At 37.9% G+C, this 57,671-nt stretch carries 47 protein-coding genes, 1 pseudogene and 1 CRISPR repeat array (2 of these 49 running past the window's edge); of the genes and pseudogenes, 13 read left to right on the forward strand and 35 right to left on the reverse strand.

The features are described from left to right. From NST97_RS10435 to NST97_RS10455, 5 genes are all read right to left on the reverse strand, one after another. Nucleotides 1–947 carry the 5' portion of an HD domain-containing phosphohydrolase gene (locus NST97_RS10435; RefSeq protein ID WP_063386813.1) on the reverse strand. It extends 40 nt beyond the left edge of the window, so only the first 947 of its 987 coding nucleotides appear in the window; its start codon is at nt 945–947; the stop codon falls past the left edge of the window. 63 nt (nt 948–1,010) lie between these two features. Then, on the reverse strand, nt 1,011–1,574 hold the full coding sequence (locus NST97_RS10440; protein WP_063386814.1) for a shikimate kinase: 564 nt from the start codon (nt 1,572–1,574) through the stop codon (nt 1,011–1,013). Nucleotides 1,575–1,612: 38 nt separating this feature from the next. Further along, a complete protein-coding gene (locus NST97_RS10445) occupies nt 1,613–2,629 on the reverse strand; it encodes a LacI family DNA-binding transcriptional regulator (RefSeq protein ID WP_066250028.1) in 1,017 nt (338 codons plus the stop codon). 515 nt (nt 2,630–3,144) lie between these two features. Beyond that, nucleotides 3,145–4,404, reverse strand: a complete 1,260-nt coding sequence (locus NST97_RS10450; protein WP_341343200.1) for a hypothetical protein — start codon at nt 4,402–4,404, stop codon at nt 3,145–3,147. A 334-nt stretch (nt 4,405–4,738) separates the two neighbouring features. Beyond that, nucleotides 4,739–6,514: a putative bifunctional diguanylate cyclase/phosphodiesterase gene (locus tag NST97_RS10455; protein ID WP_341343549.1), complete on the reverse strand. Its 1,776-nt coding sequence runs from the start codon at nt 6,512–6,514 to the stop codon at nt 4,739–4,741. Between the two features lie 289 nt (nt 6,515–6,803). On the opposite strand from NST97_RS10455, the pseudogene NST97_RS10460 reads away from it, so the two are divergent. From NST97_RS10460 to NST97_RS10475, 4 genes and pseudogenes are all read left to right on the forward strand, one after another. Further along, nucleotides 6,804–8,242 (forward strand): annotated as a pseudogene (locus tag NST97_RS10460) (PTS mannitol transporter subunit IICB). Between the two features lie 40 nt (nt 8,243–8,282). Then, nucleotides 8,283–10,385, forward strand: a complete 2,103-nt coding sequence (locus tag NST97_RS10465; RefSeq protein ID WP_341343201.1) for a BglG family transcription antiterminator — start codon at nt 8,283–8,285, stop codon at nt 10,383–10,385. Nucleotide 10,386: 1 nt separating this feature from the next. Continuing rightward, nucleotides 10,387–10,821, forward strand: a complete 435-nt coding sequence (locus NST97_RS10470; protein WP_341343202.1) for a PTS sugar transporter subunit IIA — start codon at nt 10,387–10,389, stop codon at nt 10,819–10,821. Between the two features lie 2 nt (nt 10,822–10,823). After that, a complete protein-coding gene (locus NST97_RS10475; protein WP_341343203.1) occupies nt 10,824–11,978 on the forward strand; it encodes a mannitol-1-phosphate 5-dehydrogenase in 1,155 nt (384 codons plus the stop codon). 255 nt (nt 11,979–12,233) lie between these two features. Here NST97_RS10475 and NST97_RS10480 read toward each other — a convergent pair whose 3' ends face one another. The 4 genes from NST97_RS10480 to NST97_RS10495 all read right to left on the reverse strand — a co-directional run bounded on the left by NST97_RS10480 (nt 12,234) and on the right by NST97_RS10495 (nt 15,016). Beyond that, nucleotides 12,234–12,620, reverse strand: a complete 387-nt coding sequence (locus NST97_RS10480) for a gamma-glutamylcyclotransferase family protein (RefSeq protein ID WP_066250059.1) — start codon at nt 12,618–12,620, stop codon at nt 12,234–12,236. 273 nt (nt 12,621–12,893) lie between these two features. Then, a complete protein-coding gene (locus NST97_RS10485) occupies nt 12,894–13,319 on the reverse strand; it encodes a threonine/serine exporter family protein (RefSeq protein ID WP_341343204.1) in 426 nt (141 codons plus the stop codon). 17 nt (nt 13,320–13,336) lie between these two features. After that, entirely contained in the window at nt 13,337–14,107 is a 771-nt protein-coding gene (locus NST97_RS10490; RefSeq protein ID WP_445684596.1) for a threonine/serine exporter family protein, read from the reverse strand. A gap of 66 nt (nt 14,108–14,173) precedes the next feature. After that, on the reverse strand, nt 14,174–15,016 hold the full coding sequence (locus tag NST97_RS10495) for a TetR/AcrR family transcriptional regulator (RefSeq protein ID WP_144598416.1): 843 nt from the start codon (nt 15,014–15,016) through the stop codon (nt 14,174–14,176). A 177-nt stretch (nt 15,017–15,193) separates the two neighbouring features. Here NST97_RS10495 and NST97_RS10500 point away from each other — a divergent pair, with 177 nt between their 5' ends. Next, nucleotides 15,194–16,621 (forward strand): DHA2 family efflux MFS transporter permease subunit, encoded by a 1,428-nt coding sequence (locus tag NST97_RS10500; protein ID WP_341343550.1) that lies wholly within the window; start codon nt 15,194–15,196, stop codon nt 16,619–16,621. Nucleotides 16,622–16,945: 324 nt separating this feature from the next. On the opposite strand, the gene NST97_RS10505 is transcribed toward NST97_RS10500, so the two are convergent. Continuing rightward, nucleotides 16,946–18,121, reverse strand: a complete 1,176-nt coding sequence (locus tag NST97_RS10505) for an acetyl-CoA C-acetyltransferase (RefSeq protein WP_339210423.1) — start codon at nt 18,119–18,121, stop codon at nt 16,946–16,948. 1,083 nt (nt 18,122–19,204) lie between these two features. On the opposite strand from NST97_RS10505, the gene NST97_RS10510 reads away from it, so the two are divergent. Further along, nucleotides 19,205–20,383 (forward strand): M20 metallopeptidase family protein, encoded by a 1,179-nt coding sequence (locus NST97_RS10510; protein WP_066250069.1) that lies wholly within the window; start codon nt 19,205–19,207, stop codon nt 20,381–20,383. Between the two features lie 124 nt (nt 20,384–20,507). Here the strand turns inward: NST97_RS10510 and tnpA are convergent, their stop codons facing one another. The 3 genes from tnpA to NST97_RS10525 form a co-directional block, all read right to left on the reverse strand. Beyond that, on the reverse strand, nt 20,508–20,924 hold the full coding sequence (tnpA, locus tag NST97_RS10515) for an IS200/IS605 family transposase (protein WP_341343551.1): 417 nt from the start codon (nt 20,922–20,924) through the stop codon (nt 20,508–20,510). Nucleotides 20,925–21,084: 160 nt separating this feature from the next. After that, nucleotides 21,085–22,443: a transposase family protein gene (locus tag NST97_RS10520; RefSeq protein WP_341343141.1), complete on the reverse strand. Its 1,359-nt coding sequence runs from the start codon at nt 22,441–22,443 to the stop codon at nt 21,085–21,087. 158 nt (nt 22,444–22,601) lie between these two features. Further along, a complete protein-coding gene (locus NST97_RS10525) occupies nt 22,602–22,736 on the reverse strand; it encodes a hypothetical protein (protein ID WP_264467635.1) in 135 nt (44 codons plus the stop codon). Nucleotides 22,737–22,822: 86 nt separating this feature from the next. Here NST97_RS10525 and tnpB point away from each other — a divergent pair, with 86 nt between their 5' ends. Beyond that, entirely contained in the window at nt 22,823–23,941 is a 1,119-nt protein-coding gene (gene tnpB, locus NST97_RS10530) for an IS200/IS605 family element RNA-guided endonuclease TnpB (RefSeq protein ID WP_339193944.1), read from the forward strand. A gap of 338 nt (nt 23,942–24,279) precedes the next feature. On the opposite strand, the gene NST97_RS10535 is transcribed toward tnpB, so the two are convergent. The 3 genes from NST97_RS10535 to NST97_RS10545 are packed head-to-tail and all read right to left on the reverse strand — an operon-like array spanning nt 24,280 to nt 26,638. Further along, on the reverse strand, nt 24,280–25,506 hold the full coding sequence (locus tag NST97_RS10535) for a cation:proton antiporter (protein WP_144598418.1): 1,227 nt from the start codon (nt 25,504–25,506) through the stop codon (nt 24,280–24,282). A gap of 10 nt (nt 25,507–25,516) precedes the next feature. Beyond that, the gene (locus NST97_RS10540; RefSeq protein ID WP_066250077.1) at nt 25,517–26,017 is read right to left on the reverse strand and encodes a cation:proton antiporter regulatory subunit; all 501 of its coding nucleotides are present in this window, start codon (nt 26,015–26,017) and stop codon (nt 25,517–25,519) included. 54 nt (nt 26,018–26,071) lie between these two features. Further along, nucleotides 26,072–26,638 (reverse strand): tyrosine-type recombinase/integrase, encoded by a 567-nt coding sequence (locus NST97_RS10545; protein WP_130157422.1) that lies wholly within the window; start codon nt 26,636–26,638, stop codon nt 26,072–26,074. A 656-nt stretch (nt 26,639–27,294) separates the two neighbouring features. On the opposite strand from NST97_RS10545, the gene NST97_RS10550 reads away from it, so the two are divergent. Next, nucleotides 27,295–27,624 (forward strand): CHY zinc finger protein, encoded by a 330-nt coding sequence (locus tag NST97_RS10550; protein WP_066250083.1) that lies wholly within the window; start codon nt 27,295–27,297, stop codon nt 27,622–27,624. A 115-nt stretch (nt 27,625–27,739) separates the two neighbouring features. On the opposite strand, the gene NST97_RS10555 is transcribed toward NST97_RS10550, so the two are convergent. From NST97_RS10555 to NST97_RS10595, 9 genes are all read right to left on the reverse strand, one after another. Continuing rightward, nucleotides 27,740–29,443, reverse strand: coding sequence for a methyl-accepting chemotaxis protein (locus NST97_RS10555; protein ID WP_144598419.1), 1,704 nt, complete (start codon nt 29,441–29,443; stop codon nt 27,740–27,742). A 626-nt stretch (nt 29,444–30,069) separates the two neighbouring features. Then, nucleotides 30,070–34,023: direct repeats of the CRISPR family, unit length 32 nt; unit sequence ATTTCAATCCACGCATCCATAGAGGATGCGAC. A gap of 167 nt (nt 34,024–34,190) precedes the next feature. After that, entirely contained in the window at nt 34,191–34,481 is a 291-nt protein-coding gene (gene cas2, locus NST97_RS10560; RefSeq protein ID WP_094244427.1) for a CRISPR-associated endonuclease Cas2, read from the reverse strand. A 9-nt stretch (nt 34,482–34,490) separates the two neighbouring features. Continuing rightward, nucleotides 34,491–35,522 (reverse strand): type I-C CRISPR-associated endonuclease Cas1c, encoded by a 1,032-nt coding sequence (cas1c, locus tag NST97_RS10565; RefSeq protein WP_094244426.1) that lies wholly within the window; start codon nt 35,520–35,522, stop codon nt 34,491–34,493. Further along, complete coding sequence (cas4, locus tag NST97_RS10570; RefSeq protein WP_340882142.1) at nt 35,519–36,178, reverse strand: CRISPR-associated protein Cas4; 660 nt, start codon at nt 36,176–36,178, stop codon at nt 35,519–35,521. The genes cas1c and cas4 overlap by 4 nt, the downstream gene beginning before the upstream one ends. Further along, the gene (cas7c, locus tag NST97_RS10575) at nt 36,168–37,019 is read right to left on the reverse strand and encodes a type I-C CRISPR-associated protein Cas7/Csd2 (RefSeq protein WP_094244424.1); all 852 of its coding nucleotides are present in this window, start codon (nt 37,017–37,019) and stop codon (nt 36,168–36,170) included. The genes cas4 and cas7c overlap by 11 nt, the downstream gene beginning before the upstream one ends. Before the next feature lies 1 nt (nt 37,020). After that, nucleotides 37,021–38,907 carry a type I-C CRISPR-associated protein Cas8c/Csd1 gene (gene cas8c / locus NST97_RS10580; RefSeq protein WP_340882148.1) on the reverse strand — a complete coding sequence of 629 codons (1,887 nt, stop codon included), beginning with the start codon at nt 38,905–38,907 and terminating at the stop codon, nt 37,021–37,023. Next, the gene (gene cas5c, locus NST97_RS10585; protein ID WP_130158748.1) at nt 38,908–39,624 is read right to left on the reverse strand and encodes a type I-C CRISPR-associated protein Cas5c; all 717 of its coding nucleotides are present in this window, start codon (nt 39,622–39,624) and stop codon (nt 38,908–38,910) included. A 255-nt stretch (nt 39,625–39,879) separates the two neighbouring features. Then, nucleotides 39,880–42,306, reverse strand: a complete 2,427-nt coding sequence (cas3, locus tag NST97_RS10590; protein ID WP_340882150.1) for a CRISPR-associated helicase Cas3' — start codon at nt 42,304–42,306, stop codon at nt 39,880–39,882. A gap of 183 nt (nt 42,307–42,489) precedes the next feature. Then, nucleotides 42,490–43,437 (reverse strand): helix-turn-helix transcriptional regulator, encoded by a 948-nt coding sequence (locus NST97_RS10595; RefSeq protein ID WP_340882152.1) that lies wholly within the window; start codon nt 43,435–43,437, stop codon nt 42,490–42,492. Nucleotides 43,438–44,318: 881 nt separating this feature from the next. On the opposite strand from NST97_RS10595, the gene NST97_RS10600 reads away from it, so the two are divergent. After that, nucleotides 44,319–44,942 carry a TetR/AcrR family transcriptional regulator gene (locus NST97_RS10600; RefSeq protein WP_232515597.1) on the forward strand — a complete coding sequence of 208 codons (624 nt, stop codon included), beginning with the start codon at nt 44,319–44,321 and terminating at the stop codon, nt 44,940–44,942. 109 nt (nt 44,943–45,051) lie between these two features. Here the strand turns inward: NST97_RS10600 and NST97_RS10605 are convergent, their stop codons facing one another. Next, a complete protein-coding gene (locus NST97_RS10605) occupies nt 45,052–46,296 on the reverse strand; it encodes an IS110 family transposase (RefSeq protein ID WP_340733413.1) in 1,245 nt (414 codons plus the stop codon). A 304-nt stretch (nt 46,297–46,600) separates the two neighbouring features. Between NST97_RS10605 and NST97_RS10610 the strand changes: the two genes are divergently transcribed. From NST97_RS10610 to NST97_RS10625, 4 genes are read left to right on the forward strand one after another with little or no spacing between them, the layout of a single operon-like run. Continuing rightward, nucleotides 46,601–47,431, forward strand: coding sequence for a substrate-binding periplasmic protein (locus tag NST97_RS10610; protein WP_063387722.1), 831 nt, complete (start codon nt 46,601–46,603; stop codon nt 47,429–47,431). An 18-nt stretch (nt 47,432–47,449) separates the two neighbouring features. Beyond that, nucleotides 47,450–48,091, forward strand: a complete 642-nt coding sequence (locus tag NST97_RS10615; RefSeq protein ID WP_130157528.1) for an amino acid ABC transporter permease — start codon at nt 47,450–47,452, stop codon at nt 48,089–48,091. A 12-nt stretch (nt 48,092–48,103) separates the two neighbouring features. Next, a complete protein-coding gene (locus NST97_RS10620) occupies nt 48,104–48,850 on the forward strand; it encodes an amino acid ABC transporter ATP-binding protein (protein WP_066250100.1) in 747 nt (248 codons plus the stop codon). Nucleotides 48,851–48,869: 19 nt separating this feature from the next. Further along, a complete protein-coding gene (locus tag NST97_RS10625; RefSeq protein WP_063387719.1) occupies nt 48,870–49,298 on the forward strand; it encodes an OsmC family protein in 429 nt (142 codons plus the stop codon). 429 nt (nt 49,299–49,727) lie between these two features. On the opposite strand, the gene NST97_RS10630 is transcribed toward NST97_RS10625, so the two are convergent. The 9 genes from NST97_RS10630 to NST97_RS10670 form a co-directional block, all read right to left on the reverse strand. Further along, nucleotides 49,728–50,060, reverse strand: a complete 333-nt coding sequence (locus NST97_RS10630; RefSeq protein WP_063387718.1) for an antibiotic biosynthesis monooxygenase — start codon at nt 50,058–50,060, stop codon at nt 49,728–49,730. Next, a complete protein-coding gene (locus NST97_RS10635; RefSeq protein WP_063387717.1) occupies nt 50,030–50,845 on the reverse strand; it encodes an ABC transporter ATP-binding protein in 816 nt (271 codons plus the stop codon). The genes NST97_RS10630 and NST97_RS10635 overlap by 31 nt, the downstream gene beginning before the upstream one ends. Further along, nucleotides 50,832–51,827: a FecCD family ABC transporter permease gene (locus tag NST97_RS10640; RefSeq protein ID WP_341343206.1), complete on the reverse strand. Its 996-nt coding sequence runs from the start codon at nt 51,825–51,827 to the stop codon at nt 50,832–50,834. Before NST97_RS10640 ends, NST97_RS10635 begins: the two co-directional genes overlap by 14 nt. Continuing rightward, nucleotides 51,824–52,771 carry an ABC transporter substrate-binding protein gene (locus tag NST97_RS10645; protein ID WP_063387715.1) on the reverse strand — a complete coding sequence of 316 codons (948 nt, stop codon included), beginning with the start codon at nt 52,769–52,771 and terminating at the stop codon, nt 51,824–51,826. Before NST97_RS10645 ends, NST97_RS10640 begins: the two co-directional genes overlap by 4 nt. A 74-nt stretch (nt 52,772–52,845) precedes the next feature. Then, nucleotides 52,846–53,613: a class B sortase gene (gene srtB / locus NST97_RS10650; protein WP_063387714.1), complete on the reverse strand. Its 768-nt coding sequence runs from the start codon at nt 53,611–53,613 to the stop codon at nt 52,846–52,848. Beyond that, nucleotides 53,610–54,407 (reverse strand): ABC transporter ATP-binding protein, encoded by a 798-nt coding sequence (locus NST97_RS10655; protein WP_130157533.1) that lies wholly within the window; start codon nt 54,405–54,407, stop codon nt 53,610–53,612. The genes srtB and NST97_RS10655 overlap by 4 nt, the downstream gene beginning before the upstream one ends. Then, a complete protein-coding gene (locus tag NST97_RS10660) occupies nt 54,397–55,377 on the reverse strand; it encodes a FecCD family ABC transporter permease (protein WP_063387712.1) in 981 nt (326 codons plus the stop codon). Before NST97_RS10660 ends, NST97_RS10655 begins: the two co-directional genes overlap by 11 nt. Nucleotides 55,378–55,406: 29 nt before the next feature. Then, entirely contained in the window at nt 55,407–56,288 is an 882-nt protein-coding gene (gene isdE / locus NST97_RS10665) for a heme ABC transporter substrate-binding protein IsdE (RefSeq protein ID WP_063387711.1), read from the reverse strand. 129 nt (nt 56,289–56,417) lie between these two features. Beyond that, nucleotides 56,418–57,671, reverse strand: partial view of an NEAT domain-containing protein gene (locus NST97_RS10670; RefSeq protein ID WP_341343207.1) — the 3' end only. It continues 1,548 nt past the right edge of the window; the window shows 1,254 of its 2,802 coding nt (coding positions 1,549–2,802); its start codon lies off the right edge, out of view; it ends in the stop codon at nt 56,418–56,420.

A 57,671-nucleotide genomic window follows, 5' to 3' on the forward strand; every position in this document is an offset into this window, starting at 1 on the left:
GGATCAAAATGCGTATTTTGATGCTCCACTAAAAAATTCAACGCTTTTTCAATCGGCCATGCAACTTTATATGGACGGCTGCTCGTTAAAGCCTCAAACACATCGACAACCGCAACAATTCTAGCTTCTAAAGGAATTTCTGCTCCTTTCAAGTTTTTCGGATATCCCGTTCCATTCCATTTTTCATGGTGAAAGAGAATAATATTTTCGGCCACTTTATAGCTTTGCCTTAAAAAGTTATCTTTCAGTTTGCTTGTTATTTTTTTCAAAATGTCAAAGCCTATTAACGGATGCGTCTCCATAATTAAGCGTTCATATTTTGTTAGTGGTCCTGGTTTATATAAAATTCCTTCAGGTATGCCAGCTTTTCCTATATCATGCAAAATGCTGGAATAAGCAACATTTCTCATATATTCTTCTGATAAATTAAGATTATGATAGCTGTTGTGAGCATAAATGAGCTTTTCAGTTAGTTTTCGAACGTTGATCAAATGATCCTCAATGCTTGGATCTTGAATTTCACAAGAAATCGCCAGCACTTCCAATATTGATTTTTTTGTTTCTTCTATTTGCTCCTGCGGAACGTATGCTCCGCTGTCCAGCTGCTCCAATTCCCGAAAAATTCCTACAAAAAACAGTTCATCTTCTATTAGAATAGGAGTTATCGTTATAGATGAGTGCCATAATTCTCCTGATTTCTTACGATTCACAAAAACACCGGACCAAGGCTTTTTTTCCGATAATGCTTTTTTCATCGAAGCATAAGTTTGCTCCGGGGTCAAATGAGATTTAATGACACCTGCTCTTCTGCCGACAATGAAATCCTTTTTATATCCCGTTATTTGTTCATACGCATCGTTAACAGCGACGACAACATGATCTTTATCTGTCACAATGACAGCATCAGCCAGTTGAAGATAAGGAGACAATAAGTTTTCTACATTCATGTTTTTAAATTCCTTTCCCAAATCTCATCTTGCAAACTATTCATTTAAAGGGATAATCTCATATTATTGGTTCGGTTCATAGATGCTCCACGTTAATTTCACCGAATTTACAATTTCATCTGCTACTGTTTCAGGATCAAGATTATTGGTCGATACTTTTGAGTTATGGAGAGAGTATGCATTTTGCCGTTTTATAAACAATTTTTCAATTTCCTCCATTGATTTTTCCTTTAAAAGAGGGCGGTTCTCGACTAAAAGCGGCATTCGATCCTTCCAGCTGTCCCAAGATAAATCCAGCAAAAAGACGATGCAGTTTGATAAACAAGCATTGCGGACCTCTTCTTGTAAATAGGCTCCCCCTCCTAAAGATACAACCTTCAAGCGTGTGTTCGTGCAAATATCAACAATATACTCCTTTTCGATTTTTCGGAAATAATCTTCGCCAAATTTTTGAAAAATTAACGAGATGGGCATATTTTGCTTTTTTTCAATCTCCTGATCCACATCAATGAAATCTCGGTACAGCTTTTTCGCGACCAACTGGCCAATAGTCGTTTTGCCGACTCCCATAAATCCAATTAAAACAATATTTTTTTCCCGAAGAGGGATTTCTACATGTTCCTTCATAACGCATCCACTTCCCTAGATTTCTTCATCATGGTGTGTCAGCTTGACTCCCGCACTACAAGCTCAGGCTGTAAAATCAGTTTTTTTGCCTCTTCTTCATCACCTTTCATTCTCCGATGCAAGAGATCAGCAGCTTTTGCACCGAGCCGATCAGGAAAAGCTGCAATGGTTGTTAAAGAAGGGCTGAATACCGCTGACTCCGGAATATTATCAAAACCAACCACAGCCACATCTTTGCCTGGAACTATTCCTTGTTCTTTTAATCCGAGCATAACACCAGATGCAACAACATCATTATAGCAAAAAACCCCGGTTGGAGGCTGAGGATGCTGCATAACTCGCTTAATCGCCTCTATTCCCCCTTGCCTAGTTGCGGGAGATTGGACAAACAGCGATTCATCCATTTCCAGCCCGGCTTGTTCAATCGCTTCACAAAATCCTTTTTTCCTGTCTGTCCATACTGATGAATTAGAAAAACCGCCCAAAAAAGCGATGCGGCGGTGGCCTTGTTCGATTAAATGTTCAGCCGCTATCCGTCCGCCTGCAACATTATCGATTCCGACATAATCAAACGGCTCTTCTGACAGCATTTTTCTCGCTACTAAAATAACAGGAATCCCCCATTGCTTTAACCGTTCTACCATATCTGGTGAACTGCCTGGGACAGGGCTCATAATTACCCCGCCGACACGATATTCAAGCATTGTCGCAAGCAGCGCATCTTGTTTATCAGGGGAATCAAACGTCGTTCCTAATATTACGGTATATCCTTCTTTATCTAAAGCTTCGTGAACGCCCACCAATAATTCCGAGAAAAAGGGGTTGCCGATCTCTGTTATAATCAAACCAACTGTTGAAGATTGGTGGGATCGTAAATTCGCTGCAACACGATCATATATATATCCCAACTCTTTTATCGATTTTAACACTTTTTCTCTTGTTTCTTTTGAAATATTTGGGCTGCCCCGAACAACAAGGGAAGCTGTAGCCCTCGACACACCCGCGTGTTTTGCAACCTCCTGCAGCGTCACGCGGGACTGTTTTTTTCGTCCCATCTGTCTAATCACCTGCTAACGCAATTAATCAACGAATTCAGTTGAGAAAAGTATACCTTTACATTTAAAACGTTGTCAATTTGTTTATTTCCATGCTTTACGGCTTTGAAAATGTTATAAATAATCACCTCCCTTCAGGCTGCAGGAGCACCACAAATCACCTGAAAAAATGGGCTGAAGTCGGTTTATATAGACAAGATCATAGATCAAATATGTACTTCTGGCGGGAGGGAGCCGCCATATAACCGTTTCATAAATGGCTCCAAGTGATTCACCTTTGCCTGTTGTATGGATACCAAATCCAACATCCGTTAATAAATGGCTGAGCTTTTCTCATCTAATCACCTGCTTATCACATCGATTTGGCTCTGTTTACTCTTCTATTAGATCGATCCAATATCCGAGCTTTTTAGATCGATCTAAAATCTATTAGATCGATCTAAAAAATATTTATTGTTGGGAATTTTGAAAATAATCTCTTTTTAAGAAGATTATAAGTTTTATTGTAAACGGTGTCAATACATAAAAAACATTTCAACAAAACATGCTACCACAATGCCGAACCCAATGTACCCTAATGCAAAAATTATATTCCATGAACCGATCCGATAAGATTGTGCGCTTAATTCATCAGACAAAATTGATACTGATATATTAAAAGGGCTGAACATCACAGTCGACAAGCTGCTGCATATTAACACAATGGATAGCGGAATTGATGGTATGTCGACTAAAAACGGCTGCAAGAGCTCTGCCAATAAAGCAAAACCTACTAAAGGGTGAAAACCAATTAACGATGTAATGAAAAAATAAAGTCCTATTGTACTATATAAAATCAACGTCTTTTCAGTTCCTAATTCAAAAACAGGTTTTAAAAATGATAGCAATTGCGAGTCTGCCAGCATTTCTACAAATAAACCTGCTCCCAAAAACATGAAAAAGTAATTGGCTAATCCCCTTGTCCGCTCTTTCCAATGCTGGATTGCAACTGTAAAATATCTTTTTCCTTTTTTAATAAACAAAGACCAAATAGCAGAAAATGGGATAATCAATAATACAACAGAAAACAGAAAACCTTTTTGTAAAAAATGTTGAACAGTCGACACCATGAATATCAACAAAAGCAGCATTCCGATTAATTCAAAAGCTTTTTTATAACCCTTTTTCTTATTAAAAAAATGAGGCGTATGAAAGGCGATTTGGATACCTTTATATTTATACGAAGACATGAGCCAATCAAACCCAAGCATTATGATTGCCATCGAAAGCAAAATTGGAAAAATGATAAAATACTGCACTTTTGTAATGTCTATCGTTGAACTCACCATCACCTCCATCGGGCTCCAAGTAAGACATAAAGCATAGGCGCGCAGCAAGTTTTGCGAATAAAATTTCGTTAGCACTTTTTTGGGCAAATCACGCAATATAACATTTAATGATTTAATAAGAAGGGGGGCTGTAGCAATATTTAAAAATAGACCGAGTATATGACAAACTCCTGAGCTTCGCCGATATAAATGGTTCAGATCAGCAGCTTGATCCTGAAGTAACAAGCTTAAATGTTTATCATACCTTCCGACACGAATGATGGAATTCATAAATGGCAATACGAAAAACAATGAAAGCAAACCAAGCACTTGCTCAAAATGCAAAATAAACGTATGCCATGGCTGCTTACTTTGAATAAATAAAACAAATCCAATCAATAAAAATATGGCACCTGAAATGAGATATAGTCCTCTGGCATAAACCGCTGAAATTGCGAGTGCTACCAAAGCGACAGCTCCAGTGCTATAGCTTATGACTGGGGCATGAAAAAAACGAGATAAAATATAAATAGCTATCAAAACTGTATACACAAAAATGCGCAAAACCTTTCTCTCATCCTTTCTGTCTTAAAATATACTAATACATAATCTACGGGATCTTCCCTTAACATAATACAGTCTATCAAACACATAAACATTTTTACAAAGCAAAAAGACCGGACTCGATATGCCGCCATCTTTTATATGAAAAAACGCACTCTGATAACACGCCGATCCCAAAAATATAAATGCCTCCTCTCCCAAAACGGTTTGAGAAATGGAGGCAGAAGTGAATCATTATTTACATTCTTCTTAAATAATCCCCTGCTTTATCCGCTGGCAAAGGTTTGCTGAAATAGTATCCTTGCATAATATGACAGCCCTTCCCTAGCAAATATTCGAGCTGAACATTTGTCTCGACCCCTTCTGCAATGACATCCAAATTTAGAGAATGAGCCATTGCGATGATGGCGTTGACGATTGGATTTTCCTTTTGCCCCTGCCCGATTTGTTGTATAAACGAACGGTCGATCTTAATTGCATTGACAGGAAGTCTATTCAAATAATAAAGAGAGGAAAAACCTTTGCCGAAATCGTCCAGATGAATGTGCACACCTAATGATTGGAGCTTTTGAATAATTTTTACCGCATGTTCAAAATCTTTTATGGCCGTTGTTTCCGTTATTTCGATGACAAGCGAAGAATACGGCAGATTGTATTTTGAAATCGATTCCTGGACTTGATGAACTAAATCACTATGAAAAAATTTACGTGCCGACATATTGACCGCAATCGTTAATTGTTGATTACTAAATTCCTCCTGCCAGCATTTAAGCTGTTTACACGCTTCATCCAATCCTAAGTTTCCTATCAATTCAATCGTATTATCTTCTTCAGCCAACTCAATAAATTCTGATGGGGAAAGAAACCCTTTCTCCGGGTGATTCCATCGAACTAAAGCCTCAAACCCGATGGTTCTCCTTTGAATGATGTCAACTTTCGGCTGATAATATAAGACAAACTCGTTATTGGCAATACCGCGCCGCAGCTCCTGCTTCAGGAGAAAACGTTCGTAATGATGCTCCATAAAAGATTGATAGAAGCGATATGTGCTTTTCCCATCCTTTTTTGCCTCATACATGGCTAAGTCAGCATGATGGATCAGTGTGTCTGCATTGTGGCCATGCTCAGGAAAAAAAGAAACTCCTATGCTTACTGTGATAAACACAGCATTTTCTCCTAAAATTAGTGGATATTGAAGCTCATTGACAAGGTTTGCTGCTAAATTATAAACTTGATCCTTTTCTACATCTCTCAGCATGATGACAAATTCATCGCCGCTATTGCGGCAAAGAAGCGCGTTTTCGTTTTTCATTATGTCTTTTAATCGTTTTGCAAATTTGACTAACAGCTCGTCTCCCTTCTTATGCCCGAAAGAATCATTGATCATTTTAAAATTGTCAATGTCAATAAAGAAAAAGCCTCTTTTTATTTCAGGATGTTTTCCTATTTCTTCATCAACCATTTTTCGAAAAGTAGCCCGTTCTAATAAATTAGTCAACGAATCGTAGTGTGCCAGCTTTAATAATCTTTTTTCCTTTTTATTCCTAGCTATTTCCTTCGCAGTCCGATCCCTAAACAAGCGAAAAATCGTTTCGGCTTTCTCCTTTGTCTCCGTCGTCTCTATGTTTATAATAAAAATGAGCCCAATGATCTCCCCTTTGTAGCTTTTAAGAGGCATTTCCAAATAACCGGCGCCTTCTATATCTCCCTTTAATCTAGAGAATAACTGGTGAATAAATTTTTCGTAAAAGCTCGCTTCCTTTAAAGAACTTTCCAAAGCTAGTATTGGCTGAACATCTCCATCAGACAAATTTCCGTTTCGATACATTGCTAGTACATTTATTTTTGAAGATGTTTCGTCCACTTCTCCGACAAGGACTATTGGCGCATGTAATGTTTCTGCAATATACTTAACAAGTGAGCGAAAGTATTCTTCTCCAACATGAGTCAGCACTTCAACAGCCCGTATACCCAGCACTCTCTCAATCTCTTCCAGAGCTTCGTGTCTTTTCATCCCCACTACGATACCCTCCACATAATACGATTCCATTTTCAAGCACCTTATACAGAAAATAGAAGTTACATTTATAGTAATAAAATACAGGAAATTTGTCATCTAATAGATGCCAAAAAATAGCTAAAAAGAAGGATAAAAAGCATGCGTTTGGTTAAACTTCAAATAAATTTTGTCAGCAGCAAAAGTGACAAACTTGACTTTTCTTTAAATTGAGACTCGCAATGATAACGCTTTAAAATTTAAAATGTAGAAACATTATTCTAAAAAAATAAAAGGGGTGAACACAATGGCAGAATCAAATGTTAAAGTAAAAATACAGAGATTCGGCAGTTATTTAAGCGGAATGATTATGCCAAATATCGGCGCATTTATTGCGTGGGGACTCATCACTGCGTTATTTATACCGACTGGTTGGACACCAAATGAAGCTTTAGCAAAACTAGTGAATCCGATGATACAATATTTGTTGCCGCTTCTAATTGGTTTTACCGGCGGGCGCATGGTGTATGATCTGCGCGGAGGAGTTGTTGGTGCAACCGCAACGATGGGAGTAATCGTTGGAGCGGACATTCCCATGTTTTTAGGTGCCATGATAATGGGGCCTCTTGGTGGGTATATTATAAAGCAAGTGGACAGGCTGTTCCAAGGAAAAGTTAAATCCGGATTTGAGATGCTTGTCAACAATTTTTCAGCTGGTATTGTCGCCGCTATTTTAACGATTATTGCTTTTTTAGGAATCGGCCCGATTGTCTTAACTTTGAGCAGCATTTTGGCAGGTGGAGTTAAATTCATTGTCGATGCCAACCTGCTTCCGCTCGCAAGTATATTTATCGAACCCGGAAAAGTGCTGTTTTTAAATAATGCGATTAATCATGGAATTTTAAGCCCGCTCGGAATTGAACAAGCAGCAGAAACAGGCAAATCCGTTTTATTTTTGCTTGAAACGAATCCAGGGCCAGGTCTAGGAATTTTGCTTGCCTATATGCTGTTTGGAAAAGGAAATTCTAAACAAACTGCTCCTGGTGCAGCCATTATTCACTTTTTGGGCGGAATTCACGAATTTACTTCCCTTATATTTTAATGAGACCATTATTAATTTTAGCTGCTATTGCCGGCGGAGCGAGCGGAGTGTTAACATTCTTACTTTTTGATGCCGGACTTGTGGCAGTGCCTTCACCGGGAAGTATTATTGCATTAATGATTATGACTCCAAAAGGACATTATATAAGTGTGTTGGCTGGTGTTATTGTTGCAACTGCTGTTTCATTCCTCATCTCAAGCATCATCTTAAAAGCAGCGAAAGCAGACAGCGAGGAAGACTTATCAGCAGCAGCAGAGAAAATGCAGCAATTAAAAGGTAAAGAAAGCAAAGCAGCAGAAATGCTCACAAATCAAGCGCAAAAAGACAGCGGAGATGCCGAGCTGCAAGAAAATGAATTAGACAATGTCCAAAAGATTGTTTTTGCTTGTGACGCAGGCATGGGATCCAGTGCAATGGGCGCTTCCATTTTGCGAAACAAAGTCAAAAAAGCTGGGTTAAATATCGAAGTAACAAACACTGCCATCAACAATTTGCCTGATGACGCAGACATTGTATTTACACATAAAGATTTAACAGATAGAGCAAAAGCAAAGCTTCCAAATGCAACACACATTTCTGTTGAGAATTTCTTAAACAGCCCTAAGTACGATGAACTGCTAGAAAAATTAAAAGATCAGTCATAAGCAGATTGCACAACTGTGCACTTTAAAAGGGGTGAATTCCATGTACTTGCGGGCGAGAGAACGGGAAATCATCGAATTAATGCTGCAGGAGGACCGACACATTTCCACAAAAGAGATCGCTGAACGATTAAACGTCAGCTCAAGAACAGTTCACCGGGAGCTTAAAAATATAAAAAAAGTGATAAAAAAATATGGTCTTTATATTGACAGCCTGCAAGGAAAAGGAATTCGCTTATTCGGTCCATCGCTGCGGAAACAAAATTTATTAAAAGATATCCGATCTGGAGAGCACACAGACTTTAGCCAAGAAGAAAGAAAAGTGCTTATCCTATGTTCACTTTTAGAGGCCAGCGAGCCTCTAAAACTGTTTACACTAGCCGAAAAATTAAACGTCACTTCTGCAACCGTAAGCAATGATTTAGATCAAATCGAAGAATGGATTGCTCAATTTGATTTGAAGCTCATCCGAAAAAGAGGATACGGAATAGAACTCATCGGACCAGAAAATGGAAAGAGGGCTCTCCTTGGAAACATTATAATGGAGAAATTGGATGAAAAAAGTTTTTTGCAAGCAATTGAAAGGCAGATAAAAGAAGAGAAAAATGAAAAAAGGGAAAAAATTTTTGAAATCATTGATGAAGAAAAAATAAAAACGGTTGAAGGAGTACTTGAAAAATTTCGGCAAACCATTTTATTTTCTATTGCGGACAGTGCCTATATTGCTCTTGCAGTCCATTTAATGCTGGCAGCGGAAAGAATCCAAAAAGGCGAAACGATCGATATCGATCCTCAAGTTTTTCAAGAATTGAAAGGCACAAAAGAATTTGAATCCGCCCGCATGATCGTCAAAGAATTGGAAAAAGCCTTTCAGGTCAAGTTTCCTGAAGCGGAAATCGGCTATGTCACGACTCATTTATTAGGAGCGCGCAGAAAAGAAGATAAAGATTTTTCCTTCTTTGATGTAGATGTAGACATTTCAAGAAAAGTCCATGAGCTCATTGAATTTGTTTCCAACAAAACCGGCTTTCCCTTGACAGAAGATCAATCTTTATATCAAGGGTTGGTGGCCCATTTTGTCCCTGCTATTACACGTTCAAAAGAGAAGATTCATACGCACAATCCTCTGCTGCAACAGATCAAAACAAAATTTTCCGCCCTTTTCGCGTCTGTCGAAGAAGGGGTAAAAAAAATCTTTTATGATCTTCAGTTATCAGAGGATGAAATTGGCTTTCTCGTACTGCATTTTGGCTCCGCTTTAGAATCAAAGATGGAGAATATTTCGCTGCAGGGATTAGTTGTTTGCCCCAGCGGAATCGGTTCTTCCAAAATGCTGGCAACGAGACTTCGCAAGGAATTTCCTGAAATAGAAAACATTCATATTGCTTCTCTTATTGATTTAAAAAGGCTGGATGTCAGCCAATACGATATTATTATTTCAACTACCGATCTTCCGTATCGTCATGTGCCATATATTACAGTTAACCCGCTGTTAAATGAGCATGATATCGCCAAAATAAAAAGATACATGAATGAAAAGCTGACAGAATTCAAAAGAATCGAAAACAATGTTCCGGGCATTCCTTTCCGGAAAAATCCATCAAACGATATGATTCACATCATCGATCAATTTTTTGAACTGGGCGATATTATCAAAACAGTTTTGCTCCATTTCAATGTGAGCTTGCTGGAAAATACAGGACAGCATAAAAAAAATCTTTTGGAAATCGCCCGCACATTGCATAAAGAAAAATTGATCACAAATGATGAATCCGTTGCGAAGAAGCTTTTGGCGAGAGAACAAAAAGGAGGATTGGGAATTCCCGGGACAAAAATTGCTTTATTTCATTTAAAAGATGAAGAAGTATTGATTCCTTTATTTCGTATTTATGATTTGGACAAAGCGGACAACGTCCTCGGAATGGACGGAAATGCGATGGAAATCAGCCGGATATTGCTGCTTTTAGCTCCTGAACAGCTAACTCAAAATAAGCTGGAAATATTAAGCCAAATCAGTTCAGCTATTATTGAAAGCAAAAGCAGTTTAACACTATTTGAAAACGGAGATGAAACAGCCGTCTATCATAAGCTGAATGTGATTTTCCATCATTATATGAAAGAAAAATTTTTTAATTGGAGTGAGTGAGATGAAGCCAATACTAACAACTGACAACATTGTTTTAAATGCAAAGGTGTCCAATCAGGAGGAAGCTATTAAATTAGCCGGAAAGGTACTTGTTGAAAACGGGTATGTGAATGAACACTATATCACTAAAATGCTTGAAAGAGAGCGAATCACTTCCACATACATGGGGAACCATATAGCTATTCCACACGGAACAGACGAAGGAAAAAAAGACATTTTAACATCAGGTATTTCCATTATTCAAATTCCTGAAGGCGTAGAATATGGAGAAGGCAACATTGCTAAAGTAGTGTTCGGAATTGCCGGAAAAGACAACGAACATTTGGAGCTCTTGTCGAAAATCGCCATCCTTTGCTCAGAGGAAGAAAATGTTGAACGTATAATCAATGCAGCAACCAAAGAAGAATTAATCAATTTATTCAATGAGGTGGAATAAACATGATCGCTTTGCAGTTCGGCGCTGGAAATATAGGAAGAGGATTCATCGGCGCTCTTCTCCATCAAGCTAACTATGAAATATATTTTCTTGACGTGAATGAAAATCTAATCTCTGAGCTAAATAAAAGAGGAAGTTATATCATCGAATTAGCCAGCGAAAAAAAAGAAACAATCACCGTCACAGGTGTAAAAGGAATTAACAGTGCAAAACAAACTGACAAAGTCATCGATCTCATTTGCCAAGCTGACTTAATTACAACGGCTGTCGGTCCAAATATTTTAAAAATCATTGCACCGACAATCGCTTCAGGACTTAAGGAACGATTTAAACAGTCAGTCCAGCCTTTAAACATTATTGCATGTGAAAATATGATCGGCGGCAGCCAATTATTAAAAGAAGAAGTGGACAAATCGCTTACAGATGAAGAAAAACAAAAATTGGATCAATATGTTGGCTTTCCTAATGCAGCTGTCGACCGCATCGTTCCATTACAAACCCACGAGGACCCTTTAAAAGTTTCTGTTGAACCATTTTTTGAATGGGTCGTGGAAAAAACAGACATAAAAGGAAGCTTGCCAAATATTCAAGGAATCACCTATGTCGACGACTTAAATCCATATATTGAGCGCAAGCTATTTACTGTCAACACTGGACATGCTACTGCAGCTTATTTAGGCTATTTCAAAAATATAGAAACAATCGACAAAGCTGTATTGGACCCGTTTGTCCGCCCAATTTTAGAAGGCGCGCTAGCTGAAACCGGCGACATGCTGGCGAAAACTTATCATTTTGATCGTTCCGAGCATCAAAAATATATCGATAAGATTCTCTCTAGATTTGAAAACAAACAAATTTCCGATCATGTCACTAGAGTAGCCAGATCGCCTATTCGCAAGCTTGGCGCAAACGACCGATTAATTTTACCCGCAAAAAGATTAATGGAATTCGGGCAAAAACCTGAAAATCTCGCAACAGCCGTAGCAGCTGCGCTATTGTTCGACTATAAAGAAGACCAAGAGGCAGTCGAATTGCAAGAAATCATTAAAACAAAAGGAGCAGCTGCAGCTTTGAAGCAGTACAGCCAGCTTGACGAAAACGACCCGTTAACAAAACTAATTCTTGAAAAATATGAACAGCTCATCAAATTGAAATAATGTAAGCAGGATGGTTCATTCTGCCTGTTTAAACACGGGGCTGTCTAATAAGTCGTTTTTTGGCTTATTGACGGCTCCCTTTTATGTTTTAGAAATGTTGATATATCGATGTTTATGATTTTTTGTTTTCAATAGGGATTTGACTTTCTGGACAGCCCCTCAATCGAATGCAATGAACAAGAAAACGTATTAATCAAACAACCAATAAGAAGGCTGACTCAACATCGCTGAAAAGCAATGTGTTGAATCAGCCTTTTACTTTTGATTTCTCCGATGCTCTCGCCATGAATTGGAATATATGATAGGAAGATGCTGCGCTTTTTCCAAGGAATATACGTAAACAAAACCTTCTATATTTTGCCTGCTATCCTTGACCCAAACACGCTCATACTCATTATTCGGCCGGCCTTCTAAAAAATCCTCCAGCAAATCCATTTGCCTTAATCCTTCTTCTGTCACAATGAGCCATTCACCGGCAACTTCGTCTTCTCCTTCATCAAGAACAAGCGCTGGATAATCTCCTACATCATACAGTCGGCCTTTCACATGCCCCTTTTTGCAAGAGATTAAATAGGGCTCTACAACATGATGATTTGCTTCGCCGACTAACAACGTTCCATACACAAAAACTTGATAAAGCATGGCAGCTCACCTCAAAAAGTTTAATCCGGTCAGTGAACATCGACACGTCAGTTGAAAAGAGCGATTTCCCACCTCAAAAATTCATAGCCGGTCAGCGGGACTATGAAAGCTAGTATGTAAAAAAATTTATTCCTAGGCGGCAAATCAATTGAAAAGAGCTACCGCCCCCACCTTAAAAAACATAACCAGCTAAGCAAGACCATGAAAACTGACATGTATAAAAATTTGTTCCCTAAGCGGCAAATGCACCGATAAACTAATTGAAAAGAGCTACTACCGAATAATTTTCATAATCATCCGATTCAATACTTCGGAAAACACTAGTCCCATGGCGATAGCTCCTGATATGATAAAAGCTTTAGCTGCTAGTTCAATCGCCGTAAAATAGTCTTGCTCGACTACATGGCGCATGGCATCATACGCAATCCCTCCTGGGACAAGCGGAATAATACCTGGAACAGAAAAAATGATGATCGGCGCTTTATACATTTTCGCAAACAAGTGACTAATGAAGGCAACAAGAAGCGCTGAAATAAATGCAGCGATAATTAAATCCATCTTAAAATGAATCAAGAATAAATACGAAAGCCATCCAACTGCTCCCGCAATTCCACATGCAAATAACGTCTTTTTTGGTACATTAAAAATAATTCCAAATGCAAATGCTGCAATAAAGCTTGCTGCAAGTTGTGACAGCATGACAACAATCCTTTCAATTAATAAATCGATAAAACAATGGCAATTCCTGACCCGATCGCAAAAGCTGTTAAAAACGCTTCAGCTCCCTTTGATAATCCAGCCACTAAATGTCCTGCCATCAAATCGCGGACAGCATTTGTGATATGCAGCCCCGGTACAAGCGGCATGACAGAACCGATAATAATTTTATCTAAATCTATCCCGATGCCCAGCTTCACCTGCCAAATGGCTGTAAATCCAATGACAAACGATGCTAAGAACTCTGAAAAAAATTTAATTTTAGCAAAACGATGAACATAAACTAAAAATGCAAAACCTAAACCGCCTGAAATCATGGCAGGAACAAAATCTGCCCACTTTCCTTGAAACATGATTAAAAACCAGCCGCTCAAGATGGAAACAGAGGTCAATTGCAGCCAAACTGGATATTCAGGTTTTGATTCGTCTATTTGTTTCAGTTCCAACAAAACTTCATCAACAGATATTTCACCCTGCGCCATCCTTCTAGAAATGTTGTTCACCATCGCAACTTTATTTAAATCTATTGTCCGTTCCAGCACACGTACAAGTTTTGTCTGTTCCATTTCGTCAATGGAAAATATAATTCCAGTGGGCATAGCAAAACAATGAGACTGCTTTACACCAAGCGATGTAGCCATCCTCTGCATCGTATCCTCAACGCGGTACGTTTCCGCTCCATTTTCTAGCATAATTTTACCAGCTAGCAAACAGGCTTCAATAATCTTGTTGGAATTTAATTGCACGCTAATCTCTCCAATAAACTTCATTTCCTATTATTATATCCAAGTCTTTTGGTAAGTGAATGGCAAAACGATTCAGCCTTTTATAGGTCTTTAAGTATTAAATCTTAGCACCTCATCGACCAAATGCTCAAGCTTTTTCTTCTGATCAATTTGGGACATCACCGCGTAAATCAGCGCTCGCCGCGGAACAGAAGATTGCAATTCTTCCTTTAGAAAGGATAGCAATTCCTTTTGCTCCTCATCTGCCGATTTTTTTATTTTATCAATTTGATTGAAAAGGGATTCCTTTTTCTTTTTCCGATTCAAAGCCTCTTCCGGCTCCAGCCTTTCTACTATATCCGGATCAAATAGCTGATCCTTCGCTTTCACAACATTTTCCGCTATTTTTTCAATTCTTCTCAACGAATAAGCGATTATGCTGTTAATTTCTATTTCTGCTCCGGCAGTGACAGCGAAATGAATGGCGTTTTGAACCATTCCATACAACAACACGGCCAAATCAACCGAATACGGACGTATTTGTTCCCCGAATACTTCTGCAATCCTCTTCTGTGCCCAGCAAAGTTCATCAAAATGATACTGCTGCACCAATCCTTTAAGCTCTTCATCTTCTGACATCAGCACACCATAAAACAGAGCGAATAGTTTATTTTCTTTACTGATTTCCATCTTGACTTGAATTTGTTCGATAAACGCGTTTTTATCGTTTGCTTGCCTGCCAGCCAACACTTCCATTCTCCGCTGATCTGTTTCCATTTTAATCTTTTCAAAAATACTAATTAAAAGTTCTTTTTTCGATGAGAAATAATTATAAAATGTCCCTTTCGATATCCCGCTTTTATCTAAAATATCTTGAACTGATGTTCTCACAAATCCCTTTTCAACAAAAAGAGTATGCGCCGCTTCCATTACTTGTCTTTTTCGATCGTTCAATTTGACTGCACATCCTTTATGATTGAACTCAAAAATAAAAGTTATTGTTGATTTTTTTATACTATCAGTATATATTATTATTATCTTTTATAACAACAGTATAAAATAATATACTATAAGTACAAGGAGGATTCTCGCTTGACCAATCATGAAACATTAAACAAACCGCCTTATGGGATGATTGCCATTTTATTTGTTGGTGCCTTTGTGTCTTTTGTTAACGAAACGTTTCTAAATGTTGCACTTCCATCCATTATGAAGGATTTTGAAATATCTCCTTCATCTGCGCAATGGCTGTCAACAGGCTACATGCTGATTAATGGGATTTTAATTCCTGCCAGCGCATTCTTGTTGCAAAAGTTTACGAATCGCCAACTATATATTACAGCAATGGGCTTGTTTACAGCCGGTACGGTGTTAGCTTCACTTTCGCCGACATTTGGCGTGTTATTGGTTGCAAGAATGTTTCAAGCGGCCGGTTCAGCGATCATGGCTCCCTTATTAATGAATGTCATGCTTGTCGCTTTTCCTGTTGAACGACGCGGCACAGCAATGGGATTTTTTGGACTAGTGATGATCACTGCGCCAGCGATAGGACCAACGCTATCCGGATGGATTGTTGAGCATTATTCATGGCGCACACTGTTTGACATCGTTATTCCGATCGCTGCTCTCACACTCATCCTTGCAATCTTTAAATTAAAAAACATTTTGCCGCAAAAACAAATATCTTTGGATATTTTATCGCTCATCTTATCAAGCATCGGGTTTGGCGGCATTTTATACGGGTTTAGCTCCGCCGGGGAAAAAGGCTGGGATTCCGTTCATGTATATGGAACCATTATTGTCGGAACGATCAGCTTAGTCTTATTTATTATGCGGCAATTAAAAATGGAAGAGCCTCTTTTGCAATTTCGAATTTATAAATATCCGATGTTCGCCTTATCATCCGCTATTTCGATCATTCTTTCGATGACGATGTTCTCAGCGATGCTGCTTATGCCAATATATATTCAGACAATTCGCGGGATTTCACCTTTTGATTCCGGACTTTTAATGCTGCCGGGAGCAATCATCATGGGAATTATGTCGCCGATAACAGGAAGGCTTTTTGATAAATTTGGCGCTAGAGCGCTCGCCATTATCGGCTTATCTATTACCATTTTTACAACATACGAATTCAGCCACTTAGCAATGGATACATCCTACAGCTTTTTAATGCTTATGTACTCATTAAGAATGTTGGGAATGTCGATGGTGATGATGCCTGTCATGGCAAACGGAATCAATCAGCTGCCGCAAACTATGAACCCGCACGCTACAGCGATGAACAACACGTTGCAGCAAGTTTCAGGAGCTGCTGGTTCAGCGCTGCTGGTCACGCTCATGCAAAACAAAGCAGAGTCGGAAGCGGAGCGATTGGCTCAAGCCGCAGCGGGTGATCCAGCAAAAATGGCCGATATCATGAATGAAGCAATGCTAAATGGAATCAACTTTTCTTTCAAAATATCAGTGTTAATTGCACTGATCGCCCTCGTTCTCACTTTCTTTATCAAACGGGCAAAACCAGAAGGAGAAACATTTTTAAAACAATCCGCATCATAAAATAGAAAGCCTCTAGACGAAGTTCATCAGTCTAGAGGCTTTTTCATTCAAAATATCTAGATTTTCCAGCCGGAATTAAAAGGCAGCTTCAACAGCAGCTGAACATTTCATACCTATTTACTTATCATCAACCCTCTTATAATCAAAAAGCTGCAGAGACTGCTTCAATAATATGTTCTGCATCAGCAGTTGACATCCGATACAGTTACCCCATTTTTCTTTTGAAATCGCCTTGCCGCATGGAAACAAATAAGGCTTGATCCGACAATATATTTAACCCGTTATTTTCTCGTGTAGCCGAAGCATTCAATTTTTTCTGCGGATTTACAGCGCTTCCCAAACAGCGGCGATTCCTTGTCCTCCGCCAATACATGCAGATACAGCGCCATATTTTTTGTTTCGCCTTTTTAATTCATAAATAAGAGTTGTCGTGATTCTTGTTCCGCTTGCAGCAAGAGGATGTCCTAGCGCAACGGCTCCCCCATTTACATTACCTATTTCAAGATCAAAGCCTAATTCTTTTTGGCATGCTAAATATTGAGCAGAGAAAGCTTCATTGATTTCAATTAAGTCCAAATCAGAAATCGTTAAATTTGCTTTCTTTAATGCATTTTGAATAGCAGGAACCGGACCGATCCCCATATACTTCGGTTCTACTCCTACAACATCCCAGGAAACAAGGCGGGCAATCGGTTTTAACCCTTTTTCTTCTGCATAATCACTTGATGCAATGACAACAGCTGCTGCTCCATCAACCATACCGCTTGCATTTCCCGGCGTGACAACACCATTTTCAATAAATCTAGGCTTTAATTTACTAAGCTGCTCCATGCTCGTATGGCGGATATGTTCATCTTGATCAATAATGATGTCTCCTTTTTTCCCTTTCACAGTAACCGGTACAATTTCTTCTTTAAAATACCCTTTTTCTCTCGCTGCAATCGCACGCTCATGGCTAGATAAAGCATGACGGTCAATTTCTTCCCTCGTTAAATTATATTTGACAGCTAAATTTTCAGCTGTTTCAGCCATTGTGCAGCCGCCATACGTATCATATAGTCCATCCCATAACCAGTCTTCTACAACAGGCGAACCTAGAGGACTTCCCCATCTCATACCGCGAATGACATGCGGTACTTGACTCATATTTTCCGTGCCGCCAGCCAGCACAACATTTGCTTCTCCCGTTAAAATGTAGCGGGCGCTTGTTAGGATTGCTTCAATCCCCGTCCCGCATAAACGATTAATCGTTACGGCAGGAACTTCAATCGGGGTGCCGGCTTTTAATCCAACATGTCTTGCTAAAATGTGTGCATCTCTGCTTGATTGCTGAACGTTTCCAAACACAACATGATCAATTTCATCAGGCGAAATATTAGATTTTCGAATAGCTTCTTTAGCCGCAAATGCACCTAAATCAGTCGCAGTAGTATTTCGAAATGATCCAGATATTTCAGCAAATGCCGTTCTTGCTCCTTCCAGCAAAACGATATCTTTCATTTTATTCACTCCTCTAAACATTTCGGTATTCCAACAGTTCCTTTGCATGTATCAAATATTTCTGATGCGTTAGTGTATAAAAAAACGTTTTCATTTATCAGAATAATGAAAATTATTTACACGCTCATTATAAAATTACGAAAATTAAATAACAATGTTAAAAATACTTAAAAATCAAAGGAGAATTCAGCAAATTTGCGTATAGATGAACAAGCCGTCAGGTAAAGCGGCTTTTCAAAACAACTGCTGGATTGTTAATAAGGTAAAAAATGGAATGATGTCAAAATAAGTTGGGGTGAATATTTTCGATCATTTGATGAAAGTATGATGGTTTAGTATTGGATCTTGAAGAATTAGAGATACATTATATTCTAGAAAAAAAGAATTAATTATTAAACCACTCTGGAATGTACAATTTAAAAATGGTAGAAACCCGGAAAAGAAGATGGCAGCTTATCTTATGGTACTAATCCGGACGTGTTGTTTTTAAAAACCAATCATCGAATATTACATTTCTCGCTTTAGGAAAAGGACAGGTCATTTTTATTTTCTGGTTGTTTGATTATTTTTATGGCGCTTTCTTTATATCTCTTTTCCAGCTTGGTTCTTTCGTTTTGAGAAATAGCGAACTTTTCATGAGTTAACCTCTTTTGTTTCTACTAGAGTTCTATATAGAGGCAGCGAATGCATTCTTAAATGGTTCTGTAAAATATAAATAAATGAAAAATTTTACTTGGTGTGACAAAAAAAGGGAGGTAAAATGAATATTAAGTAATTGCAATATATTGTATAGGTTTAATAAAGAATTGGTGATTAAAATATTTAACCATACCTGAAAAAGCAGTTTTCGTACTTCTAAAGAAGGCGAAATATTAAAGAAAATAATACGTGATGAAGCCTTTTTTAGTTGGCTTAGAAGTAAAGACGAGTTTTTATCTAACGCTGCTAAAGAGTTTATTTTGATCTTAAAACTCAGCTTACTTCTCTTCCCAGCTAGACTACTAGATACTTCATATTTCTGATGATGATTTAACAGCTTTTAATCGAAAAAAAGGATCATTATTTTTGAAAGAAGGTGCGAAAATGATTAAGGAGCTTCATCGTTCTTTAATGGAAAATTTCGAACAATTGGTTTCGTGGAGAAGATATTTGCATCGTCATCCTGAGCTTTCTTTTCAAGAGGAAAATACACCGAAATTTATTGCAGAGAAGCTTTCCTCCTTTGGGATTGAGGTAAAAACCGGAATCGGCGGAAATGGAGTTATCGGAATGATCAAGGGCGGAAAAGAAGGAAAAACCATTGCCTTCCGCGCTGATTTTGATGCGCTTCCGATCCATGAAGAGAACGACTCTCCTTACAGATCGTCCGTAAAAGGAGTTATGCATGCCTGCGGCCACGACGGACATACAGCAGCTCTCCTCGGGGTTGCAAAAGTATTAAGTGAAATCGATCGCAGCCGTTTAAAAGGCAACATCGTATTCATCTTTCAGCACGCGGAGGAAAAACCGCCCGGCGGCGCCAAGTTTATGATTGAAGATGGATGCCTGGACGATGTTGACCTTGTATTTGGCGCACATGTTTCCACTGATATTCCGTACGGCAAAATAGGCTTACGAGAAGGACCCGTTATGGCTGCTGTCGATGCATTTACGATTCAAATAAAAGGAAAAGGAGGCCATGGGGCCCGTCCGCATGAAACAGTAGATGCTCTTGTCATCGGCAGCCAAATTGTGAACTACTTGCAGCAAATTGTCAGCAGACGCGTGAATCCGATAGATTCAGCTGTTGTGACAGTTGGTGTGTTTCAAGCTGGAACAGCTTTCAATGTCATTGCAGAAAACGCTAGAATAGAAGGGACAGTAAGAACATTTAATCCAAACGTTAGGAAGCAAATTGAGGAAGAGATCAGAGCGATTGTTCAAGGGCTATGCCAAGCTTCGCACGCAAGCTACGAAATTGATTATTTAAACGGCTATCCTCCAGTTATCAATCCTAGAAATGAAACCGAACAATTGCGAGCCATTATTAGCGAGACGTATGCATCTGACTGTTTTTATAATTATCAGCCGTCAATGGGAGCAGAAGATTTTGCATACTACTTAAAGCATAAACCAGGTGTTTATTTTCATGTCGGTGCAAGAGGAGACGATCCAAAAACTCATTATCCTCATCACCATCCCCGCTTTGACTTTGACGAGCGTGCGCTTCTCGTCTCAGGGAAAATATTTTTAAGTATTGTCAATCATTATCTTTTACAATAAAAAAATGATGTCAATTAAAAGTGGTGCAACAAATTCGAAATGTACATTGAAACAACAACAACAATGATGATTTTATAGGAAATGGCGTAAAACCCCTATGCATTTAGCCTAGGGGATGTAAGCTCTAATGACCTTGTTCTTGAATATATTTTTGGATAATCTCTTTGCTTACATTTCCAATACTACAAGAAAAATATCCATCACTCCAAAAGGTTCTTTCTTTCCAAAAATGTTGAGAAAGATATTCGTTATGCTTTTGCCATATTCGATAGGTTGTAAGTTGCTTCAATAATCTAACGATTTCAAGAATGCTCCATTTCGGAGAATAACGAATCAAAATATGAATATGGTCTTGGTCTATTTCTTGCTCGATAATTTGCCAACCATAACGATTAGATATAGATTCGATTTCGGTTTTAATATCATCACCAACTTTTAATAATAACTTTTTTCGATACTTACAAACAAATATCAAATGGCACAAACAGCTATGAAGAGTAAATTTATCAATTTCTGGTAGTATTGTGGAAATACGACTTATTCACAATTGGTAAAATTTTCCAGTTAAATTTATTTACAAAAAGGGTCAAAAAGAACCAATTTTGCTTATTTTTTTAAAAAATGTGGATAACTTATTTTTGTTTGTTGTGGATAACTTTTTTTCTTTGCCAAACATCACATCCTTTGGTACAATTAATTCGCTAGGTAAACCTAATTTGCATAGGTTTTCCCAGTTGTGCGATATCCTCGTCTGTTAGTGTTTGCCCACGGAAGGCTTCTAACAATCGCGAGGATATTTCTTTTATCGTTTTCTTCATGCTTCTCAATATTTTTGACCCATGCTCATGTAACACCATGATAATCTCTGTAATTTGGGTTAATAGGTAGTGATTTTTCATGGCATTGTAATCTTGGCTGCTTGCGTGTTCAATGTGGTAGCGCAGGTTTTTTTGTCTGTTAAACCCCTCATTCTCTATTCTCCAGCGGCTTCTGCCAGCGTTCATCAGTTTCTTTGCATTGTTTTTTGTGATTTTTATATCTGTGATAAAGGTAAATTTTTGTTTTCTTTTTTCATCTTCTAATTCGCATTCGAAAACATTCACCCCAAAGCCTCTGTAATCAATATCGTTCACCCAGGTGATTTCCCCTCGCTGTTCGCTTTCACGTATCTTTACCACATTGGCTTTCTTGCCTTCCTCCTCTTCCATATTTTTTAACGCTTGAAACTCATCGGTGATGCTTTTAATACGATCTTCCTTAAAACGGAATAAGTAGTTCCAATTATTCGCCTTGCATTGTTTAAATACATTTTCGCAGGCATAAAGACTATCGGCAATCAGACAGATAGGCAGTTTTTTAAAGGTGTCTTTCAGTCTAGCAGTCAGTCGATAAAAAGCATTCAACTCACAATCTTGCTTTTCCACGTCCTCTGATTCATTTTCAATAAACTCGGAGGCCACACTTAGTACCATATTTCCCACAATTAACTTGGCTTCCAAGACATGATGCATGTAGATGGTCTTTATTTTTTCTTCACCCGTTTCCTTGTCTATGTATTTGCGCTCCCGTTTCAGGCAGTGTTCACAATGTTTTTTGTCAAAAGTAAAAATACCGGTCCCATCTATGGCAATACCCCAGTATTTCCCGTTGATACGATAGGATTCAAAACACCTCTTTTTGAATAATTTCTTGATCATATCGATTCGGATCCTTTCAAGTTCTGCCGGGTTCACTCGTGCCAAAAAATCATTGATTGTGTCATAATGGGGCAGTTCTTCCAAATCTTCATTCCCCAACAATTTCCCCAAATTTTTAATGCACTCTTCCTTATTAAATTCGTTTGTCATTTCGCGCATACTTTTTAAGTTGCATGCATTTTTCAAAATAACCATCATCAAAAGGACTTCCGTGTCATAGGTGATATAGCTTTGGTGCCTTGGATCATCAACATCTTTAAGTAATTTGTTCAAATTTTTAAAAAAGTGATTTTGCGTTTTTAGCAACTCGAATAAATAATTTACCTCTTTTTCCATTTCACGCTTTTCTTTCCTCGTTACCATAAAAAAATCCCCCCAAATGCCAATATATTAGGTTTTTTATATACCCTTATTATCACATATTTGGCAAAGTTTGGGTGGAATTATCTCGAAGAATTTTTACTCTTCAGGGCTGTGGCACAAAAGTAAATGCTTACTGTGATTTTCAGAAATGTATTCCATTATTTTTCTAAACCTTTACGAATTAATTCGTAAACTGCAACTGAAAAATTTTTAATATTGTTCTTTTTTTTGTACTCTTCGATTCTTGTTACTAAATCGACAGGAAATTTAATTAATTTTGGTATACGTTCCATTTTACAATCCTCCTCGGTATATACTATTGACATATTTTTTAATTAAGTATATACTTTTAGTATATATTAAAGGAGGTAAAAAATCAATGATTGTAAATAAAGCATATAAGTTTCGGCTCTATCCGAACAAAGAACAAGAAATATTAATTAATAAAACCTTTGGGTGCTGTCGATTTGTATTTAATCATTTTTTAGCAAAATGGGATAATACTTACAAAGAGGCAGGAAAAGGGTTAACTTATAATTCTTGTTCTGCTCAGTTAACACAATTAAAAAAAGAATTAACTTGGCTAAAAGAAGTGGATAGTATTGCACTTCAATCGTCATTAAAAAATCTTGCTGACGCTTATTCCCGTTTCTTCAAGAAACAAAACGATAAACCACGTTTTAAGTCCAAGAAAAATCCTGTTCAGTCTTACACGACAAAGTATACAAATGACAATATTGCTATTGATGATAATAAAATCAAGCTGCCTAAACTTGGATGGATTCGTTTTGCAAAGAGTCGTGAAGTAGAAGGTCGCATTCTCAATGCAACAATTAGACGTAATCCAAGTGGAAAATATTTTGTATCCATTCTTGTAGAAACAGAAGTTCAGGAATTACCTAAAACTGACTCTGCTGTTGGCATAGATGTCGGCTTGAAAGAATTTGCTATTCTTTCAGATGGAACGATTTACTCTAATCCTAAGTTTTTTCGAAGATTAGAAGAAAAATTAGCAAAAGCACAACGGATTCTATCAAGACGTAAAAAAGGTGGTTCTAATTGGAACAAACAACGAATTAAAGTTGCTCGTATTCATGAAAAAATCACAAACGCTAGAAACGATTACTTGCATAAAATCTCCACCTATATTGTCAAAAACCACGACATTATCGGGATGGAAGATTTGTCTGTAAGTAATATGTTAAAAAATAACAATCTTGCTAAAGCAATTAGCGAAGTATCATGGTCACAATTTAGAACGATGTTAGAATACAAAGCGAAATGGTACGGAAAGCAAGTTGTTACCGTATCGAAAAATTTTCCATCCAGCCAGCTTTGTTCGTGCTGTGGCTACAAAAACAAAGACGTTAAAAATCTTGCATTGCGTGAATGGGTGTGTCCTAATTGTCATACCCATCATAACCGAGATATTAACGCAAGTTTAAATCTTCGCAAGGAAGCCTTGCGATTAACCGTAGGAACTACGGGGATAGCCTAATCAATTAGAGTTCGGTAGAACTCTGTACTTAGGAATCCACTACGGCTTTAGCCTAGTGGTAGTTCAAGTAGCGAAACTGTCAACAAGCAAATGCACATTCTGTTCAGCCGCTTCGATCCATACGTTAAAGAAACGCAAACAAAAAATGCGAAATTTTGTACGCAAAGTAATAGTTTACAAGGAAATGCAGGTTTTCTGTTTTAAGGAGAAAACCTGCATTTTCAATAAATTTTTGAAAACAGCTTACGTACATTTTTCGCGTTTTATTTCTATATTTCTTGAGAGCTGTTTTTGGTGTATAATAATGTTCATTGAGCTTAAAATTTCCCATTGGCGAGCTACTCGCCTGGGACTTTTATTTTTTTCTTTTCCGGTGTGTTACTCCATTTGAAAATCTTATTTAAAAACTTGTAAATATTTTTGCTTTCTTTCGCAAGTAGCGGTCCTACGATCGCTAAAATAAGAACATAAAGGGCAGTAAAAGGAGTTAAAATGGGATTTAATCCTGCTGTAATTCCTAAATTTGCAACAATGATCGAAAATTCTCCACGAGCCATAATGGTTAAACCAATATTGGTAGAAGCTTTATGGGATAGCCCCGCTTTCCTCCCCGAAATCATACCAGCTACAAAGTTCCCAGCAATTGTGAGTGCGGCAGCGCCTAAAGCTAACCAGATCGCACCAGCTAATGTTGATGGATCAATACTCAATCCAAAGCTGAAAAAGAAGATTGCGCCAAAGAAATCTCTAAACGGAACTACCATATGTTCAATGCGGTCTCGATAGTCAGTTTCTGAAAAAACTAGACCTAACAGCAATGCGCCAATCGCTTCTGCAACATGAAGGGTTTCTGAAAACCCAGCAACAAAAAACAATGTAGCAAATATAACAATAATGAAAATTTCGTCAGATTTAATATTCAACCATTTATTTAATAAAGGCGAACCTTTTCGTGCAATGAAAAAAAACAGCAGCATATAGCCAACCGAAATAAGAACAGAGGTAATGATACCGAGGACAGAAGTAGAGCCGGCAAGCAAGACACCTGACATTGTGGTTAAAAATAAAGCAAGGAAAATGTCGTCAAATAAGATGATCCCAAGGATTAACTCTGTTTCTGGATTTGCTGTTCTTTTTAAATCAACAAGGACTTTGGCGACGATTGCACTGGAAGACACGCTGACAAGCCCAGCAATAATAAGAGTCTCCATCCATGGCATCCCGACGATAAATCCATATAAAAGGCCTAAAACAAAATTGATTGCTACATAAAGACTCCCGCCTACCACAATATTTCGGCCTGATTTCATCAATTTTCCAACAGAAAATTCCAAACCTAAATAAAAAAGCAAAAACAGAACACCAATGCGTCCTAAAAATTGGATAATTTCTTTACTTTCAATAAAGGTTAAGTCGATAATCCCAATCGTTGGGGCATGCGGGCCAACAAGCATACCTAGGACAATCAGGAAAGGGATAATGGAAAATTTAAGCTTATTTGCGATAATAGCTGCAATTGCAACAAGGACAAGTGCTGTACCAACTTCAAAGACTAAATGATCCATCTATAAACCCTCACTCCTTTCCTTTGTTCGATAATAAGTTGTTAACTAGTTGTTTTAGTTGGTTTCGTTCTCCTGAAATTACTAATGTATCGCCTGCCTCAATCACCGTATCCGGACCTGGGTTGTGTGTCTTCTTTGTCTTTTTTTTCTTAATAGCTATGACCGTAACTCCATAATTGTTTCTTATATCAATCTCACCGATCGTTTTATTCACAACAGGTGCACCAGGTTCTACTTGATACCATTCAATAATTAAATCATCAAACGCAAAGTCAACGGTTTCTAATGCTTTAGGTTTATATGCCATTCCGCCTAAAATTCCAGCAATTTGTCTTGCTTCTGAGTCATCAAATGTGGCAGTACTTAAAACCTCATCATGATCATCTGAATCAAAATGATAAATTTCTCTCCGTCCATCATCATGGATGACAATAACAAGCTTATCTTGGTTCTTTGTAATAATTTCAAACTTATATCCAATTCCAGGAAGTTCACTTTCTCTAATATTCATGCAAAAATTCCTCCTTATAAATGTTTTAAATGAATGGATTAAGGTTGTTGAATATTAAAGGTTTACATCAATTTCCGTTCTAATTTTTTCATCTTTCGAAATTCCTAGATATTTGAGTGTTTCAGAAGGAGACGAATGGTGAAAATATTTCTGAAGCAAAGAAATGGCGACTCCTCGTTTATAGGCATGAAATCCAAAGGTTTTACGCATAGAGTTCGTTCCAATTTTCCCTTGTATGCCGACCGCTTCTGCGGCACGATGGATAATGCGGTAAGCCTGTTGACGCGTGATGGGCTTTTTCGTTTTCGCGGACTGGAATAAATAATCTTCGCGGTTCAATTGTCTCGATTGGATATAGTGGAGAATCGCCCTTTTTACTTTTTGGTTGAGATACACTTCCTTAGTCGTTTTAGATTCTTTATGTGGAAGCAGATAAAAATCCTTTATGTAGCCGTCATCCCCCAAAACATCTCCTACTTTTATTTCCAATATTTCTGTGATCTTTAAACCGGTATTGATGCCAAACACAAAGAGTACATAATCTCGCTCTGAATGCTTTTTTAAATATCTTTTCATGGCATTGATTTGTTTTATATCTCTTAGAGCTTCAACATATTCCATATAGTTATTCCCCTTAATCCACGTTACTTAATACTATTATATACTATTATTATGTAACACGCAAACAAAGCTTTGTATTTTAAGACGAAAATAAGGGATAAGGTAAACAAACTGTTGTTTTTATGTTTAGCAGTTCTGTTATTCCTAAAAAAGAGGAATTTTAATATGTAATCCTGCCCGTTTCAAGCCTTCTTTAAACAATTTTGCATACAGTATTTTCTTTATTCCATTTCATAGGAAACAATTTAGGTACCTGCTTTAAATCTTGCACTTTTATGAATTTCGCTTGAACCTCATCGCTTCCCAAATTTCGAACTGCACCTTTGTCCTTTTGCGGCATGCCCTAAACCCATATTGTGCGCCATTAAAATAATCGTTTTTGCTCAATATCACAAAATCATCAAGAAAAGACTGATCTATTTCTAGAAAATCGGCTTATTGACGCCCTCATTAATGTTTTAGAAACGTTGATATATCGGTGTTTATGATTTTTTGTTTTCAATGGCGATTTGACTTTCTAAGACAGCCCCCAAAGTCATCACAACCAAGCACAATTGAAAGAAACAGTTATGCTATACTTTTATATAAAAAAATGACGATTTTTCGTTCTGTTTGTGGCACATGATAAAGACGTTTTGAACTGGGGTGAAAAGCCAATGCACATAAATGGAATAGAAGTGAAAGGTAAAGTCGTCGACAGACAATCTCGTTGCAAGCATTACCATAAAGATGTGGATATTATTGCAATCAAATTTTATTGCTGCCAGACTTATTATCCATGTCATAAATGCCATGAGGAAGAGGGATGCGGAAATCCACAAGTTTGGCCCAAAGCCTTGTTTGATGAGAAGGCGATTTTATGCGGCCATTGCGGGAAAGAATTGACTATTAATGAGTATTTGCACAGTGCATATCAATGCCCGAACTGCAATGCGCAGTTTAATCCAGGCTGTGGACTTCACCGTCATTATTATTTTGAAACTTAAAAAATTCATTTCAAAACGCATTACAAAAAGCCATTTCAAACTTACATTTATCAAAGTTTGAAATGGCCCTCATTTTTTAAAATAGACGTGTGTTACATACAATCTCAAAAACTAACTAAATTTTAAACTGCTGTATTAATCGATCAAAATCCATTGCTTCTTTATCCAAATGTTTTGCTGAATTTGCTACTTCCTTCATAGAAGAATTAGACTGTTCAGCAGTAGCTGTCACCTCTTCTATTCCAGCTGCAGATTCTTCTGATACAGATGCAATACTTTCAATGGATTCTCCCATTTTTTTCGTATTGTCAAGAACACTGTTAATCGATTCTGACATACCGCGAATTTTATGCGAGACTTTTTTAATGGTCTCTTTTAGTTCATTAAAGATATCACCTGTTTTGGAAATAGTTTCCGTACCTTCTGCTACGTTTCTATAGCCATCCTCCAATGAAATAACAACATTTTTAGATTCAGTTTGAATGCCTTGAATGATAGAAGTAATTTCCGAAACAGAGGAAGCTACCTGTTCTGCAAGCTTGCGCACTTCATCAGCGACAACTGCAAAACCCTTTCCATGTTCTCCTGCTCTCGCAGCCTCAATCGCAGCATTCAACGCTAAAAGGTTGGTTTGATCGGCAATTTCTTGGATGACGTTAATTAAATTGGCAATATCGTTTGTTTTTGTATCTAACCCTTTTACCATTGCGAGTGAACCTTGAATTTTCGCATCAATTGATTCCATTTTTTCGATTGATTTTATCATTGCCTGACTGCCATCCTCCGTCAGAGTAAGCATGGAGTCTGAAAATGTCTGCACTTCTTGTTGATTTTTTAACACATTTGTTACGATCGATTCAAATTCATTCATCTGTTCTAATAGCTCTGATGCAGAGTTCGCTTGTTCTTCAGCACCGCTTGATAATTCCTGCATGGTAGAAGCAATCTGTTGGCTGCCTTGCTGAACCTCTTCGGAATATTGTGACAGCGTTCTGCTTTGTTTGCTTAAATTGCCTGAAACATTTGTCATATGTCCAATAATCTGATGCAAGTTTCCTTTCATTTTATTCATAGCATTGATTAATTGGCCGATTTCGTCTTTACCGTCATAAATGACTGCATGACCTTGCAGGTTCCCGTCTGCGATTTGATTCGCCATTTTTACTGCTACAAGTAAATTTTTCCTTATAGTCCGCGTAATAAGAAAAACCACTGTTACCCCGAGAACGATTGATAAAAGGACAGATAAAACCAATATGAGTAGGCTGTGCTGCATAACATTTAATGTTTGATTGACAGCTACAATGCGTTCTTCCTCTACGGCCTTTGTCAATTGATCTAGCTGAGCAACTGTTTCTGTACGCAATTCAGCGATTTGTTCTCTTAACTTGCCGATTTCTTCCTTGTTTCCACCCTTCAAAGCCGGAACTAGCTGGTTTAAAAACAGATCATTAATCATTTCCTTGTTTGTTTCAATATTTGCTAATAAATCCCGTTGATTTTTAGTCTCCAGTTGAGACTCTATTCCCTTCTTTTTGTCTTCATACTCCTGCATACGATCATTAAACTCTTGCAAGTTTTTTTCATCCATTGTATTTATATAATCGGCCACTCGTATGTCAGCAGCTCTGAAAAGCGAAGCCATTTCTGTTATATGTACAGCCTTTTCTCCTCTACGGTCAATTTGTTCAATGTTGTTTTTTATTTGAAAAAATTGGTTCCCTATAATAATAGACGCTATAATAAATAATCCCACTGTTACGATCAAACCAATTGAATATTTCCAGCCAATATTTAAATTTTTATACATCCGTATCATAATAATCCCCCTCGTACCTTCTTATGTAACTTTTTTTCTTTTTCTAGTTGGAGGTTACACATCGGCAAAGAACGTATGAAATCACTAAAATGAAAGCGGCAAAGCAGGAAGCTATTTGAATATAGCCGTTGCAAAAGAGCCGGAAAATACTAAAAAGAAAACAGGTAAACCAGAAAGCACTTAAGCTGCCGCATAACCAAAAATCTTTCTATTTTTAGCACCGACTAAAATATAAAAACAACCATTTCGGGAAAAATGCAATATAAAATCTTTCCGAATGGCATCACGAATAAGAAGCAAGCCGAATGCTAACCAAATAGATAAAATATTTTTCCTTTAGAAGCTTATATTCATTATCGTCTCACCGCTTTTTCAAGCCATTGGAAACTCCCCCTAAACCAGCCTCTGATTCATGCAATGCTAATTTCTCTTGCATTATGACAAAAGCACTAGTATATGTTTCATTTTAAACCTTTACAAAAATATTTTCATTAAAAAACTTAAGGATTACAACAAACTTGGGCAATAAGGCACTCAACACAAATTATTGTGAAATTTCAATCTCTTCACATATCTAAAAAGATGTGACAATTCAGACATGTATAAAGCAAAGGGGGATATGGAGTATTTTAACCCACGCATCCGTATTGGATGCGACTCAATGTTTTATCTAAACTAAGTGGGATATAAAGATTTCAATCCACGCATCCATAAAGGATGCGACGGGGTTTGGTCTTCGGTTGTCTGCTGCAACGCATATTTCAATCCACGCATCCATAAAGGATGCGACGTTTTTGCTGGCGCTCTGTTAATGCGCTGTCTGAATTTCAATCCACGCATCCATAAAGGATGCGACGACTTGACGCTGCTCCTGCTCGAAAAAATCCTCGTATTTCAATCCACGCATCCATAAAGGATGCGACTTTATGCTGCGCATGAGGCCACAGAAAAGTTAAAAAATTTCAATCCACGCATCCATAAAGGATGCGACTGCAAAGCCTTCTAAAATGAAATTGTAAAAGAATATTTCAATCCACGCATCCATAAAGGATGCGACGCTGTCTCTAATGAAAACTGTTCAAATGTCAACTATTTCAATCCACGCATCCATAGAGGATGCGACCGAATTATAAACGACTAAAGGAGGAACGTCAATATTTCAATCCACGCATCCATAGAGGATGCGACAATGTCGGGAGAAAAAGCGAAAGCAACTTCACAAATTTCAATCCACGCATCCATAGAGGATGCGACGGAACTGCCATTCTTTCGTTACCCCCCTTTCATATTTCAATCCACGCATCCATAGAGGATGCGACTGTGCGCCTTTTATTGGCATACAAGCGAGAAAGGATTTCAATCCACGCATCCATAGAGGATGCGACTTAACACAAACAACTGTATACCTTGTTTTTGGTTATTTCAATCCACGCATCCATAGAGGATGCGACATCAAATTTGTTTTCAAAAACATCGCAAACAAATTATTTCAATCCACGCATCCATAGAGGATGCGACGCTGCTGGTTTTTCTGTTGGGATTAAGAAAAACACATTTCAATCCACGCATCCATAGAGGATGCGACTTCAATAGGGACTAATTGAGGTTTACCTTTCAAATTTCAATCCACGCATCCATAGAGGATGCGACGACCATTAGGACAGTGTATAAATATGATAGAAAATATTTCAATCCACGCATCCATAGAGGATGCGACGTACGTCCAAAATGCCTCCGTATCCCTTCGTAGAATTTCAATCCACGCATCCATAGAGGATGCGACATCAAATTTGTTTTCAAAAACATCGCAAACAAATTATTTCAATCCACGCATCCATAGAGGATGCGACGCTGCTGGTTTTTCTGTTGGGATTAAGAAAAACACATTTCAATCCACGCATCCATAGAGGATGCGACTTAAAGTATGACAGCATAATGTGATATCTACCCTATTTCAATCCACGCATCCATAGAGGATGCGACTACATTTCCACCGAATAAAGGAGTTTACAAAAACGATTTCAATCCACGCATCCATAGAGGATGCGACGATCCAGAGCAAGCGGATAAAAAGATTATGAAAGATTTCAATCCACGCATCCATAGAGGATGCGACGCATACATTCAATTCAAGAGTGGCTGTCTTACTAATTTCAATCCACGCATCCATAGAGGATGCGACACGAGATTCTCGCTATCGATAAAAAAGGTATCGGCATTTCAATCCACGCATCCATAGAGGATGCGACGTGCTAACCGATTCGCCTTTAATTATGTCGGCGCATTTCAATCCACGCATCCATAGAGGATGCGACGGTTGTTGGTAAAAAGGTTGATACACCGAAAAAAATTTCAATCCACGCATCCATAGAGGATGCGACGCCGAGCGCAACGGGTTTTACTTTGACGAAAAAGATTTCAATCCACGCATCCATAGAGGATGCGACATAGGCAATCGCACCGTCTTTCTCTTCTTCGATATTTCAATCCACGCATCCATAGAGGATGCGACGATTCTCAATAACCGGCCATATCTGTCTGTTTCATTTCAATCCACGCATCCATAGAGGATGCGACTTTGAGTTGTTACATAAAATATTACCAACAGTACAGATTTCAATCCACGCATCCATAGAGGATGCGACGCTGTACTAGTGTCGTATACTTCTGTTGCAGACTTATTTCAATCCACGCATCCATAGAGGATGCGACGTTCCCATTGTGCCATTGCTGCAACAAGAGTGATATTTCAATCCACGCATCCATAGAGGATGCGACCTTATCCTTAATAGCAAACCTATGTTCATATAGAATTTCAATCCACGCATCCATAGAGGATGCGACGCTCGGAAAGGACAAAAAAAGTTTGGAGGAAAAGTATTTCAATCCACGCATCCATAGAGGATGCGACGATAATTTAATTATACATAAGCCTTTAAATCATATTATTTCAATCCACGCATCCATAGAGGATGCGACCTGATCGAATTGAGATCGGCGCTGTGATGGATTTAATTTCAATCCACGCATCCATAGAGGATGCGACGTCTTTTGCAGAAATACCTTCATCAACGTAAAAGCATTTCAATCCACGCATCCATAGAGGATGCGACTTTTTCCGGATTGTCCTTCAACTCTTCAATATGGTATTTCAATCCACGCATCCATAGAGGATGCGACTGTTTTGATATTGCTTTAATACTCATACCATCAAATTTCAATCCACGCATCCATAGAGGATGCGACGGCCGACCTTGTGCAACTGGTTCCCCATAGACAGTATTTCAATCCACGCATCCATAGAGGATGCGACACCAGTCCATTTCGGTTTGTAAAAATTCGGTACTATTTCAATCCACGCATCCATAGAGGATGCGACTGATCGCAGCTGGTTTAAATCCAATTCCAGGAACGATTTCAATCCACGCATCCATAGAGGATGCGACGCAACAAAGGCAGCATGGTAATTCGAGCGTTGCAATTTCAATCCACGCATCCATAGAGGATGCGACATGGGAAAATCAGCAGACCAGAATCTTTGATGGTATTTCAATCCACGCATCCATAGAGGATGCGACGTGGGTGCAGGCAAGGGTAACAGAGCAACAAATTAATTTCAATCCACGCATCCATAGAGGATGCGACGGTCATAGACGGAGATGAATATTATAAAACGAAAATTTCAATCCACGCATCCATAGAGGATGCGACTTATAAACCTAAAATCGAACATACATTCTGAAAGGAATTTCAATCCACGCATCCATAGAGGATGCGACGTATTCGAAGTATGTCCATAATACCATTTGTCACAATTTCAATCCACGCATCCATAGAGGATGCGACGTTCTGCTAACCTTCGTTGCGATCTGATCAGCCTATTTCAATCCACGCATCCATAGAGGATGCGACGCCGGAGATCCCGTCGAACAGATCCTTCCGGCAGGATTTCAATCCACGCATCCATAGAGGATGCGACAACAGCAAACCGTTCATATTTTCACCTCGCAAAAGATTTCAATCCACGCATCCATAGAGGATGCGACTTCAATAGTCGGTCTTTATCGTGCTGAAAGCTGTATTTCAATCCACGCATCCATAGAGGATGCGACGGCTTTACCGGTTGCTTGCCGGTTTATATGAGCGAATTTCAATCCACGCATCCATAGAGGATGCGACTGCTGCGTCCGTCGCAATTACCCGACAACCGATTGAATTTCAATCCACGCATCCATAGAGGATGCGACGCCGGACGAAACGCAAAAGCCGTATGTAACGATTATTTCAATCCACGCATCCATAGAGGATGCGACGAGCATACAAATAAGGCTGGAGCAACTAATTTGGTATTTCAATCCACGCATCCATAGAGGATGCGACTGACACACTGACATATACCCAGTCCGAGCGATTCGATTTCAATCCACGCATCCATAGAGGATGCGACGAAAACTTAACTTTTCCAACGTTATCTAGCGCATATTTCAATCCACGCATCCATAGAGGATGCGACGGGGAACAGATAAATTTCCTTATGTTTTTGATCAAATTTCAATCCACGCATCCATAGAGGATGCGACAGCGATTTTTTCTCAAAATTACTTAAATTGATGTAATTTTGACAAAAAACCGCCATTTTCTTTATAAAAATAAAGAACTTTTTTCAAAAAAAAATAAAATATGGCAATAATTTCAAAAAAATCAGGTGCGAATGCATCAAGAATTTCAAGCTCACTATACATTCGCACTAAAAAATTATAGGATCCTCTAAATCAAGTGATGCTTTCACACCTATATGCTCTACTCTAGACTTATAATTGTTTCCTAGTTGATAGAACCTGAGACTATCTTTATTTTCATCAATAATATTGGTAAGTTCTAATTTTAAAGCTGTAAATTGGGCTGCATCGACGTTACATTCAAAAACTGAATTTTGGACTCGTTGGCCATAATTTTGGCATACTTTTGACACTTTCCTTAATCTTTTTTGTCCTGCACTGCTTACAGTACTAACATCATAAGTTATTAAAACTAACAAAATTTACACCTACTTCCATAAAAATGGTGGATACTCATCCAAATCATCACGTAAATGACGGGCCAATAGTAAAGCTTGTGCATGTGGAACTAATCCCCAAGTTATTTTCTCGCCTAAATATGGATGTGTTATCTTGTCTTGTTTTCTATTTTGCCATGCAGATAAGAATTTCTTTCTAGCTTCATCTGTCATAATTACAGCTCCATTTTCTTTTTTTATAAAATCCTCTTTGTTAACAATTTTTTTATTAATCAATGTTAAGACAAACTTATCTGCGTAAACACCCCGCAATTCTTCCATTACATCTAAAGCTAAAGATGCTCTTCCTGGTCGATCTCGATGCAAAAAACCAACATATGCATCGAGACCAACCCCCTCCAACGCTGATGCCATATCATTTGCCAATAACGTATAAGCAAATGAAAGCATTGCATTCACGTTATCTAATGGCGGTCTTCGTGATCGCGAGTGGAAATAAAAATCCTCTTTTTGCTGTAATATCATCTGATTAAACAGTTTATTGTAACTTATAGCAGCTTGCCCTTCCAAACCTCTTAATCTTTCTAAATCTTCACACTCTCGCACATCATGAATGATAGATGATAAATGTTGAGAGATTTCTTTAAAAAGAGCTACATCCACTCGTAATGGATAATCTCTAGTCATTCTTTCTATTATCCATTTATTGTTATAAATCTTTCCAATAATGAAGTTACGTGCAATTTTTACCGACATAACTTCATCTTCAGACACACGATATTGTTTCTTTCTAAGGATGACGTTACCTTTGCTTTTTCCGATCACTCTTGCCAGAAATCGACCGTTCTTAGTTAAAAAAACTAATGAAATATTTTTTTCTGCACAATATCCCATTAATGCAGGACTTGCACCAGTATAGCCAAAGGATACGATTGATTCTAAATTATGAAGCGGCAATCTACCTATCTTCTCATTCTCTTTTAAAAGGACAATATTATCGCCGTCTAATGATAAATAAACATCTGATTGAGTGATAAATAATGTGTTAAGCAGTTTTTTCATTCTTTTATCTTTCCTTCAATATAACTTTTTACAGTCCGCTTATTCATTAAATTTGGCAAACAAATATTTTGGAGGGAACAGTTTTTGCAAAAAGATCCAGTTTTCACTTTAGGCGTATACTTGCGCTTATAATGATCATGCATTTCTAAGACAATTGACCTTACTTTATTTTTATTTTCTAATGTTATAGGTATTTCTACTCTCCGTTTTATCTCGTTATAAAACATATATCCTATGTTTATTTTGCAAAGTAACATTTCCTCTAAACACATAACTTGTGCTGTTAATTGCAATATATCTGAATCATCTATTTTCGGCTTTCCTCGTTTATATTCTATAGGATAGGCAACATATTTTCCTTCAGCACCCACTATTTCTACACCATTATTATCTTTAACAAATTCAACAACATCACAAACACCGGTAATTTTCAGTTCATTTGACTTTACAGGCATTGCACGAACAATCAGTTTATTGCCACGCTTTTCTCGAATAAATGGCTTGTCAGCTTTTCGGTGAAGATATTGCCCTTCAATCGTTCTTACATTTTCTTCCCATTGCTGTTCAATATGAATGAGAGCCCATTGGCGTCTACAAAATTGAAAATGCTGAATACCGGACAACATTAAATAAATTTCTTCCTCATTATTTACCATCGATGACCACAGCTTTTAAACCATCTAGCTCATTTAAAGTGATCGTATAATCATCAATCGATTTTGGTTCTTCCACATTTTTTTCAATTTTTAATAAACGATGAACTTTAGCGGAAGAATATTGTCCCAGTTTTGAATTGTGCTCCCACCAATAAACTTTGTGCACTTCCATGCTTCCTTCAGGTCTCGCAGCAGATGCGTCATTCTCAAACAATGTAACAAGAGCTTGTTGGATTTTTAGAGCATCTTCATTTGTAAATCCTGTTTTTTCTGCCAATTGCGTATTCATACTGCCGTAAAAAACATACACACCAAAATCAACACGATGCTTCATTCCCATAGTGTCAGAGCTGCGTTTTTCATTTGTTACAGAATTTACACTTTTTGTAATCTGCATGCTGACAATATCAACAGGGTCGACACTTGTTGCCGTATGGATTGAAACAGGACCACGAACACCGACAGATAAATCGGATCCTTTAAAGGCAAAAACTTGACCAAAGGCCCGGACATCTATCCATAACTGGCAAGCTATCTTCGCAAACTCTTCACTTGAGCCGTTTTTAGAACTCATAATTTTCTTTAATTCCGGGTGTGCTTCTGCACGCTCTTTTAAACTTTTAAAATCATCGACTTTTCGATCATTCGATTGAACGAAAATGGACTCTCCCATATCCTGCAGTCGATTTCTGATTTTCCGTTTAATGGCCACATCCGAAATCTCTCCATGTCCGTCATAATTTTGTCTCGGACGGTTTCCATTCAATGGATCTCCATTCGGATTGGCTTTTTTAACCGATAATACAACAGCAAAATCAATTTTATGATCTAAGATTGACATATTACATTCCTCCTACTTCATTAGATGGTTCAGTATTTTTTTCTGATTTTTGATATAATGCATGTCGTTGGCTATAAAAACCTAATAGGTATTTACCAGATAACGGTTTGTTATTAAAATCTTCAAATTTCATTCTAGAAGCCACTTCATCAATTAGTTTGGACAAATATAGCCCTCTTGTCCCGAGCCTCATTTGATAAGGTTGAATACTTTCCTGAATGATCTTCCATGTTCTTGCGGGGTGTTTGGAAAAAGCGTTCATATATCTGATGGCGTTAGTAGCTCGCGTTTCATCAGAATCTAAAGCGCGTCTTTCCAACACATCCGCAATTGCTAATAAACGGCCAAATAAATAATCGCGGTCGTTATTTTCTGTATCTAGCGCCACATTTAATCCCTCCTGTTTATTAATTAAAGCGCAGGCAATACTTAACGTTTTTTCCCATTCCCAGTTTTCCATTGCCACTGGATTTGAAGCGCGATAAAAAGCGCTTCTTATAATGTCCAGAGGAATTTTTTTATCATCGACAATGCAAGGAAAGATGCGCTCCATCAGCCCTTTCACCACTTTATCATTTGCTGTCGGCCCGTAAGCAGCAAACGCGATATCTTTAGTCGCGGGAGCCCCGTAAAATTGAACCGTTTTCTTTTGTTCATCTTTTCGATAACGATGGAGCCACACACAAGTCGAATGCCATTTAATCAGTCTATCCAAATACAGTTTTCTATCCATATTTCGATAATAAAGCACCGCAAGACGCCCCGGGGTAGCAGAATCAAGGATTAAAATATTCACCTCGGACTTTGTTGTCAGATTCGCTTTATACCCCTCCAAAGCTTTGGCTACTTCATTGGCAAATTCCTGATTCGTAAACGATTTTCTTTCTTTTTTTTCTAATGGCATGGGATGGATAGCAAAAGTATCTTCTGTCGGATCTGGAAGATTAATTTCATCATTTCCCCATACAAGAAACACGCGTTGGTCAATGATTTTTCCCTGCCTGTTAATCAGCCATTTCAATGCATTATGCGCCTTCTGGGAAACATCATAACTAATGCTGGCCACTTCATTACTTTCATGGAAACGTCCCCTGAACGTAAAACCACTCGTATCATTGGCAGAAATTAGTTTCGCTTTATCGCCAGCATTTCTAATTTTGTTTGCGTGTTTGTCAGTGCTTGGCAGCCTTTTTCCCGTTACATAACATAGATCCTCATCACTTAACAAATCTTTATAAAATAAAATAAAAGATTCATACATTTCAGGGTCTTCCCAAACCTTTGTTAGTATTTTATTAGGCGAATAAACATTAAATCGAATAAAGGCACTCTCTATACCGCCATTTATTACTGAAAATATGGGTGGTTTACTACCATACAAAGATTCGTATTTTTTATCCCATTTATCTATTAAATAACCCTCAGCATCTAAGTACAAAATTTTTTCATCCACTAAATCTTTAATTAATCGTTTCTTACTTAAATAGCTATAAATACTTTTTAGTTTTTTTGTTGCATAGGGTGATTCTGCCCAATCTTTCAACTGTTGAATATAATAGCTAAAAGGTTCTTCTTTTTTTATTTTTCCACCATATGTAACAAAATCGCCTGCTACATAACTTAATTTATCGTGAAGCGGATAAGGGGCTATTTTCGTACTAGTCCGGTTCGCGGCATCTTCTGTGCAAGGGATGACAGTCACCTCTTTAATGACTGTTGCCGAATGGAATTGCCCGTCTTCTGTGATATTCACTGTAATATGCGCGGTTTGAGTCGTATGAGAAATCGGCAACAAAGTATACTCTTGTTCATTATGCTTTTTTTCCATTACACCTACACGATCTAAATTGGATTCATATGTCTCATATAAATTTAATAACCAGCTCATTTATTCACCTCCCCCTCCTAATTGATTTAACAGTTCATCAGCAGATTCAATATTTGTTTTATCGAAATGCTTCGGATCCATTTTTTTGATTTTTCGAACATGTGTACATTGATCTGGCCTAATAAACTGAATAATGCCATTCTTCATAACTGGATTCCATAGACGTACTTCCATTTCGTTTCTACCGGTTTCATCTGGGTAATTAATCCCATGAACCATGGTACCTAGATGAATATCGCCATAATCGTCATAAAATCCTTCACCTTCACCAAATACACACGGTTCAACATACCCTTGACATTCTCTAGTGCCTAAAAAGATATCTCTTCGTCCTCCAGCTTTCAGTGAACGTTTTAGTATGTTGTGATGCTTATGTTCGTTGCGATCAAAAGCAAGATCAGGACGGTGCGGATTAAAAACAAAATGTGCACGCACTTGATATCTTACGTCTTTTAAATACGTATAATGAGCCAGTGTATTTCCCCCGCCATATTCAATTGGCCGAATGCCTTTGGATTCCATTCGAATCGGATTCATCACTCGAACCTCATCAATGATAAAAAGTATGGTGGGCTTCCAATAAATCGACTCGACAATTCCTTTCAACGCCTGGTAGGTTGGCACTTGATAGGACAGCTTTTCACCTCCCATTTTTGTCAAAGGATCCGTGAATAAGGCGTAATCACCATAAACTTCAAATTCAATAGCGTTTCTCAATACAGACACCTCCTTTTTGAATTTTTTAATAATTTAATAATAATCTTTTTTCAGAAAATATTCAACTTAAATAATATATTATATGAAATATAATATTTGAATCTTGATTATGGTATAATAAATTGTCGCTTTTAAAAGCGTGGATTGAAAAATATATTATATTATTTGAAAGAGGGTGCACCAAAAGTAATTGGCACCCTTTTGATTGTACTTTATTTTATTTAAGACCCCAGACCCCTCTTAAGTAAGCATCTTTTAAAATATACTTACATCCAAATGGCTGTCATTTTCAAGGTTGAGGCCGAATTCCTTATCATATGCTCCCTCTTTTAAGGCTAGGACTTTGCCGTCTAAATAACGCACTAACCCATCATTTTTGATTAATTGTTCGCGTTCATAATCGAAGATGTTGATCGTATATTGCTGAGCCTTTCGCAAAAGCTGGGAAAATTCATAAATGCTTTTATTGCTATTGAATTCAGCGATAATTTCTTTACCATCACCATACGGAACAATTACGGAAGTAGTCATGTCGTCAATCACTCGGAAATGTTCAGCCGCTGTTTTATAGCTATTTACTAAAAATAACGGAGGAAGCGCACCATTTTTTTGAAAATATGCTTGGCTATAGGAGCTTTTTCTTCTATTGGCTATCAATAGCTCTACCATTTCTTTTTTCAATTTCGGTATAAAATAATTCAAACTCTGCTTGAATTCCGTATAATACTCTTTAAAATATCTTTCCATCGCTTGCATAGACAAGATGCTGCCACCATGATTGGCCTGATCGCGGCTTATATCAATCAAAATTCTTTTCGCAACTTCTTTTCCAACAGCTATTTCTTTTAAACGATTTAACTTTTCTTCTTCATGGTCTATAACATAAACATTTTGTATGTCCTTTTCACCGTGCCGATTGCATCTGCCTGCAGCTTGTGCAATGGAATCTAATCCTGCTAATGAGCGAATCACACAATCGAAACTAACATCTACCCCCGCTTCAATCAGTTGGGTGCTTACACAAATTACTTTATTACCCTCTTTCAGATGATCTTTTATTTCACCTAAAATTTTATTACGATGAGCAGCACACATTGATGTACTCAAATGATAAATTGGTAAATTTATCTTCTTCATTTTCAATTGAGTATACAGATCTTTCACAACTGATTTCGTATTTAAAATAACTAACACACTTTGTACTTCTCTTATTTTTGCCTCAATAAAATTGGATAGTTTTTCATTATTAAATGTTTCATTTGTTGCTTTATCAATGATTTCCACCCGTTTAAATGCATTAATTACATAATTTAGGTTTTTGACCATTTCCGCATCCGTATTTATTTCTAATTTATGCTCAACGAAGTCTAATGCTGGTTGAGTTGCAGTGCAAAGCACGATGCTGGAGCAACCATAAGTTTTTAAAAAGTTTAGTGCCTGATTAAATAGAGATACACATGAAATAGGAACTTTTTGCACTTCATCAAAAATAATCACTGAATGACTTAAATTATGTAGCCTCCTAATATTTCTACTCCCATTTGCGTAAAAAACGTTCAAAAATTGTACAATCGTTGTAAAAATAATTGGTGAATCCCAATTATCTTTGGCTAATTTTAATTTTTGTTGCACACTAATCAAGCCATCTTGATTTTCATCATCATCTATATCTTCAATAACGTTTGAATGATGCTCTAATATATTGGCATCATCTTTTAATATTTTTCTAACTTCTTCTGCGTTTTGTTCAATAATAGTTGTATAGGGGACTACAAAAATGATGTGTTTTTTGTTATAAAGTTTCGCGTGTTTAAGAGCATATCTTAAACTTGCTAATGTTTTCCCTCCACCAGTTGGGATAGATAACGTATATATTCCTGATGCTCTCTCAGCAAATTTATCACACTGATCAGACATTTCTTTTCTTAGAAGATTAATAGTTGTACAGGCATCCTTTTGTTTACTATATGAATTGATTTTTCTCATGAGCCTTTCGTAGTATATATCAAATAACTCTTCATGATTGTTTATAGGGTCATTGGTTTTATTTTCTTCAAATAATCTTGTATTCGTTCTATCAGCATCAATTAAAGCACTAAATACAAATTTGGTTAAAAACATTAGTTGCTTTTCATAATTTCCTGATGACTCTTTTGCTAAAAATTGTTTTAACTCTTCAGCTGCTTTGTCAACATAATTATGAAAATCTCTCTCATTCATAACATATTTAAAAAAATATTGCTTTATCCTATCAAATTCAGGCAATTCTTTATCACGGACTCTTTTTAAGTAATTTGATTCTAAATCTGGATTTAAAAAATCTTGAAGATACGAGTGATGAGAAATTATCGCATTTCCCACCACTTCTGCTAAGAGACCTTTATGAGGATCTAACTTCTCGCTTGTATGAAAAATCTCATAGAGAAGTTTCCCACCTGCAGTTGAATGGTCAACACTTCCTCTTCTAGGCGGTGCATCAGGATTATTTACTGCTTCTAATATGTATTCTCTAAATTCATTTGTGCATTTTCCAAGATCATGAAGCACACCCGCAAGACCAGTTAAATGTTTTACACCTAGCTTTTCCCCATAGGATTCAGCTAAATCTCTTACTTCTAACAAATGATCTTTAACAGTTTGTATTTTATTATCACTTTCGCGTATATGGGCAATAAACTTCATTTAATCCCGCTCCCTGCGATATTTTTAAATATTTGCACCTACTCTAGATACACTAAAATTTCATATTAATATTCGATAAGGCAACGGGTAGCCTTTCAACCTCAAATTGGCATCGAAGTCTCATTTCTTTTCCCTCCAAGCTTTTCTATCATCATCCTATCATCTATTCCGGAACTTAATATGTCAGTTTAAAAAATTTTTTGACATTTTTTCTACTTCTTCCTCGACGCTTTGGCGAAGTTCACTAGGACCGAGCACCTGAACTGCAGATCCCATACTTAATACAAAACTAGTTAATTCCGGCAACCCGGACATCGTCGCCCGAAAAATGATGGATCCATCTTGTTGTTGCTCAATTTCTTGATCCTCTGAATAGATCTTTTCACTTAAAATCTTGGAAAATGGTGGTTTTACATGCAATTCAACAAAATAGGTATCAGCATAAATACTCGTTTTACCTATATAGTCTTCGAGCCGAAATGATTCATCACGCTGAAACCTTTCTTCATATATTTGATAATCTTGAATTCTAGTTAATTTAAAATCACGATAATCATTTCTCAGCTCACAATAAGCAATGCAATACCAAAATTTTTTATACGGAATCAGTTTGTAAGGATGAATGATGCGTTCAGTGCGGTCTGAATTTAAAGCCTCATAAACAATCTTCACTTTTCTGCGAGCCGCGATTGCAAAATTTAATTGTTCATACTTATCTTTTTCATGATTCCAATCGACATTTGCTTTTTCCTCTAAAATAATTGGCTGCCATTCAGACGAAGACTGAATCTGCTGTTTGGAAATACTTTGAATCTTCATGACGGCACTTTCAAAATCATCGAATTGCAAAAAGGTAGGATGATTTTTTAAATATTCACTTGCCTTTACTAACGCTTCTAATTCTTTTGGTGAAAGCGACAAGTATTCAAAAATATTGCTTTTCGGCAGAACATAACCTCCATATCTTCCTCTAGCTGTCTGAATATGGAATCCAGCCATTTCTAATTGATCTCGATAAACTCGAATAACCCTTTCACTTAATTCAAGTTCTTCTGCTAATTCTTTAATTTGCATTCGTCCTCGTGATTTCAATAAAAGAAGCATTCGAAAAGCATTGACAATTTTCGACATAATGATACCTCCAAAATACCTAATAACATTTACGTGTAATATTTTACCATAGTAAATTAATCCTATAGATAATCTGTATGGAAAATTTATAAAACTTTTGAAATTAGGTCTATTAGAACAGAGTGTGATCGCTTCAACCACAGAAGATGCTCTTGCCATCGGCTTTTCATAGTAAAGGTATCTTTAGCACACGTTAGGTGAACAAAGGCAAGGACATTTCATAAAAAACCGTCGAGCAGAAATTGAGGAAGATATTTTTGAAGGAAAACTTAAAGAAGATAGGATCATTTTGAAAATATAGGTGAATTGGCTTTATCCACAACTAAATGCAAGACAACTTGATTACGTGTCAAAATTTTATCCTCATTCCTGCTCTTTTTTCTCGCATAAAAGCAAGGCTCTTTGCAGAAGGAGCAGTGCTCGCAAACGGCGTCATTGTTTTTGGCTAATAAAATCCTAAAGGGTCAAAGTCACAATGAATCCATCTTTATCTCCTTTTTCACTGATTTCCTAAGTCAGCTAAATCAATTGCTGGGATATACAGTTGAAAATAATGAAGAAAACGTTGATAGTTGATCTCGTTAACAGCAAAACAGCTGCAGACATCGGCAGATTCATTTTTACCACATGAAAAGCATTGTTTCTTTGATTTCTTCTCTTGCTCTGTTCATGAACGAACACAGAGGACTGTGTGTGAAAGCGGGACGAATAACGTAATGCAGATTTCCATAAAATAACGGTGATTCGCTCTGTTATTCTTTTCAGCCGAACCATTTCTAAATTTGCAGCATGCTTTTTAAAAAAATGAAGCAAAAGTGTTGACTAATTTATAGTAATCTTATAGGATTTAATTGACTAATTAGTCAGTCAGGGGGGGTATAGTGCAGGCAGAAGCTCGAAGACAGGAAAGAAAACAGCAATTATTGCAAATTGCATTAGAATTATTTGCGACAGTTGGCTATGAAAAAACGAAAGTCTCAGATATCGTCGCAAAAGGCAATGTGTCCCAAGGGACATTTTATTGGTATTTTAAAAGCAAAGAAGCGATCGCGCTTGAGATGCTGGAAATAGGTCGTGCCCAACTTTTAGATGCAATCAAACTAGGGTACCGCACAAAAAAAGTGGACTTGCAAGATTCCGTTGCTTCCACGACACAAATGTTTGAACGTATTTTTCATTTCGCTGAAAACAATAAGTATTTCATGAACATATTGCTAAAAGGCATTCATTCTCAGCCAAAGATACAAGAAAAAGTGGAAGAGATTAAAGCAGACATGGAAACAGCTTTTGCGGAAAATATTGCACAGGCCAAAGAACTGAAAATGATCTCGCGTGAAGTAGATCCAAAATTACTGGCAGTATTCATCATGAGCCTCCTGGAAGGAGTTTTAGCCAGATGGCTATTTCAATCGCCATCATCAAAAGATGCATTACAGCAAAAAACACTTCAACAGCTCATTGAAGAAACTGTACACTTTGAATTTTTTGGAATCTTTGGTGTCTAATGAAGGAGGATAAGTCTGAAATATCTCTTACGGGCGACCACTGAAATAGAGGGCATAGTAAAATAAGCCATCGATCGATGACCTTGATGGAAATATTTGGATATAAAGGTTAGGTTGCAACAGTAATTATACGAAACCCTTGGGATTTAGCTAATAAAAGAGCTTGTTCTACCGTGATTTCACGGTTTACTGGAAGAACATCAGCTTTTTTATATAAATTCGGATTATATGGTTCTTTCTTTTTGAGAATGTTGTAGATAGCTGTTAAAAGCATACGTGCAATGGCAATAATTGCTCGTTTGTGACCCCTGCGCTTTTTGAGTTTCAAATAGCGGTTTCGAATTTCGGGATGTTTTTCACTTTTGACTACAGCGGTGGCACACTGTACCAAAAGAGGCTTGATGTAGCAGCCTGCTCTCGAAATTCTTACTGACTTTTTCTTGCCGGCACTCTCGTTATTTGTGGGTGTAAGTCCTGCCCAGGAACATAAATGCTTAGCTGTCGGAAACACGTTCATATTGACACCTATTTCTGAAACCACGGCAATGGCGGAAAAGATGTTCTTAAAGGACGGAACAGTTAAGATCAAGTTCATTTCCTCTGTGTAGGACGCGGCAAGGGAAAGAATGATTTTTTCAAGGTCAGCTTTACGAGATTGAAGGTCTTCATAGTGCTGTTTCATCACCTTTAATTTTTCAGCCTGCTCCGGTGTAATAAATCCGTCAATGGCTAACTCCAATTCAGGCAGTTTACTCTTCATGGAGCCGTGGATTAAAGGTTCAATATCAAAAGAAGTGTCTAAAGGGTTCTTAAGGAGCTTTTCAATGATGTTCATAGAGCTTTTGCCGAAGGTATCTGAAACAACATTTCCAAGCTGGATGTTAGACACGGTTAAACTGTTTTGAAGACGGTTCTTCTCACTTGACATAAAATTAGTCAGTTTAAAACGATAGCGCATAAGGTCACGCAGCTGTCTAATCTCAAGTGGTGGCATAAAGCTTCCAGCCACAAGGTCATGCTTAAATAAATCAGCAATCCATTTGGCGTCTTTTTTATCTGTTTTCTTGCCACGGATCGCCTTGACGTACTTAGGGTGTGCAAGAGTGATGTTGCAGGAAGCTTCAAGTACATTAAACACAGGAATCCAGTATTTCCCGGTAGATTCCATACAGACATCCTTACAGTTATTTTCACAAAGCCATTGTGACAGCTCATTCAATCCTTTTGTATAGGTAGAAAAGCGATGGCGTTTGTAAGTTGTAACTCCTTTGATTGTTGAGGCAATACAGGCAACAACAAAGGTTTTGTGGACATCGATTCCACAACAGATAGGGTATACAATTTTTAAGGCCATAGGGAATGATCCTTTCAGAGAATTATAGGGATAGACAGCATTGACTGATTGCCCAGCAATAAACGAGTAGTTGTTTATACAAAGATAAGTCTGCGTGCTCGAAGTCACACTTATTTGTGCTTGGAAAGGCAATCTACACATATAAACATGCGGTCACCCTGCAACCAGAGTGGCCCACTCACCTCCGCGTGATTTGTAGTTGATTGTTATCCCTATGACTTTAGAATAATAAAAATAACGCCGGCGGCACAATTGTTTCATTACGTTTTGTGCCTTGAGCGAAGCGAAAGGAATGGATATAAACATGAAAAAAATAAGATGGTTCATTTCACTCATTGCAATAGCAGCTCTAATACTTTCAGCATGCGGCAATAACAATGATCAAAAAGAAAAACAAACTCAAGATCAAGAGAAAAACGCATTACAGGAAATCAAAGATAAAGGCGAAATCACTGTCGGCATTATGGGTACTTATGCACCTTATAATTTTATGAATGAAAACAAAGAATACGACGGCTTTGACGTTGACATTGCGAAAGAATTGGCAAAACGTCTAGGAGTTAAAGCAAATTTTGTTGCACAAGAATTTTCTGGTTTAATTCCTGGGCTTCAAAAAGGTAAATTTGATATTTTAGTAAGCCAAGTGACAATCACAGATGAACGGAAAAAACAAATCGATTTTACAGAACCATATATTACAAATAAAGTCAAAGTGATCGTTCGGGAAGACAATAATGACATCAAATCTGTTAATGATTTTAAAGGAAAAACAATCGGAGTTGGACTTGGTACGAATGATGAAGCATATTTGCGAAATGAATTATTGCCAAAAGTGGGCGATTTTAAAATCAACACATATGATGACGTGATTACAACATTAAAAGACTTGGATGCTGGCAGAATTGATGCAACGATCAACAATGTCTATGCATTAAAACCAGTCATTGAAGAAAACGGCTATAAAATTAAAGCCGTCGGCGATCCAATTAAGGAGGACCAAGCTGGCGTTGCTGTGAAAAAAGGCAATAAAGAATTGGTGGATGCTTTAAATAAAGCATTGAAAGAAATGAAAGAAGACGGAACATATAAAGAAATTTATGTAAAATGGTTTGACGAAGAGCCGACCGAAGAATGATGAAAGTAGGTTGCCAAAATGGACTTAGTCATTGAAAACTTGCCTTTTTTGTTAAAAGGGGCATATTATACATTACTCATTACTGTAGTTTCCATGTTCTTCGGTTTAATCATTGGTTTAATCATTGCGATTGCCCGGCTTAAGGGCAATCGCATTCTGCGTGGTATAGCAAGAGCCTATGTGTCCATCATTCGGGGGACACCGGCATTGGTGCAAATCGTCATCGTTTATTATGGCTTAGTTGATTATGGGATTGAATTAGGCCCATTAACTGCTGCGTATATTGCACTAAGTATTAACATCGGCGCTTATGTTTCAGAAGCGTTTCGCGGTGCGATTCAATCCATACCAAAAGGGCAAACAGAAGCAGCGCTCGCAACTGGTATGACGGAACGCCAGGCGATGCGCCGAATTATCATCCCTCAAGCGATTCGCTACGCTATCCCCCCACTTGGCAATACATTTGTCGGAATGTTAAAAGAAACATCGCTCGTATCCGTTATTGCGGTCACAGAATTAATGCGCTCTGCTCAATTATTAGTGGCGCAATATTATGTTTACATGCCGTTTTATGCAGCCATTGCAGCGATGTATTGGATTATGAGTACATTCTTTACATTTTTATTAAATAAAATCGAAAAACGGCTGTCTGTTTATTAAGGTGGTGACAGCATGATAGAGATTAAAAATTTACAGAAAAATTTTGGACAGCACGAAATATTAAAAAATATTTCATTATCCATTCCAGCCCATCAAGTAGTGGCAGTCATTGGTCCAAGCGGTTCAGGAAAAAGTACGTTTTTAAGATGCATCAACGGACTTGAAACAATTACAGGCGGCACCATTACAGTCGACGGTCATGTGATTGATGCAAATGCTTCAAAAAAAGCACAACAAAAAGAAATTTATGCCATTCGTCGAAAAACAGGGATGGTGTTTCAACAATTTAATTTATACCCGCATAAAACGGCCGTCCAAAATGTAATGGAAGCTTTATTAGTAGTGAAAAAAATGCCGAAGGAAAAAGCATACAGCATCGCAGCCAATTTGTTAGAAAAAGTCGGGCTTGCAGCAAAAGAAGATGCTTATCCGTCTCAGCTGTCAGGCGGGCAGCAACAACGTGTAGCGATCGCAAGAGCTCTTGCGATGGAACCGAAGTTGATGCTATTCGATGAACCGACTTCTGCACTTGATCCGGAACTTGTAGGAGAAGTATTAAAAGTAATGAAAGAATTAGCAGAAGACGGCATGACGATGATTATTGTAACGCATGAGATGAAATTTGCCCGGAGTGCCGCTGACCGCATTTTATTTATGGCAGACGGCGTTATCGTAGAAGATGCGAAGCCAGCAGCATTTTTTGAACATCCGCAAACAGCGCGGGCACAAAAATTTTTGCAACAAGTTACAGAGTTTTAAAAGAGAGGAATTGAACAATATGCAAATTAAAGCAACATGGCAGGGCGGCCGTGCTTTTGAAGCAGTCGGTCCATCCGGATACAAAATGGCAATGGATGCCACGGAAAACTACGGTGGAGAAGGAAGTGCCGCAACCCCAACAGAAATGCTCCTAGCGGCTCTTGCCGGCTGCATTGGAATTGATGTAACGATGATTTTAAGACATGAATTAGATCATATTGAGGCAATTGATATTACAGTCGACGGCACGCGTCGCGAAGAATTGCCCTCTTCTTTCACCGCTTATACCATCACATTTACAGTAAATGGGGATATAACGCCGAAAAAAGTTTGGCGCGCCATCCAATTAGGCAAACAAAAATATTGTGCGGTTTCCGCATCTTTAAAGGGTGACGTTACGTTCAAACTAATATTGAACGGCAAAGAAATTCCTGCTGAAAAAGAGTGAAAAAACGAAGTAAAGTTTTGATTGCAAAGGATATTGAAAAATCTTTTGCAATCATTTTTTTATACAAATTTTGTTTTAGCAGCTGCCTTTAACTACCTATTTTCTTGTTTCTAACAGCTGTTCCGCTGTCCAAGCCGGAGTGTTTGCGGTTTTAACTAACTATTTTCTTGATTGGGGCTGTCTAATAAGTCGTTTTTTCGGCTTATTGACGGCCCCCTTTTATGTTTTAGAAACGTTGAAATATCGATGTTAATGATTTTTGGTATTTGACTTTCTGGACAGCCCCGTGCCACATTTTTTGTTTTTGCTGAAAAAAATAAACGACCTTTTCCCGCAATTCATTTGGAAAAGGCCGCAATTCGGATATCTATTCTTTTTCCAATCAATTTTTGTAACCTACTTCACAAAAATCGTTCTGCCATTTTTTATTTATAAATTTTCGACAGCACGCTCATCTTCTTTTACATAGGAATATGCTAGCTCATGGAAGGACACTTGATTTCCAATAACATAATCATGTTGTTTTCGATTTTCATGCGCTTTTTGGAACACATCGCTGTGGAACCAGCCTTCGAAGCTTTCTTTGTTCTCCCATGTTGTGTATACACGAACTTCGTCATAATCTTTTAATCCGTCTGTTACTAAGAGATCTAAACGAATGAACCCAGGAAATTTCTCAATTCCCTTTCTAATTTTAAAACGCTCCACTAACTTTCCGGAATATCCTTTTTTCACGCGAATGGAATTGGTAACGATGTACATTCTTTTTTCCCCTTTCTTTTGAATCGTTTTGGAATAAACATTGGTTTTCCATCCATATCATGGATGGAGACAGAAATACCAAATACCTCTTCAAACATTTTTTCCGAAAATACTTCCTCTGGACTGCCTTGTTGATAAATCGTCCCGTCTTTCATCACGATTAAGCGGTCACTATACTGTGCGGCTTGATTCAGATCGTGAAGAATCATGATGACGGTCCTGTTATACTGTTGATTGATCGTTTGGACAACCTCCAAAATTTCCAATTGATGTACAATATCTAAAAACGTGGTCGGTTCATCCAATAATAAATATTCAGTACTCTGGGCAAGAACCATCGCAATCCACGCTCTTTGCCTCTCGCCTCCTGATAAGGAAGACAAGTGTTGATGTTCATATTGTTTCACATTGGCAAGATCTAACGCCCAATCAACGATTTCTTTATCTTCATGACTGAATGGGGCAAATTTGCGTTTATAAGGGTTCCTGCCGAACTCTACTAATTCACGTACGGTAAAATCGAGCGTAACATCATGTGTTTGCGGCAGCATAGTTAATTGTTTTGCAATATCTTTTCGATTCGCAGAAACGATATTTTTTCCATTGAGAATGATCTCGCCATTTTGGGGCTGTAATAAGGCAGCGATGAGCCGCAGCAAGGTGGATTTTCCTGATCCATTAGGCCCGATAATACTAATCACTTCACCCTTTGGCAATTCCAGATTCATTTCGTTGATGCCGAATCGTTTGGAATGGTGGTAAGTCAGATCTTTAACGGTGAGCATGCTTCACTCCCCCTTTAAAGACCAAATATAGGAAAAACGGACCACCTAGAAAAGACAGCAGGATCCCTACCGGCAGTTCAATAGGATCAAACCAGCTTCTTGCCGCAGCATCTGCGAACACAACGAGTATGCCGCCGCCTACACAGGATAATGGCAGCAAATAACGATAATCGTTTCCGATGAGCAATCGAATGATATGCGGAACGATAAGACCTACAAATCCTACCAGTCCGGCCACACTGACGGCTATTCCAGCTAAAAGAGCACTGACAAAAATTAAGAAAAATCTGCTTCTTTCCACTTGATGGCCTAATAAAGTGGCTACCTCATCCCCCAGCATCAGCATGCGGATATGTTTGATAGAAAAAAATGCTAATGCCAGTGCAAAAATGGCATAATAAACAATCATCTCTACATGCACCCAGCTTACGCCGCTAATCCCGCCATTTAGCCACGGCAGAACCGCTTGAACTTTGTCGCTATGTAAAATCATAATACATGACATGATCGCACCTAAAAAGGCGTTGATTGAAATCCCGACCAGCATAATTCGAACAATGGAAGTTCCATCTTGCCAAGCTAGCAAATAAATGAGCATTGCCGTAAGAAAAGCGCCAAGAAAGGCTGCTAAAGGCAAAATGTGCAGTTGATCGGGATACAGCACCATGATCACCGTCGCTGCTAGTCCTGCCCCAGACGTCACGCCAATAATACCGGGATCCGCAAGCGGGTTTTTCATTACACCTTGTAAAATCGCACCCGAAACCGCTAAACACATGCCGACAAGCAGCCCAACGAGAATCCTTGGGAGCCGCAAATCCCAAACAACACGGTACACTAACGATTCCTTATCGCCCATATCCGCAAAAAATTCCTTAAATGAAATAGAGATACTGCCTGCTGTCAGGCTATAGAATACGTTTAGAAACAATAAGATGATCAGAATGATGATAAGCCATATTCGTTTCTTTCGATTCATCATGAATCCTTTCCTATATCTTTCAAGCTTTGACGCATATATTCCACTGCTTCTGTGATCTTTGTCCCCGGATTAGTGCCAAACAAATTCGATGGCAGCACCACAATGTTTCCTTTTTTTACCGCATCCAAGTTTTTCCAAGCTGCATTTTTTTCCATTTCTTGTTTAAAAGCTTTTTCTACCCCGCTAGGATCACCGTGTGTGATTAAGTAAATGATATCTGGATCAGCTTCCACCACACGTTCTACCGCTAATTGAGCGTATTGCGGATATTCTTTTAACTTTGGAAAGTTCGATGCTACATTGATTCCACCCGATTTTTCTAAAATATCTCCTGCCAATGACGTTGGGAGAGCTGCTAAAAATGATCCAGGTGCTCCATAAACAAGCAATGCTTGAGCTTCGGAAGCTTCCGTTTGCTTCTCAACGACTTGCTCGATTTGTTTAATCAACTCTTGAGCTTTCGATTCTTTACCGAGAAGAGTTCCATATGTTTCGATGTTTTTCTTTATATCTTCAATGGAATTCGCTTCCGTCATGATAGTTTGTATTCCTTGATTCTCCAATGCGGGGATGTTTTTATCAAAACCAACATTGGCAATTAACACATCTGGCTTCAAACTTACGATCTTCTCTATATTCGGCTGGTGTGTATTTCCGATTTCTACTACTTTTTCTAATTCTTCCGGTATCTCTACCTTCGTACTAGGCCTGCCGACAATTTCCCCTCCTAATTGATGAATGATATCCATATCACCGATCGTTAATGAAGCAAATTTTTTCGGATGAGTGTCAAAAGCAACTTCACGACCTGATGCATCGGTCACTTTCACTTTGCTTTCTGTTACTTTTGTCCCTCCTGTTGATTCAGTTCCTTTTACCCCGCATCCGGTAAATAAGAGCAATAAGAAAAACGTGAGGGTGAATTGGAAAAGTTTTGTTTTCAAAAGTATCCCTCCTTTACCATTTTAATTAAAAATGATTATCATTGTCAATTGTTATTTTCGAAATTTTCAACTATTTACTTGTTCTCCTTTAATTTTGCATGTATGACAAGTCTCCCTTCTCCTCCAGGAAACGTGTAATCACAAGTAGATAAAGTTAAAATTTGATCATTCGGTTCGATATCAATATCGGTCTTATAAATGGAACGATCTTTTAACTGATTGACGAATGATAAAAATTCGTCATCAGAGGAAAATTCAGTATCGATATAATAAAAATCTGTAGTCGTTTTATATACTGAAAAGATTTCAGCATCGTAGCTTTCATATAACGTATCAAAATAAATGGTGCGGTGATGCTGGAAAAACGATTCATCCAGATATTTATCTAATTGTCCAAACATCGTGTCATCTTTCATACGATGTCCGTAAAGGATAACATTTTGATTTAGGCCTTTCACATCATTTCGATAATCCATAAAAATGCTTCCAGCCCTTGATTTCTCTTTTTTATAATTTCTTGTTAAATAAAACTCATTGTTTTCCGCTTGAAGAATCGGATACGAAATGTATGTGTCGGGAATTTCAATCCAACCAACAATATCTTGGTTAATGCGCTGCAATTCAATAAAAGACGAACGAATTCTTTCAAAGTCCTTGCCTTCGTGAGAAGTTCTCTCGGTACGATTTTCTTGATAAACCTCTTGAATTTCAGCTAAAACTTGCCGGTTTGTATAGTAATCGTAAAGGATACTTATAATTTGATACGCTGAAAAAAACAAAATCCCAATGCAAACAATGCTAACGAGTTTCCCAATGATCTTTCTCAATCCCCGATCATTCATGTCGCATTGTCATTCCTTCTAGCAACTCCCATTGGCACAACATAAAATCCGCTTTGATCATTATGATTGACTATGGCTCTTACCCCATAAATGCTTTCAATCATTCCTTCCGTGATCACTTCTTTTGGAGAACCTTCCGTCACAATTTCGCCGTTTTTCATCACAATAATCCAATCACTATAACGAATGGCTTGATTCATATCATGCAGCACCATCACAATCGTAATGTTATACTCCCTGTTTAACTTCTTGATGAGCTCTAAAATTTCGAATTGATAATAAACATCCAAATATGTTGTCGGTTCATCCAAAAACAAAATAGGAGTTTTTTGCGCCAATGCCATCGCTATCCAAACTCGCTGTCTTTCTCCCCCAGACAGCTGTTCTACTTTTTCTTTTCGTTTTGATTGCAAATTGGTAATGGAAAGCGCCCAATCAATCACTTCTTCATCCTCTTCTGAGTTATGATGATGAAAAAATCTTTTATACGGCATGCGGCCGTAGCTCACCAGGTTCTCGACATTGATATCAAAAGGAATTTCATTTTTTTGATGAACAACCGATAGTTTCTTCGCCAATTCCTTCGGCTTATATTGTTGAATCAATTTTCCGTCCAAAATAATCTGGCCTTTTTGCGGTGCATTGTGGCTAGACATAACTTCTAATAATGTGGACTTTCCGCATCCATTCGGACCGATAATCGTCGTAATTTTACCAGGTTCAACAGCAAGGTTAATTGATTTTAACTGATCCTCTTTTTGATTATATGAGAATGAAACATTTTTAACCTCCATAGATGCGATCACTCCTTCTAATCAATATAATCAAAAAGGGACCGCCGATTAATGACATAATAATGGATGCAGGAAGTTCCGTCGGCGCTAAAAACACCCTTCCGATTGTGTCGGCCGTTAAAATAAGCAAAGCTCCTGATAAAATGGAGAATGGTGTTAATATTTTATAATCTGAACCGACTAATAGCCGTCCAATATGGGGAATTAGCAAACCGACAAATGCAATGACCCCAACAGTTGCGGTTGTGACGCTTGCCAAATAAACTGCAATCGCAGATATAATAACCCGAGCTCTTGTCACGTGAAGCCCCAGATTTCGCGCCGTTTTATCTTGTAAAGCCAGCATGTTGCACCAAGAATAAACGAGCAAGGACAATATTAAACCGATGGAACCATATATAACAATTGTTTGAACATCGTCCCACGTTTGTTGAGATAATGTTGATGCAGTAGCTTTCGCAGAACTGGTTGTCGTATAGCCTCTGTAGTTAAAGGATTCATATAATGCAGTAAACACCGCATTGACTGCCACCCCAACTAAAATTAATCGAAGGGGGCTGAGTCCTGATTTCCATGAAAAGGAATAGACAAGAAAACAGGCAAGTATCCCTCCAAGAAAAGCAAACAGCGGCATCCAAAAAAACAACGTAGGAAAGAAGCTGATCATAGTTAATGCAACAAAATTGGCTCCTGAAGAAATCCCGATGATCCCAGCTTCCGCCAAAGGATTTCTCATGACTGCCTGCAATAATAATCCCGATACCGCCAAATTTGCTCCAGCAAAAAGGGACACAATGATCCGTGGAAATCTCATATCCTTTATGACTTCTACATCTTCATTTCCACCAAACAAAAGGCCTCTGATCAACTCAGCAACGCCAATTTCCAAACTTCCGTTCACAATAGAGAAAAAAGTGACAACAACCAGCATTGTGGTCACTACTGCAAAAGTTAGCCACGTTTTCTTCATGGATCAGCACCCTTTTCTTTTTTGTCCGCTTATTCATGAAACTCAGGATACAAATATTTCACCAATTCATCTAAAGCTTCATCCGCTCGAATGGTTGCGGTAGTCGGGAACAATTCTTCTTCCAGATCATACACCCTGCCATTTTTGACAGCATCAAAATGCTTCCATATATCGTTCTTCTTAAATTCTTCATCGAACATTTTGACTACTTCCTCCGGCATGCCGTGAGCAAGCCTTAATATGACATCGGGATTGGACTCATATAAATATTCTGTGTTAGATTCTAAATACTCCACTTTCTCTCCTTGAATCACGTTGTTTCCACCCGCCAATTTCACTAGATCGCCAATATAGGAATGCTCTGTTGCCACTAAGTAACTTCCGGGAACTCCGAGTAAGATTAAAACATTTGGTTTTTCCAAGTTACGAGTTTTTTTCTGGATTTCTTTTACTTTTTTTTCGAATCTATCAACGATCTTCTTCGCTTGTTTTTGTCGTTCATATTTTTCTCCGAGTGCAAGAATTTCCTTTTCCATTGATTGAAGACTGGTTAAATCCAAAAAATCTACTTGAACGTTATGTTTTTCAAACACTGGCTCTAAATCATATTGAATAGTTGAAACAGAGTATACATCAGTAGGTTTTAAAGACATCAAAACTTCCATATCAGGATTTTTAGCATACCCCACTCTTTTCGCATTCTTATACCGCTCCGGCAGTTTTTTGCTGCTTGTGGGGACGCCAACTAAATCAATATCTAACGCATCAAAAATTTCCGTAACGGCAACAGATAATGAGACAACTCGATGATCCTGTTTTTTCGGCTTTTTTTGTTCCGTTGATTCAGCAGCAGATGAAGAACAACCGGCGACGACAACCAGCAGCATTATCAAAAGGATCAGCCATCCCATTCTTCTTTGTTTACACACTTAAACAAAGCCTCCCCGCTTTTTCGACCGACCTAAAAAGTCGTTGTCATATTTTTTTAAATAAGAAAATGTTGTCTTGATGGGCATGTCCGCATCAAGACAACAGTCAGGTTATTTTTTCAAATGAATAAGGAGCCTTGAGCGATTCTTCCAAACTATGATGGCAAGAGATCCTAGCAGCAATGCCAAATACAAACCAATTTGGGAAAGATCAGCCGTTTTGGCATTCACGGTTGAATTATTTGAGTTATTGGAAGCGTCATCGTCTGTCGACTGTTGATCTGCATCTCGGTTAAAGGTTAGTGAATCGTCATCGCTATTGCTATTTTGTTGATTTTGATCCTGATTTTGGTTTTGATCTTGATCGCTGGAATTCGTATCCTTCGTTGGAACGCCTGTTCCATCATATGGTTTTACACTATCTGGATCGAAAGCAATTTGGATATCATACGTATTGTGATATTGAAGATCTGGAATATCCACCTTGATCTTAGCATTCACTTTTTTAGATAAATCTTCGATTGGGAAACCTACTACTCTTGTATCCTCTTTTTCATTTTTGCTTCGCACTTCCACATCTTGATATTGGCCGTTTCTTTCCACTTGTAATTTCGTGATCCATGAGCTTTTTAGCAATGTGAACGCAACATCTAATTGTCCATTTTTTACAGTTAATAGTGCCGGGCTGACAACATAATCATTGACCATTGACGGTTCTTCTGTACCATTTTTTAATACAGTAAATTCCACGGTATATAGACCGTCAGCCAACTCATTTCTTGTTTGGCCGCCATTTTTATTTCCAGAATTTTGATTGTTATTGTTCGATGGATTGTCTCCAGGCTTATTTGTACCCGGATCTTTCCCAGGATCTTCTGGTTTTTGTCCATCCTCATCCGGCTGTTCCTTCTTCACTGGCTTGATGCTGTCTACATCAAACTGGATTTGAACCGTATAAGATCCATCATAACCATATTGCGGTATAACAACTCTTGTTTGAACATTCAGTTTTTTCGTTAAATCGTCCACTTCAAACTTGACGACTCTTGTGTCTTCTACGTCATTCGTCGATACAACCTCCGCATCGACATATTGACCGTTTCGTTCTACTTGAAAGGTTTTAATCCATCCGCTGTTTTTTAACGTCACGGAGACGTATTTTTTGCCATCCTTCACCGATAAGTGAGCCGGTTTCACAGTATAGCCATCCATCATCGAGATATCTTCTGTCTTGTCTTTCAAGACCTTAAAGTCAATCGTATATTCGCCGTCTTGAAGCTGTTCTCCAGGCTGTTCATCCTGATCGCCATCTTCTCCCGGCTGCGGATTTGGCTCATTATCTCCAGGTGCTGGATCATTTTGTTC

Origin of the sequence: Aeribacillus sp. FSL K6-1305 (assembly GCF_038050115.1) — a bacterium.
GTDB classification, from domain to species: domain Bacteria; phylum Bacillota; class Bacilli; order Bacillales; family Aeribacillaceae; genus Aeribacillus; species Aeribacillus composti.

Coding starts and splice junctions, on each gene's coding strand:
- NST97_RS10485 (WP_341343204.1), bottom strand. CDS start 13,319: ATGCTGTCACAACTTGCAGCAAGCTTTATTGCAGCATTTGCATTTGGA.
- NST97_RS10620 (WP_066250100.1), top strand. CDS start 48,104: ATGATAGAGATTAAAAATTTACAGAAAAATTTTGGACAGCACGAAATA.
- NST97_RS10615 (WP_130157528.1), top strand. CDS start 47,450: ATGGACTTAGTCATTGAAAACTTGCCTTTTTTGTTAAAAGGGGCATAT.
- NST97_RS10480 (WP_066250059.1), bottom strand. CDS start 12,620: ATGCTTTATCAAGTTTTTGTGTATGGAACGTTGTTAGTCGGCGAAGCA.
- NST97_RS10640 (WP_341343206.1), bottom strand. CDS start 51,827: ATGATGAATCGAAAGAAACGAATATGGCTTATCATCATTCTGATCATC.
- tnpB (WP_339193944.1), top strand. CDS start 22,823: ATGATTGTAAATAAAGCATATAAGTTTCGGCTCTATCCGAACAAAGAA.
- NST97_RS10465 (WP_341343201.1), top strand. CDS start 8,283: ATGTACTTGCGGGCGAGAGAACGGGAAATCATCGAATTAATGCTGCAG.
- isdE (WP_063387711.1), bottom strand. CDS start 56,288: ATGGGATGGCTGATCCTTTTGATAATGCTGCTGGTTGTCGTCGCCGGT.
- NST97_RS10505 (WP_339210423.1), bottom strand. CDS start 18,121: ATGAAAGATATCGTTTTGCTGGAAGGAGCAAGAACGGCATTTGCTGAA.
- NST97_RS10630 (WP_063387718.1), bottom strand. CDS start 50,060: ATGTACATCGTTACCAATTCCATTCGCGTGAAAAAAGGATATTCCGGA.
- srtB (WP_063387714.1), bottom strand. CDS start 53,613: ATGAATGATCGGGGATTGAGAAAGATCATTGGGAAACTCGTTAGCATT.
- cas7c (WP_094244424.1), bottom strand. CDS start 37,019: ATGTCAATCTTAGATCATAAAATTGATTTTGCTGTTGTATTATCGGTT.
- cas8c (WP_340882148.1), bottom strand. CDS start 38,907: ATGAGCTGGTTATTAAATTTATATGAGACATATGAATCCAATTTAGAT.
- cas4 (WP_340882142.1), bottom strand. CDS start 36,178: ATGGTAAATAATGAGGAAGAAATTTATTTAATGTTGTCCGGTATTCAG.
- NST97_RS10545 (WP_130157422.1), bottom strand. CDS start 26,638: ATGGAATATGTTGAAGCTCTAAGAGATATAAAACAAATCAATGCCATG.
- NST97_RS10470 (WP_341343202.1), top strand. CDS start 10,387: ATGAAGCCAATACTAACAACTGACAACATTGTTTTAAATGCAAAGGTG.
- NST97_RS10595 (WP_340882152.1), bottom strand. CDS start 43,437: ATGTCGAAAATTGTCAATGCTTTTCGAATGCTTCTTTTATTGAAATCA.
- NST97_RS10550 (WP_066250083.1), top strand. CDS start 27,295: ATGCACATAAATGGAATAGAAGTGAAAGGTAAAGTCGTCGACAGACAA.
- NST97_RS10445 (WP_066250028.1), bottom strand. CDS start 2,629: ATGGGACGAAAAAAACAGTCCCGCGTGACGCTGCAGGAGGTTGCAAAA.
- NST97_RS10625 (WP_063387719.1), top strand. CDS start 48,870: ATGCAAATTAAAGCAACATGGCAGGGCGGCCGTGCTTTTGAAGCAGTC.
- NST97_RS10455 (WP_341343549.1), bottom strand. CDS start 6,514: ATGAAAAGACACGAAGCTCTGGAAGAGATTGAGAGAGTGCTGGGTATA.
- NST97_RS10555 (WP_144598419.1), bottom strand. CDS start 29,443: ATGATACGGATGTATAAAAATTTAAATATTGGCTGGAAATATTCAATT.
- NST97_RS10540 (WP_066250077.1), bottom strand. CDS start 26,017: ATGAATATTAGAGAAAGTGAACTTCCTGGAATTGGATATAAGTTTGAA.
- NST97_RS10520 (WP_341343141.1), bottom strand. CDS start 22,443: ATGGTAACGAGGAAAGAAAAGCGTGAAATGGAAAAAGAGGTAAATTAT.
- cas3 (WP_340882150.1), bottom strand. CDS start 42,306: ATGAAGTTTATTGCCCATATACGCGAAAGTGATAATAAAATACAAACT.
- NST97_RS10510 (WP_066250069.1), top strand. CDS start 19,205: ATGATTAAGGAGCTTCATCGTTCTTTAATGGAAAATTTCGAACAATTG.
- NST97_RS10605 (WP_340733413.1), bottom strand. CDS start 46,296: ATGGCCTTAAAAATTGTATACCCTATCTGTTGTGGAATCGATGTCCAC.
- NST97_RS10535 (WP_144598418.1), bottom strand. CDS start 25,506: ATGGATCATTTAGTCTTTGAAGTTGGTACAGCACTTGTCCTTGTTGCA.
- NST97_RS10500 (WP_341343550.1), top strand. CDS start 15,194: ATGATTGCCATTTTATTTGTTGGTGCCTTTGTGTCTTTTGTTAACGAA.
- cas1c (WP_094244426.1), bottom strand. CDS start 35,522: ATGAAAAAACTGCTTAACACATTATTTATCACTCAATCAGATGTTTAT.
- NST97_RS10635 (WP_063387717.1), bottom strand. CDS start 50,845: ATGCTCACCGTTAAAGATCTGACTTACCACCATTCCAAACGATTCGGC.
- NST97_RS10525 (WP_264467635.1), bottom strand. CDS start 22,736: ATGGAACGTATACCAAAATTAATTAAATTTCCTGTCGATTTAGTAACA.
- NST97_RS10660 (WP_063387712.1), bottom strand. CDS start 55,377: ATGAAGAAAACGTGGCTAACTTTTGCAGTAGTGACCACAATGCTGGTT.
- NST97_RS10490 (WP_445684596.1), bottom strand. CDS start 14,107: ATGAAGTTTATTGGAGAGATTAGCGTGCAATTAAATTCCAACAAGATT.
- NST97_RS10440 (WP_063386814.1), bottom strand. CDS start 1,574: ATGAAGGAACATGTAGAAATCCCTCTTCGGGAAAAAAATATTGTTTTA.
- NST97_RS10475 (WP_341343203.1), top strand. CDS start 10,824: ATGATCGCTTTGCAGTTCGGCGCTGGAAATATAGGAAGAGGATTCATC.
- NST97_RS10610 (WP_063387722.1), top strand. CDS start 46,601: ATGAAAAAAATAAGATGGTTCATTTCACTCATTGCAATAGCAGCTCTA.
- NST97_RS10655 (WP_130157533.1), bottom strand. CDS start 54,407: ATGGAGGTTAAAAATGTTTCATTCTCATATAATCAAAAAGAGGATCAG.